The organism is Roseibium sp. FZY0029, from assembly GCF_036350355.1.
Classification (GTDB): Bacteria; Pseudomonadota; Alphaproteobacteria; order Rhizobiales; family Stappiaceae; genus Roseibium.
Genome location: NZ_JAZDVZ010000005.1, coordinates 535,780 through 593,450, shown reverse-complemented (window position 1 = coordinate 593,450; position 57,671 = coordinate 535,780). Strand labels below are relative to the sequence as shown.

Annotated in this window: 50 protein-coding genes, 2 tRNA genes and 1 riboswitch (2 of these 53 only partly in view); of the genes, 30 read left to right on the top strand and 22 right to left on the bottom strand. The window is 57.1% G+C overall.

The window, feature by feature from the left end; genetic code table 11:
* The 6 genes from V1T76_RS17460 to V1T76_RS17435 form a co-directional block, all read right to left on the bottom strand.
* On the bottom strand, positions 1-366 hold the beginning of the coding sequence (locus tag V1T76_RS17460) for a carbohydrate ABC transporter permease (RefSeq protein ID WP_330561918.1). It extends 477 nt beyond the left edge of the window; only the first 366 of its 843 coding nucleotides appear in the window; the start codon lies at positions 364-366; its stop codon lies beyond the left edge, outside the window.
* Positions 356-1,252 (bottom strand): carbohydrate ABC transporter permease, encoded by an 897-nt coding sequence (locus V1T76_RS17455; protein ID WP_330561917.1) that lies wholly within the window; start codon positions 1,250-1,252, stop codon positions 356-358. The genes V1T76_RS17460 and V1T76_RS17455 overlap by 11 nt, the downstream gene beginning before the upstream one ends.
* Before the next feature lie 8 nt (positions 1,253-1,260).
* Complete coding sequence (locus V1T76_RS17450; RefSeq protein WP_330561916.1) at positions 1,261-2,430, bottom strand: Gfo/Idh/MocA family protein; 1,170 nt, start codon at positions 2,428-2,430, stop codon at positions 1,261-1,263.
* Positions 2,427-3,173: a copper homeostasis protein CutC gene (locus V1T76_RS17445; protein ID WP_330561915.1), complete on the bottom strand. Its 747-nt coding sequence runs from the start codon at positions 3,171-3,173 to the stop codon at positions 2,427-2,429. The genes V1T76_RS17450 and V1T76_RS17445 overlap by 4 nt, the downstream gene beginning before the upstream one ends.
* Positions 3,170-4,081, bottom strand: a complete 912-nt coding sequence (locus V1T76_RS17440) for an ROK family protein (protein ID WP_330561914.1) — start codon at positions 4,079-4,081, stop codon at positions 3,170-3,172. Before V1T76_RS17440 ends, V1T76_RS17445 begins: the two co-directional genes overlap by 4 nt.
* A gap of 243 nt (positions 4,082-4,324) precedes the next feature.
* Positions 4,325-5,206, bottom strand: coding sequence for an N-acetylmuramic acid 6-phosphate etherase (locus tag V1T76_RS17435; RefSeq protein WP_330561913.1), 882 nt, complete (start codon positions 5,204-5,206; stop codon positions 4,325-4,327).
* Between the two features lie 204 nt (positions 5,207-5,410).
* On the opposite strand from V1T76_RS17435, the gene V1T76_RS17430 reads away from it, so the two are divergent.
* The 3 genes from V1T76_RS17430 to nagA are packed head-to-tail and all read left to right on the top strand — an operon-like array spanning position 5,411 to position 8,369.
* Entirely contained in the window at positions 5,411-6,172 is a 762-nt protein-coding gene (locus V1T76_RS17430) for a GntR family transcriptional regulator (RefSeq protein WP_330561912.1), read from the top strand.
* Between the two features lie 5 nt (positions 6,173-6,177).
* Entirely contained in the window at positions 6,178-7,218 is a 1,041-nt protein-coding gene (locus V1T76_RS17425; RefSeq protein WP_330561911.1) for an SIS domain-containing protein, read from the top strand.
* Complete coding sequence (nagA, locus tag V1T76_RS17420) at positions 7,215-8,369, top strand: N-acetylglucosamine-6-phosphate deacetylase (protein ID WP_330561910.1); 1,155 nt, start codon at positions 7,215-7,217, stop codon at positions 8,367-8,369. Before V1T76_RS17425 ends, nagA begins: the two co-directional genes overlap by 4 nt.
* Before the next feature lie 76 nt (positions 8,370-8,445).
* Here nagA and V1T76_RS17415 read toward each other — a convergent pair whose 3' ends face one another.
* The gene (locus V1T76_RS17415; protein WP_330561909.1) at positions 8,446-9,354 is read right to left on the bottom strand and encodes a cupin-like domain-containing protein; all 909 of its coding nucleotides are present in this window, start codon (positions 9,352-9,354) and stop codon (positions 8,446-8,448) included.
* Between the two features lie 681 nt (positions 9,355-10,035).
* Between V1T76_RS17415 and hsdR the strand changes: the two genes are divergently transcribed.
* From hsdR to V1T76_RS17385, 6 genes are all read left to right on the top strand, one after another.
* Positions 10,036-13,443 carry a type I restriction-modification system endonuclease gene (hsdR, locus tag V1T76_RS17410; protein WP_330561908.1) on the top strand — a complete coding sequence of 1,136 codons (3,408 nt, stop codon included), beginning with the start codon at positions 10,036-10,038 and terminating at the stop codon, positions 13,441-13,443.
* A 67-nt stretch (positions 13,444-13,510) separates the two neighbouring features.
* The gene (locus V1T76_RS17405) at positions 13,511-15,058 is read left to right on the top strand and encodes a class I SAM-dependent DNA methyltransferase (RefSeq protein WP_330561907.1); all 1,548 of its coding nucleotides are present in this window, start codon (positions 13,511-13,513) and stop codon (positions 15,056-15,058) included.
* Between the two features lie 53 nt (positions 15,059-15,111).
* The gene (locus tag V1T76_RS17400) at positions 15,112-16,641 is read left to right on the top strand and encodes a restriction endonuclease subunit S (protein ID WP_330561906.1); all 1,530 of its coding nucleotides are present in this window, start codon (positions 15,112-15,114) and stop codon (positions 16,639-16,641) included.
* Positions 16,638-17,072: a hypothetical protein gene (locus V1T76_RS17395; protein WP_330561905.1), complete on the top strand. Its 435-nt coding sequence runs from the start codon at positions 16,638-16,640 to the stop codon at positions 17,070-17,072. Before V1T76_RS17400 ends, V1T76_RS17395 begins: the two co-directional genes overlap by 4 nt.
* 130 nt (positions 17,073-17,202) lie before the next feature.
* The gene (locus V1T76_RS17390; protein ID WP_330561904.1) at positions 17,203-18,093 is read left to right on the top strand and encodes a hypothetical protein; all 891 of its coding nucleotides are present in this window, start codon (positions 17,203-17,205) and stop codon (positions 18,091-18,093) included.
* Between the two features lie 7 nt (positions 18,094-18,100).
* Positions 18,101-19,033 carry a restriction endonuclease gene (locus tag V1T76_RS17385; RefSeq protein ID WP_330561903.1) on the top strand — a complete coding sequence of 311 codons (933 nt, stop codon included), beginning with the start codon at positions 18,101-18,103 and terminating at the stop codon, positions 19,031-19,033.
* Between the two features lie 546 nt (positions 19,034-19,579).
* Here V1T76_RS17385 and V1T76_RS17380 read toward each other — a convergent pair.
* The gene (locus V1T76_RS17380) at positions 19,580-20,167 is read right to left on the bottom strand and encodes a hypothetical protein (RefSeq protein ID WP_330561902.1); all 588 of its coding nucleotides are present in this window, start codon (positions 20,165-20,167) and stop codon (positions 19,580-19,582) included.
* Between the two features lie 467 nt (positions 20,168-20,634).
* Between V1T76_RS17380 and V1T76_RS17375 the strand changes: the two genes are divergently transcribed.
* Positions 20,635-21,192, top strand: a complete 558-nt coding sequence (locus V1T76_RS17375; RefSeq protein WP_330561901.1) for a recombinase family protein — start codon at positions 20,635-20,637, stop codon at positions 21,190-21,192.
* Positions 21,193-21,740: 548 nt separating this feature from the next.
* On the opposite strand, the gene V1T76_RS17370 is transcribed toward V1T76_RS17375, so the two are convergent.
* From V1T76_RS17370 to V1T76_RS17360, 3 genes are all read right to left on the bottom strand, one after another.
* Positions 21,741-22,241 carry a hypothetical protein gene (locus V1T76_RS17370; protein ID WP_330561900.1) on the bottom strand — a complete coding sequence of 167 codons (501 nt, stop codon included), beginning with the start codon at positions 22,239-22,241 and terminating at the stop codon, positions 21,741-21,743.
* A 183-nt stretch (positions 22,242-22,424) separates the two neighbouring features.
* A complete protein-coding gene (locus V1T76_RS17365) occupies positions 22,425-23,819 on the bottom strand; it encodes a tyrosine-type recombinase/integrase (RefSeq protein WP_330561899.1) in 1,395 nt (464 codons plus the stop codon).
* A 92-nt stretch (positions 23,820-23,911) separates the two neighbouring features.
* Positions 23,912-23,987 (bottom strand) — tRNA-Asn (locus tag V1T76_RS17360).
* Positions 23,988-24,321: 334 nt separating this feature from the next.
* Positions 24,322-24,538: riboswitch (cobalamin riboswitch) on the top strand.
* A 33-nt stretch (positions 24,539-24,571) separates the two neighbouring features.
* Between V1T76_RS17360 and cobU the strand changes: the two genes are divergently transcribed.
* From cobU to V1T76_RS17330, 6 genes are read left to right on the top strand one after another with little or no spacing between them, the layout of a single operon-like run.
* Positions 24,572-25,123 carry a bifunctional adenosylcobinamide kinase/adenosylcobinamide-phosphate guanylyltransferase gene (gene cobU, locus V1T76_RS17355; RefSeq protein ID WP_330561898.1) on the top strand — a complete coding sequence of 184 codons (552 nt, stop codon included), beginning with the start codon at positions 24,572-24,574 and terminating at the stop codon, positions 25,121-25,123.
* Positions 25,120-26,247, top strand: a complete 1,128-nt coding sequence (gene cobW, locus V1T76_RS17350; RefSeq protein WP_330561897.1) for a cobalamin biosynthesis protein CobW — start codon at positions 25,120-25,122, stop codon at positions 26,245-26,247. Before cobU ends, cobW begins: the two co-directional genes overlap by 4 nt.
* Before the next feature lie 36 nt (positions 26,248-26,283).
* Positions 26,284-30,042 (top strand): cobaltochelatase subunit CobN, encoded by a 3,759-nt coding sequence (gene cobN / locus V1T76_RS17345; RefSeq protein ID WP_330561896.1) that lies wholly within the window; start codon positions 26,284-26,286, stop codon positions 30,040-30,042.
* Positions 30,039-30,677 carry a cob(I)yrinic acid a,c-diamide adenosyltransferase gene (gene cobO, locus V1T76_RS17340; RefSeq protein ID WP_330561895.1) on the top strand — a complete coding sequence of 213 codons (639 nt, stop codon included), beginning with the start codon at positions 30,039-30,041 and terminating at the stop codon, positions 30,675-30,677. The genes cobN and cobO overlap by 4 nt, the downstream gene beginning before the upstream one ends.
* Before the next feature lie 49 nt (positions 30,678-30,726).
* On the top strand, positions 30,727-31,026 hold the full coding sequence (locus V1T76_RS17335; protein WP_330561894.1) for a YrhK family protein: 300 nt from the start codon (positions 30,727-30,729) through the stop codon (positions 31,024-31,026).
* A 6-nt stretch (positions 31,027-31,032) separates the two neighbouring features.
* Positions 31,033-32,523, top strand: coding sequence for a cobyric acid synthase (locus tag V1T76_RS17330; RefSeq protein WP_330561893.1), 1,491 nt, complete (start codon positions 31,033-31,035; stop codon positions 32,521-32,523).
* A gap of 1 nt (position 32,524) precedes the next feature.
* On the opposite strand, the gene cbiB is transcribed toward V1T76_RS17330, so the two are convergent.
* On the bottom strand, positions 32,525-33,502 hold the full coding sequence (gene cbiB, locus V1T76_RS17325) for an adenosylcobinamide-phosphate synthase CbiB (protein WP_330561892.1): 978 nt from the start codon (positions 33,500-33,502) through the stop codon (positions 32,525-32,527).
* A 9-nt stretch (positions 33,503-33,511) separates the two neighbouring features.
* Positions 33,512-34,513 (bottom strand): threonine-phosphate decarboxylase CobD, encoded by a 1,002-nt coding sequence (gene cobD / locus V1T76_RS17320; protein WP_330561891.1) that lies wholly within the window; start codon positions 34,511-34,513, stop codon positions 33,512-33,514.
* A 324-nt stretch (positions 34,514-34,837) separates the two neighbouring features.
* Between cobD and V1T76_RS17315 the strand changes: the two genes are divergently transcribed.
* Entirely contained in the window at positions 34,838-35,071 is a 234-nt protein-coding gene (locus V1T76_RS17315) for a hypothetical protein (RefSeq protein WP_330561890.1), read from the top strand.
* A gap of 44 nt (positions 35,072-35,115) precedes the next feature.
* On the opposite strand, the gene V1T76_RS17310 is transcribed toward V1T76_RS17315, so the two are convergent.
* On the bottom strand, positions 35,116-36,246 hold the full coding sequence (locus V1T76_RS17310; RefSeq protein ID WP_330561889.1) for a carboxylate-amine ligase: 1,131 nt from the start codon (positions 36,244-36,246) through the stop codon (positions 35,116-35,118).
* A 212-nt stretch (positions 36,247-36,458) separates the two neighbouring features.
* Positions 36,459-36,532, bottom strand: a tRNA-Cys gene (locus tag V1T76_RS17305).
* Between the two features lie 250 nt (positions 36,533-36,782).
* Here V1T76_RS17305 and V1T76_RS17300 point away from each other — a divergent pair.
* From V1T76_RS17300 to V1T76_RS17290, 3 genes are all read left to right on the top strand, one after another.
* Positions 36,783-37,445 carry a protein-L-isoaspartate O-methyltransferase family protein gene (locus tag V1T76_RS17300; protein WP_330561888.1) on the top strand — a complete coding sequence of 221 codons (663 nt, stop codon included), beginning with the start codon at positions 36,783-36,785 and terminating at the stop codon, positions 37,443-37,445.
* A gap of 296 nt (positions 37,446-37,741) precedes the next feature.
* Positions 37,742-39,046 (top strand): TolC family outer membrane protein, encoded by a 1,305-nt coding sequence (locus V1T76_RS17295; RefSeq protein WP_330561887.1) that lies wholly within the window; start codon positions 37,742-37,744, stop codon positions 39,044-39,046.
* Positions 39,047-39,330: 284 nt separating this feature from the next.
* On the top strand, positions 39,331-40,065 hold the full coding sequence (locus V1T76_RS17290; protein WP_330561886.1) for a PopZ family protein: 735 nt from the start codon (positions 39,331-39,333) through the stop codon (positions 40,063-40,065).
* A 20-nt stretch (positions 40,066-40,085) separates the two neighbouring features.
* Here V1T76_RS17290 and V1T76_RS17285 read toward each other — a convergent pair whose 3' ends face one another.
* Positions 40,086-40,514, bottom strand: coding sequence for a DUF1284 domain-containing protein (locus V1T76_RS17285; RefSeq protein ID WP_330561885.1), 429 nt, complete (start codon positions 40,512-40,514; stop codon positions 40,086-40,088).
* Positions 40,515-40,697: 183 nt separating this feature from the next.
* On the opposite strand from V1T76_RS17285, the gene V1T76_RS17280 reads away from it, so the two are divergent.
* Both V1T76_RS17280 and V1T76_RS17275 read left to right on the top strand, forming a co-directional pair.
* A complete protein-coding gene (locus tag V1T76_RS17280) occupies positions 40,698-43,628 on the top strand; it encodes a valine--tRNA ligase (protein ID WP_330561884.1) in 2,931 nt (976 codons plus the stop codon).
* A gap of 111 nt (positions 43,629-43,739) precedes the next feature.
* Complete coding sequence (locus tag V1T76_RS17275; protein WP_442970138.1) at positions 43,740-44,288, top strand: DUF2155 domain-containing protein; 549 nt, start codon at positions 43,740-43,742, stop codon at positions 44,286-44,288.
* Between the two features lie 27 nt (positions 44,289-44,315).
* Here the strand turns inward: V1T76_RS17275 and V1T76_RS17270 are convergent, their stop codons facing one another.
* The 3 genes from V1T76_RS17270 to V1T76_RS17260 form a co-directional block, all read right to left on the bottom strand.
* Positions 44,316-45,035, bottom strand: a complete 720-nt coding sequence (locus V1T76_RS17270; protein ID WP_330561883.1) for a GNAT family N-acetyltransferase — start codon at positions 45,033-45,035, stop codon at positions 44,316-44,318.
* Between the two features lie 169 nt (positions 45,036-45,204).
* Positions 45,205-45,681, bottom strand: a complete 477-nt coding sequence (locus tag V1T76_RS17265; RefSeq protein WP_330561882.1) for a GNAT family N-acetyltransferase — start codon at positions 45,679-45,681, stop codon at positions 45,205-45,207.
* Positions 45,682-45,741: 60 nt separating this feature from the next.
* Entirely contained in the window at positions 45,742-46,410 is a 669-nt protein-coding gene (locus tag V1T76_RS17260; RefSeq protein ID WP_006933226.1) for an alpha/beta hydrolase, read from the bottom strand.
* 300 nt (positions 46,411-46,710) lie between these two features.
* Here V1T76_RS17260 and V1T76_RS17255 point away from each other — a divergent pair, with 300 nt between their 5' ends.
* The 8 genes from V1T76_RS17255 (at position 46,711) to tenA (ending at position 54,460) form a co-directional block, all read left to right on the top strand.
* The gene (locus tag V1T76_RS17255) at positions 46,711-47,880 is read left to right on the top strand and encodes a cysteine desulfurase family protein (protein WP_330561881.1); all 1,170 of its coding nucleotides are present in this window, start codon (positions 46,711-46,713) and stop codon (positions 47,878-47,880) included.
* A 104-nt stretch (positions 47,881-47,984) separates the two neighbouring features.
* Positions 47,985-49,457, top strand: a complete 1,473-nt coding sequence (gene sufB / locus V1T76_RS17250) for a Fe-S cluster assembly protein SufB (protein WP_330561880.1) — start codon at positions 47,985-47,987, stop codon at positions 49,455-49,457.
* A 66-nt stretch (positions 49,458-49,523) separates the two neighbouring features.
* Positions 49,524-50,279 (top strand): Fe-S cluster assembly ATPase SufC, encoded by a 756-nt coding sequence (sufC, locus tag V1T76_RS17245; RefSeq protein ID WP_330561879.1) that lies wholly within the window; start codon positions 49,524-49,526, stop codon positions 50,277-50,279.
* A gap of 14 nt (positions 50,280-50,293) precedes the next feature.
* Positions 50,294-51,613, top strand: coding sequence for a Fe-S cluster assembly protein SufD (sufD, locus tag V1T76_RS17240; protein WP_330561878.1), 1,320 nt, complete (start codon positions 50,294-50,296; stop codon positions 51,611-51,613).
* 35 nt (positions 51,614-51,648) lie between these two features.
* Entirely contained in the window at positions 51,649-52,905 is a 1,257-nt protein-coding gene (locus V1T76_RS17235; protein ID WP_330561877.1) for a cysteine desulfurase, read from the top strand.
* Between the two features lie 11 nt (positions 52,906-52,916).
* Positions 52,917-53,312, top strand: a complete 396-nt coding sequence (locus V1T76_RS17230; protein WP_330561876.1) for an SUF system Fe-S cluster assembly protein — start codon at positions 52,917-52,919, stop codon at positions 53,310-53,312.
* Between the two features lie 73 nt (positions 53,313-53,385).
* Positions 53,386-53,763 (top strand): Fe-S cluster assembly scaffold SufA, encoded by a 378-nt coding sequence (sufA, locus tag V1T76_RS17225; protein ID WP_330561875.1) that lies wholly within the window; start codon positions 53,386-53,388, stop codon positions 53,761-53,763.
* Positions 53,764-53,797: 34 nt separating this feature from the next.
* The gene (gene tenA, locus V1T76_RS17220) at positions 53,798-54,460 is read left to right on the top strand and encodes a thiaminase II (protein ID WP_330561874.1); all 663 of its coding nucleotides are present in this window, start codon (positions 53,798-53,800) and stop codon (positions 54,458-54,460) included.
* Positions 54,461-54,534: 74 nt separating this feature from the next.
* Here tenA and V1T76_RS17215 read toward each other — a convergent pair whose 3' ends face one another.
* The 3 genes from V1T76_RS17215 to V1T76_RS17205 all read right to left on the bottom strand — a co-directional run.
* Positions 54,535-55,596 carry a GGDEF domain-containing protein gene (locus V1T76_RS17215; RefSeq protein ID WP_330561873.1) on the bottom strand — a complete coding sequence of 354 codons (1,062 nt, stop codon included), beginning with the start codon at positions 55,594-55,596 and terminating at the stop codon, positions 54,535-54,537.
* Between the two features lie 123 nt (positions 55,597-55,719).
* Positions 55,720-57,168 (bottom strand): DEAD/DEAH box helicase, encoded by a 1,449-nt coding sequence (locus V1T76_RS17210; RefSeq protein WP_330561872.1) that lies wholly within the window; start codon positions 57,166-57,168, stop codon positions 55,720-55,722.
* A 299-nt stretch (positions 57,169-57,467) separates the two neighbouring features.
* Positions 57,468-57,671, bottom strand: the final stretch of a protein-coding gene (locus V1T76_RS17205) for a sulfotransferase family 2 domain-containing protein (protein ID WP_330561986.1). 513 nt of this gene lie beyond the right edge of the window; only the last 204 of its 717 coding nucleotides appear in the window; the start codon falls outside the window, past its right edge; its stop codon occupies positions 57,468-57,470.

Here is a 57,671-nt window from a genome sequence, read left to right as displayed (position 1 = left end):
CGCTCCGGAAAACATGTTCACTGCAATGAAAATGCCGAGCAGCGAGTTTCGAGCCGGAAACTCGAAGCGGGCAAAGGCATAGGCCGCCGGAATGATGCAGAACAGGCCCAGGACTGTCACCACCGTTGCGATGAAGAACGAGTTGAGCATGTAGAGCCACAGCAGCGGCACGTTCTGCCACATGGTGAAGTAGGCTTCGAAGCTCATTTCGTCGGTGATGAACCTGTAGGGGATCGAAAACAGGCTGCTCAAGGGTCTCATCGACACCACGAAGGCTTCCACGAAGGGGGCCAGAACAAACGTCAGGAACACCGCGAGACCGAAATAGATCAGCACATATTCGTACCAGCGATACTTATGCAGCATTGTTCGGGCTCCTCTTGGCGAGCCGCGCAAGCAGCATGAAATAGACCAGCATGAAAGAGCCGAGGAACAGCACAATCATGACGGTTCTGGCAGCGCCTTCGCCATATTTGAAACGGCTGATCGCGGTCTTGTAGGTGTCGATGATCATCGTTGTTGTCGCGCCGCGCGGACCGCCTTCGGTCAGGATCCAGATGATGTCGAAAGAATTGAAAGTGGAGATCGCCGACAGAAGCGCCATGGTTGCGATTGACGGTACAATCAGCGGCAGTGTGATGCGGCGGAACCTGTAAAGTCTCGACGCACCGTCCACCCAGGCTGCCTCGTAGAGATCCTTTGCAATGGACTGCATGGCGGCCAGCAGATAAAGGGTCACCATCGGCACGCCGATCCAGACGTCCGTGACGATGGTCGACATGAAGGCGGAGTTCTTGTAGGCGAGGAACTCGAACGGCCCGCTCAGGATCCCGAGCCTTTGCGCCATGCCGGAGATCATTCCGAACTGCCCGTTGTACATCCATCCCCAGATGAAGACGCCAATGGCAATCGGGATCACCCATGGGGGCATGACCAGCACACGGAAGAGAGCTCGACCTGGAACCATGGCATTGAGAAGCACCGCTCCCAAGGTTCCGATCAGCATCTTCAGCGCAACAGACAGGGACATCCAGTAGAAGGTGCGCGCAATCACTTCGGGAAAGCGGCGCGACATGAGTTTCTCGTAGTTTTCGAGCCCTACGTATTCGTAGTTCGGGCTCATGCTCGTGTTGGTGAAGGACAGCCGGAACGTTTCGAACAACGGATAGGCGACGATGGCCAACATGACGAGCGAGGCCGGCACCAACAGAAGAAACGGGAAGTAGTCGGTCTTTCTCGATGATTGCGCCATGGGGTCTCCTATGCCACGCCGTAGCTGTCGAACTGCTGCCAGGTGTCAGTGAGGTCGATGACGCTCCGTGTGCGGCGCGCTTCATCCAGTTTGATTGCCGTCAGACCGGCTTCCAGCGCATCTAGAACGCCAACGGGTAGATTGCCGCCATTCTTGAAATAATGATGGAGGTCTCGCGCCATGGCTTCGTCAGCGCCGTAATGGCCATGCCGGCTGGCATCGACGACTTTGGGTTTGTCGATCAGACAGGCGGACGTCAGAGCGTCATGAACCCGGTAGTAGTTGCGGATGAAGTCACCTTCGGCCATGCCCTTCGTGCCCATGACCGCAAACCGGCGGAATTCGTCCGGCACATACATGTTGGTGTGAAAGCAAAGGTTTGCGCCGTCCTGATACTCGATCAGTGCCGTCTGATAATCGATGATGTCTCCATCGCTGTCGAAGTCGGCATTGCCACCGCCCCAGCGCGGGGTGAAGGGGTCGACCCTGCCTTCGATTTTCGGCGTCGGGAAAGTATGGTCCTGATCCGGCCGGTTTTCCGGAACGAAGCTTTTGCGGCCGCCGAAACTCGACACGAAACGCGGACGGCAGCCGGTGACGCCCTGGTAAAGGTCGAGGTCGTGACAGCATTTTTCCAGCATGAAACCGCCGGAGTTTCTGTCATATCGGCGCCAGTCACGCATGAAGAACGAGCCATGATAGGGCCCGATATGCTCGGATGCCTCAATGGAGACTACCTTGCCGATCTGGCCGGATTTCAGGCTTTTTTGAAGCTCGGTGTAGAGCGGCGAATAGCGCAGCACCAACCCGACAAGGACACGTTTCGATCCCCCATGCTTCTTCATCAGGGACAGAAGTTCGAATGTTTCTTCCTCGCTGACGACAATCGGCTTCTCGCAAAAGATGTAACGGACATCCGTCTCCAGGGCCGTTCGCAGATGATCCAGGTGCATGAAATTGGGTGAGCCGATCATCAGAAGATCGAGCTTTTCCTTCCGGATCATCCTGGCAAGATCGGTGTAGGCGGTCAGGCTATGGCCGCATCTCGCCTCGACATGCTTGAGGCCGGCCGGTGTCGGGTCGACATAGGCGCAAGGATCCAGATCTCCCGAAACCTCCTGCAGGCAGTTGCTGACGTTGGCAATTCTCGCTCCCAATCCGACATAGCCGGTCTTCATACTGCGGTCTCCGTAAACTGATCGATGGCATTGCGAAGGGCCTGAACGGCGCTTCCATCGGTATTCCTGATGCCTGCCTCGGCGACGAAACCGAGGCGCGTTTCCAAGCTCTGCGGCTCTTGCGAACGCTTCACCGAAGAGCAGGACGCATGAAGCTCCCTCACTCCGGAGTGTTTGAGGATGCGGTTGGCGTTTGCGGCGGTGATGCCTGATCCAGCCATGATTGAAATTCGGCCGTCTGTGAGCCTGACTGCCTGCTCAAGCAACTGCAGCCCGCCTTCCGCGCTTGGGGCCTGACCAGACGTCAGCACCCGCTCAAACCCGAGTTCGATCGCCTCTTCAATGGCTCTTGGATAATCCTGGACGGTGTCTATGGCGCGATGCAGGGTTGCCGGCAGTCTGATGCTCTTCAGCGCCAAGGTCAGGAAGTCGCGATCGAGATGATGCTGGTTGTCGACTGCCCCGATAACGATACCCGCCAGGCCGGCGTGTTCGGCCGCTTCCATGTCGCGCAGCATCACGGCCTTTTCCAGATCCGAATACAGAAAGTCTCCGGACCTTGGACGTATCATCGCGTAAACCGGAACGGGGAGCCTGGCGGCTGCCACCATGAAACCGTGGGATGGTGTCAGCCCGCCTTCGGAAAGGGCTGCACAAAGTTCAATGCGGTCGGCTCCGTTTTCGGCTGCCGTCCAGGCGCCTTCGAGGGTGTCTGCACAAACCTCGAGGGGAACCCTGGTCACCTCGCGGCCTCCTTGAACAGTGACCGCGCAACGATACCAGCCCCGTGCAGGCCGCCATTAGCGGAATACGCCCCTTTGATGACGAGAGGCTCGCCATATTCGGCAAGCACGATGTCCCGTGTTTTCCTGTCGATGACGTCCAGCAGGACAAGGTCGTTGGAAAGGCCTCCGCTTACCGGAATGACATCCGGCCCAAGCGTGTTGACAAAGGCGGAGAGCGCACGAGAGAGCAGTGTGGTGAAGGCATCCAGCGTTTGGGTGGCGGCTTCCTCGCCTGCATGCCAGGCAGCGGTAATATCCTTGCTCGGCTGGTCCAGACCATGCAAAGACCGATGGATCTTCTCCATACCGCGTGCCGAACAAATAGCGTCGATGCATCCGGTCTGGCCGCAGCCGCACGCATAATGCTCAATGCCCCTCAACTGGCCACCTGCGGTCGGGTCCATGATGGGGCCGTGTCCCCATTCGCCGGCAATGCCGCCATAGCCGGTGACAAGAGAGCCGTTGACGACAAGACCGCCACCAACCCCGGATCCCAGAATAATGCCGAAAACGACGTGTTTGCCTCGGCCTGTACCATCGACAGCCTCTGCAAGTGCAAAGGCATTGGCATCATTTGTTATGGCAACAGGGCGGTTGAGGGCAGTCTCCAGATCCGATTGAACTCGCCGCTTGTGAAGGCAGGGAATATTGGCCACATCCGCGATGCCGCTGCGTGCATCAAAAGCGCCAGCCAGTGAGATCGATATGGGGGAGCCATCAGGTCCGGAGCAGGCTGCGATGGCATCGACAAAGGCCTGCCAGTCATTGCCTGGCGTCGCAACTCGGCCTTTTTCCGCAACAGTTCCATCTACTTGGAGCTCTCCATGTCGAATGAAGGAACCTCCAATATCAAAACAGGTGATCATCGCCTGCTATAACGCCTCTGGATTTTAGTTGTTAACGACCAGTTATAATACCAATATGCAACCAATGATATGGCTAGTAAACCGAAAAAAGAAATTGGCATCATTTTTTTAACGAATTGGACCTGAAAGCCTTGTCAATTTGAACGGGATTTGGGGGGGGCAAGACGTGGCGCGCCGGGGTGGCGCGCCCCCGACTTTCAAACGCGCGATCTTGAAAGAGTCGCGGCTTGAAAAAGATCGGTGTTAAAGGAAGGGACGCAGGTTTCCGTCGTGTTCGGCGAGAGATTTTTCGGCACCTTCCAGGTCGAGACCTTCCCGAATCATCAGCACGGCAATCTTGACGCGCCCCCCGGCCTGTTGAAGCTTTTCAGCGGCGGCTTCAGCTGTGCAGCCTGTCAGATCCTGAAGAATGCGATAGGCTCGCTGGCGCAGTTTCTCATTGTCAGCCACAAGGTTGACCATGTGGCCCCGAACCGCGTGCCCCAATCGCAACGCCACCAGTGTCGAGATCATATTAAGCGCTGCTTTCTGGGCACTTGCGGCGCCAAGACGCGTAGATCCGGCGATGATTTCCGGGGGGGTTTTCAGGAAGATCGGGAAATCTGCCTGATGGAGGAGAGGGGTGTCGGCATTATTTGCTAGCGCCACCGTTCGCGTGCCGGCCACCTTCGCGCCTCTGAGTGCTCCGAGCGTATAAGGTGTTGATCCACTTGCGGAAACGGCAATGAGAATGTCGCCTTGCCCCAGGTCCGAATTCTGGAAGTCCGCAAATCCCGCTTCTTCGTCGTCTTCATAGGTACCGGCAAGGTGCAGCAGGTTTGCGGCACCGCCCGCATAGAGCATCCGCATGCGTTCTACGGGAAAGCCGAAGGTGCCGGGCAGTTCGAGGCAATCTGCCAGCGCCGTCAGTCCGGCACTGCCCGCGCCAGCGTAACCGATCTTTCCACCTGACACAGTCACACGCTGCAGTGCTTCGGCTGCCTTTGCTATCTGTGGAATGGCTGCTTCCGTGGCTTTCAACGCATCTTTCTGGCGTTGCAGCAGCAGGGACAGAACGTCTTCATCAGACCTTTTGGACAGGCCAATGGAGAGCGGGTCACGGTCTTCGGTCGTCGGCAAATTCATGGGTCAGGAACTCGGAGAAACGCCAAGTTTCATGTCGCGGATTAAAGACTCTCAGGGCAACTCCGCATCTGGGCGGCCTCTGTTGGGTGCTCCGGTTGCGGTGACGCAGGTTCGCAAATTGTTTTAACACTTGATTTTCGGTTTCGATAGAGTTTAAATTGGTATCTGAAAGGTATTATTTTCTTCTCCAAGGCGCCCCTTTTCATGACGGACTTCATTTCCATGCTGGAAAATGGTGACTGGCTGGCGAACTCCAGCGGTCCCAGATATTTGCAGTTGCGGCGGCGCATTCAGCAGGCAATTGACGACGGTGTGCTGAGAGAGAATGAACCGTTACCGTCAGAGCGTGAGATCGCGTCGATCACAGACCTTTCCCGGGTAACGGTGCGCAAGGCGGTTGCCGGTCTTGTCGAGGATCAGGTCGTTGTCCAGAAGCGTGGCAGCGGATCTTTCGTGGCGCCCAAGGTGCATAAGGTCGAACAACGTCTTTCCAGCTTGACATCCTTCTCCGAAGATATGGCTCGCCGGGGGCTTTCCGCCAGCAGCGAGTGGCTGCGTCGAGGACTGTTTCCGGCTTCGCCAGAGGAAATGTTCACACTCGGTCTCACATCTGGCCAGCGTGTTGCCCGTGTCGACCGGCTTCGCAAGGCTGACGGTACCGCTATGGCAATTGAGCGCGCCTCCCTGTCCGAGAACGTTCTGCCCCACCCGGAGCGCGTCACGACTTCACTCTATGCTGTCCTGAGGGCCGCCGGTTTGCAGCCGGTGCGCGCCATACAGCGTATTTCCGCGCGAAACCTTGAGCCCGTTGATGCTGACATACTCGGTGTGCCGGCAGGCTCTGCCGGGTTGAAAATAGAACGTGTGTCCTATCTCGGATCCGGAAACGTCGTCGAATTTACCCGTTCCGTTTACCGCGGCGATGCCTATGACTTCATCGCCGAACTTCAGATTTCGGAAGACTGACCCAAATGAGTGAAGCAAGTACCCTGGCCACGCCGACGCATATGCGCCGGGAAATCGAAGAGATTCCGGACGCTGCGCGCCGCTTGCTGGCGGTTGGACATCCGCTCATCCGCGAGATCGCAAAAAAAGCAGGCGCGCCGGTGTTTCTGGCAAGTGTCGCCCGTGGTTCCTCGGACCATGCTGCGACGTTCCTGAAGTATGCATCGGAAATTTACCTCGGACTTGCAATGGCCTCTCTCGGGCCGTCCGTTTCTTCTGTTTATGGCGGCAAGGTGAAGCTCGGCCAAGCACTGGTGATTGCGATTTCCCAGTCGGGTGCGAGCCCGGACAGTCTCTCTGTTGTGGAAAGCGCTACCAAACAGGGCGCCTTCACGGTTGGCTTCACCAACACATCGGACAGCGAGCTTGCAAGGCTATCGAGCGCTGCCATTGATATTTGCGCGGGGCCTGAGCGTAGCGTTGCCGCGACCAAGACATTCGTCAATTCCGTATTGGCAGGTCTTCTGCTGATTGCGGAGATCGGCGGTGACAAGGAATTGCTCGACGCGTTGGCCGACATGCCGCAGCATTTCGAGAAGGCGATCGACATGGATTGGCGCGCCCTTGCGCAGCCGATCGAGCAGCGCGGATCGCTCTATGTCATCGGTCGTGGACCGGGCTTGGCGATAGCCAATGAAGCCGCCCTGAAGTTCAAGGAAACTTGCCAGATTCATGCAGAGGCCTATTCGTCGGCCGAGGTGATGCACGGTCCAGTGTCGATCGTTGAAAACGGATACCCGATCCTGGCCCTTGGTGTACGCGATGCTGCTGAAGAGGGACTGGCCGAAGCTGCGGATCGCATGGTGGATCAGGGCGGCAGCGTCTTTGCGACAACAGACAAGGTTCGTCGGGCGGAAAGGCTCGCCTTTCAGGCGACCGGACATCCTTTGACGGACGCTTTGGTTCAGATTGTCTCCTTTTATGCCTTTATCGAGTGGTTTGCTCGGCACCGTGGGTTCAATCCGGACGTACCGAAGCACTTGAAGAAAGTCACCCAGACCGTATGACCTCCACAACCGCCTATCTCTGCAGCCGGGTTTTCGATGGTGAGAAAATCCATGCGAATGCAGCCCTGCTTGTCGAGGAGGGCAAGGTGGCTGGCCTGTGTCCGGTTGACCAGGTGCAAGCTGGCACGGAAACACAGGACCTCGGTGATGGTCTCCTGACGCCGGGGTTGATCGATCTTCAGGTCAATGGCGGCGGTGGCTTGATGCTGGGGGATGTGAAGACGGTCGATGACTTCGAACGTATCTGCGCCGCCCATGTAAAGCTCGGCACGACAGCCTTGACGCCGACCTTGATCACGGACACGCCTGAGACAACACGAAAAGTCATTGATCTTGCAATTGCGGCATGGGCGAGGGGCGTGAAAGGTTTTCATGGATTGCATCTGGAAGGCCCGCATCTGTTTGCGGGGCGCAAGGGCGCACATGACCCGCAGCTGATCCGGCCTCTGGCCCGGGAAGACATGTCGCTCTACCTGCGCGCAGCGCGGGAACTGCCGAGCCTTATCATGACCGTTGCGCCGGAAACGGTGCCGCCAGACCAGATACGGGAGTTGGCAGACGCCGGCGTTCACGTCAGTCTTGGCCATTCCGGTGCGACCTACCGGCAATGCAGGGCTGCGGCCGAAGCGGGCGCTTCGTTGGTTACCCATCTCTTCAACGCCATGAGCCCGTTGCAACACCGCGAACCCGGCCTTGTCGGCGCCGCGCTTGATCTGGGTGCGCTCAACGTCGGCATCATTGCGGACGGCGTCCACGTCAATCCGGTCGCGATGCGCATCGCGCTGAAGTCCAAGACTGGCCCAGGCAGGATCTTTATCGTCACCGACGCCATGTCACAGACCGGTACCGATGTGACGTCCTTCCTCTTGGGCGGGCGAGAAATCTTTCGCCGCAACGGTACACTGACCCTCGAAGACGGCACACTTGCGGGTGCCGACATCGATCTTCCGGCGTCTTTGAAATTTCTGACAGAAACACTCCAGCTACCGCTCGAAACGGCGCTGGCGATGGCCACAAGCGATCCCGCCGACGTGCTTGGTCGCCCGCTCGGGCGTTTCGAAGAAGGCTTCCCGGCGGACTTTGTGCAGTTCAGCAACGGCTTTGGTGTTGAGGGTGTCTGGATTGCGGGTCTTCAACAGGCAAGAGCATAACCAGTCAAGAGTGCTGATGAAAACCAGTTCGAACCGAGGTCGCGGGCGGTGGTGGAGAGGCTTTCTGGCTCGACACTTATGTCTTGTCGACCTTTTTCAACGTTGATCGAACGTTTCGAAGCGTCAGCAACGTGTTCGGTATTTGCAGCAGCTCCTTGAAAAAGCGGCTGACCAGTGCTCCTCGGTTTGGCTGATAGGGCGACGAAACGAACGATTTCAGACCCCATCCAATGCCACCGACGTTGGGGAGGGCGCGAATAGCGGTCTCGTAAAAGCGCCGAACCAGCGCTGAATTATTGGTCTTGAAGAAATGCAGCAGCCCGCATCGCTCCATGTCACGCCTGAACTCCTTCGTGATGACCGAGGTTTCACGTTTCGTGAATGTCCAGTTGATGTTGATGTTCTCGTCTTCCTTGGCAACCACCCGGTGGAACCACAGAGGCGGAAGGTAAAGCAGGTCGCCTTCCTCCAGATCGAATTTATAAAAACGTTTGTTCTTCAGAAGTTTCTCTTCGTCTTTCAGGAGAGAAAAATTGGTGAAAGGATAGCAGGGCAACGGTGTTTCGGGTGAAACGAGTACCCATTCCTTTCGTCCCTTCACCTGAACGGTGATGACGTTTTCGGCATTGGTATCGTAGTGAAATTCCGTGCGATTGTTCCTGCTGTTCACCCAGAACCGCCAGGCAACGGAGTCTTTCATGATCCGGTCTGAAGAGAGCACCTCCCTTAAGAAATCCGGCATCTCGATGTCCTGTTCAAGAACTGGCGATCGGCTGACGAAAAATACGCCTCTGTCGCGCACGCTCGCTAGAGTATGGAGTTCAGCCCGTAACCGTTTGGAAACCCATTTTCCTCTCGCCGGCCAGCTCTTTGCCAGTCCCTTGATGAGCAAAGGCTGTTCCTTGTCACAGTAGCGTGCGAGAAACTCGGCATATTCGGGAGCTTCCGTGACAGTGGGAATGGATTGGTCTGCATCGCCGATCATAAAAAGTATCCGGCTTGAAAGAGTTGCAGGTGGGATTGTTGGTGGTCAACGCCCGGAAATGAGGAGCTATTACGTAACGTCATATCACGATACGTCCAGTGCTTATTTTAATCAAGAGAAGGGCCTATTCGACACAACCCTGTCGTTCTCAAGGAATGAGGGGTGAGATGAGCGGAAGAATGTCGCGGCAACGAGAGAGGAAGATGTTCTGACCCGGAGCGGTGTTTCTTTTCGGGGCAAACGCGATGTTCACTATCAATTGCAAGACGCAACAATTCTGTGCCGATGCCAAACAGCAAGCGGACACCTATTGAGCTGACTATTTTTAGGAGGAGGATTTTCAGATTACAAAGAAGAGGTGGTGATGGCTCCCCAGGCCGGGCCTAGGTGGTAAGTCGAACTGAGCCGCGTTGCCTCGAAATATTCCGTGAAATCAATTGCTTGAAGTGGATCTCTTCCGATGTCTCTCGGTGGCCGGTGTACCTCTGTGTGTGTCCATGGTGTACCTCATTCTTGAGCACATTCGCGTGCCCCGTGCAAGGGCCCTCATGGCTTGCGGGCTGAATGTTGCGCAGGCTGGTACAAGCACACCATCCTGATATCGCCAGTTGAAACAAAGGTTGTTGACTCCGGAGGGTGTTCTCAGAAATTGTAAGGCCTTGATCAGCCTTGGTTTCTTTGATGTCCTCAACGAACTTTGACCATCTTCAGCCTCTCAGCCCCGAGCTTCATCGGCTTGGTGTTCTGGCTGAGCGGTTCTTTGCGGAGGATGCCAACACTTCGCTCATCAAGAGCAGGCAGTTCGCAGAGTACATGGTCAAGGAAGTGGCGGCTCTAAGCGGTCACTACGATCCCACGTCGAAGGATGGCACCAACGAGATCCTGAGGCGCCTTGCAGCCAGCCAGGTGATCCCCAGGGAGGTCGCTGACGTCTTTCACGCGGTGCGTAGGAAGGGCAATGAAGCGGTCCACGAGATCGGGGGCAGTGCGGGAGAGGCCCTCGCGGCGCTGAAGTTCTGCCGCTCACTCGGCGTCTGGTATCGCCGGACCTACGGCAAGGACCCAGCCTTCAAGGCCGGACCTTTCGTACCTCCACGCAGCCCGAAGGACATTGAAGCCGAAGCGTCCGCTGAACTTGAAGCCCTGAGGCAGAAGGTCCTGGAGGCTGAAGCCAAGGCGGCTGCAGCGCAGGCCTCCGCCGAAGAGCTAAAGAAAGCCCGTGAGGCAGCTGAGGAGCTTGCCCGTCAGGCGACGGAAGAGAGCACGATTTGGGAGAAATCCGCCCTCCAGTTGGAAGAGAATACGGTTGCTCTCAAGGAACAACTTGCAGCCATGCAGAAGCAGGCTGAGGAAGCTCCTGAACAAGACAAGGTCCTCTTGCAGAAGCTGGCCTTCGAAGCTGCTGGCAAGCTCGATTTGGATGAAAAGGACACTCGTCGCCTCATCGATGTGCAGCTCGCCGATATGGGCTGGGAAGCGGATACCGCCACTCTGCGTCACTCCAAGGGCATCAGACCGGAAGCAGGCAGAAACCTTGCCATAGCGGAATGGCCGACCGAGACAGGACCTGTCGACTATGCGCTCTTCGTGGGGCTCACCTGTGTCGCTGTCGTTGAAGCGAAGCGGGAGTCTGTCGACGTCCCGGGTGTACTTACACAGACCGAACGCTACGCCAAAGGCATCTTGCTCGAACCTGAGAACCTCGTAGAAGGCGGGCCTTGGAAGCATGGGCTAACTGATGCGTTCAGGGTGCCGTTCATATTCGCGACCAACGGGCGTCCGTTCATTCGCCAATTCAAGGTAAAGTCCGGGATCTGGTATCTGGATACCCGGCGGCCCAGCAATCAGCCACATCCCCTTCGTCAATGGTTCTCACCCAAGGACCTTATCGACAAGCTGGAGACGGATGTCGATGCAGCGGCTCAGGGGCTGGCAGAAGAAAAGCTCGGCAAAGGAAGGCTCAGACCCTATCAGGAAGACGCCATCGAGGCCGTAGAGAAGGCCATTGAGGACGGTGCCAGAGACGCCCTGGTGTCCATGGCGACAGGAACGGGCAAGACGCGAACAGCCATTGCGCTGATGTATCGTCTTCTCAAGCACAAGAGGTTCCGGCGCATTCTGTTCCTCGTCGATAGGAAGGCACTCGGCAGGCAGACAACAGACGCCCTGGAGACCACCGAACTCGACGGTATGTTGAACTTTGCGCAGATCTACAAGGTAGCCGGGCTCGACAAGAAGGTACCGGAAAAGGACGATCAGGTGCAGGTAGCGACCGTTCAGTCTCTCATCGCCCGCATCCTGAATGAGCCTGACGTTGCCCAGCGCCCTACACCGGGAACCTTTGACTGCATCATAGTGGATGAAGCCCACAGAGGCTACACGCTTGATGCAGAGCTTCGCGAGAGTGACCTGGGCTTTCGGAACCTTGAGGAGTACCAGTCCGCCTATCGGCAAGTGCTCGACTATTTCGATGCGGTGAAGGTAGCCCTAACGGCAACGCCAGCGCTGCACACGCGGGAAATCTTCGGGCATCCGGTGTTTCACTATGGGTATCGGCAGGCTGTCGTAGAAGGCTATCTGAACGATCACCTGCCACCGAGACGGATCACGACGGCCCTGGCTGAAGCAGGCATCCACTACAGTGGCGGTGATGAGGTCGAGATCATTGACCGCAAGACTGGTGTCGTCGATCTCTTCGAGCTGCCTGACGATGTCGAACTGGACTACGACCTCGCCACCTTCAACAAGCGGGTCTATTCGGAAGCTTTCAACGAGACTGTCTGCCGAGCGATCGCGTCAGAGGTGCCTCCGGACAAGCCAGGTAAAACCTTGCTCTTTGCCGCTAGGGACAGCCATGCGGATGATGTTGTCCGGCTGCTGGTGGAAGTCCTTCAGGACGAATACGGCCAGGATGCCGTACCCTATGGCATGGTCCAGAAGATCACCGGGTCGGTCGACAAGTACCAGGACCTGATCCTGAAGTTCAAGAATGACAGCTACCCGAAGTACGTGGTGACGGTCGACCTCTTGACCACCGGTGTCGATATTACTTCGATCTGCAATCTGGTCTTCATGCGCAGGGTGAGGAGCCGCATCCTCTATGATCAAATGATTGGGCGGGCGACACGCCTTTGCCCCGAAATCGGCAAAGAGCATTTCCGGATCTTCGATGCCGTCGACCTTTACGCTGAACTTCAGGACATGTCCGACATGCGCCCCGTGGTGGTGAAACCTGATGTCTCCCTTGGTCAACTGGTGGCTGACCTCAGCAATGCGACGGACGACGAAGACAAGGACTGGGTTGCCGGTCAGGTGATCGTGCGTATGCGTTCTCTTCTCGGTCGTTTGGATGAAGAGACCCGTGAAAGCTTCGAGCACCATACCGGTCAGTCTCCCGAGCTAGCAATTCAGACACTCGCAACGAAGACAGGCGCTGAGCTTCAGGAGTGGCTCAAGGAACACCCGAAGGCTGTCGAATTGATGCAACGCCGTCCCGTGGGTGGTGGTGGCGACGGTATCGTCATCTCGCACCATGAGGATGAGCTGCTTCGGATCGAGGAGATCTTTGGCGAGGGTACCAAGCCTGAGGATTATATCGAGGGTTTTGAGCGCTATGTCCGCGAGAACATGAACAAGGTGCCGGCTCTGATTGCGGTCACGCAACGGCCCCGGGACCTGACCCGGAAAGAACTCTCTGAGCTGGCAGCGGCTCTGGACGAAGAGAACTACTCGGAGTCGATGCTCAGGGCAGCCTATGGCAGGGCAAGGAACGCCGACATCGCAGCGCATATCATCGGCTTCGTCAGGCAGGCCGCTCTTGGGGACCCTTTGGTGCCCTATGAGAAACGGGTGGAAGATGCCATCGCGAAGATCGAAGGCTCTCGGGACTGGACACGCAAGCAAAAGGACTGGCTGCGCCGGATCGGCCGGGCACTGAAGGACAAGCCGGTGGCAGACCCGACGTTGCTCGATCAAGGCTCCTTTGCAGACAAGGGAGGCTTTGAGCGCATCTCCGAGGAGTTTGATGGGACCTTGCCGGAAGTACTTCAGGAGTTCAACGAAGCCATCTGGGGGCCGTCTGCCGCGTGACCTGTTCAAACTCACTGCACCAAGCTATGGCTCCATTCATCGACATTTCTGACCAGACAGGCTTTTCATGAACGCCAACACCATCGTCAACAAGCTCTGGCGTCTTTGCGCGGTTCTCCGCAAGGATGGGATCACCTATCAGCAGTATGTGACCGAGCTGACCTATCTGCTGTTCATGAAGATGATGGCCGAGCGGAACCGCGAAACTGGAAGCATCCCCGCAGGCTACAGGTGGCAGGACCTTGTGAATGCAAACGGTGTTGCAAAGCTGGAGCTTTACCGGTCGGCTCTGGTCATCTTTGGCACCTCTTCCACGAGGCTGGGAGAGGGCGACAAGTTGCTTACCCCTCCTGGCGAAAAAGCCTCGAAGGAGGAGAAACAGATATATGCTGATGCTCGTCCCTTGCCGGACATGGTTTTCTCGATCTTCGACAATGCCTCGACCTTCATTCGCGAACCGCAGAACCTGACGACACTGGTCACCGCCATTGACGAGCTTCACTGGTTCTCCGAAGAGCGGGACCAGTTCGGTGATCTCTACGAGGGTCTCCTTCAGAAGAATGCCGAAGAGACCAAACGTGGGGCCGGGCAGTATTTCACGCCGCGTGTGCTGATCGATGTTCTGGTGAAGTTAATGAAGCCAATCCCAGGCGATGTGATCCAGGACCCGGCAGCAGGAACAGGTGGCTTTCTGATAGCGGCCGACAAGGCAATGCGCAGGGCGACGGACGACTACTTCACGCTCGGGGAGAAGGAACAGGCCTTCCAGAAGCATCAGGCGTTCCACGGCATGGAGAACGTGCCGGGTACCTTGAGGTTGCTTCTGATGAACCTCTACCTGCACGATCTCGACAGTGACCATGTGCACTTGGGCGATACCCTGTCGGACAAGGGCAAGACCCTTGGAAAGGCAGACCTGATCCTGACCAATCCTCCCTTCGGTCCGGCTGGCGGGGCTCCGACACGGGACGACCTGACGGTGACGGCCTCGGTCTCCTCTTATCAGCTTCCCTTCGTGGAACACTGCATCCGTTCCCTGAAGCCGGGCGGCCGGGCAGCCATCGTCGTGCCGGACAATGTCCTGTTCGAGGACGGGCGCGGCAGACAGCTTCGCCAGATGCTGATGAACTGGTGCGACCTTCATACCATCCTGCGGCTGCCCACCGGCATCTTCTATGCGCAGGGTGTGAAGACCAACGTGATCTTCCTGACACGGGGCAAAACCGAAAAGGGCAACACGGACGAGGTCTGGGTCTATGACCTTCGTGCCCAGATGCCCAAATTCGGCAAGACCAACCAGCTGACTGAAGACCACTTCAGAGACTTCGAGACGGCCTTCGGAACGGATGCCTATGGTAAGGAGCGGGGGGAGGATCAGGGAGAGGAAGGCCGCTGGCGTTGCTTCACCCGCGAGGAGATCGAAGCCCGGGGAGACAATCTGGACATCTCCTGGCTGCGTGAGGCCGAGGAGGAGGCTGAAGCGGGGCTGAGCGAGCCGGAAGACATCGCCGCAGCCATTTTGGGGCACCTTCAGGCTGCGATTAGCGAGATCGAGACGCTGAGTGCGGAGCTGGAAGAGACGGCGCCTACAGAGGCTCCGGCGGCGGCTGAATGAGCTACTTCGACTTTCAGCGCTGGTTTGAGTTTTGTTGAATAGGCACGGCTAGTATGGCGGCAAGAGTAGCAGAAATCCTGATACCTGGGCGGGCAGGTTTGTCCGTGAATAGTCCTGCGACTGATGCTCCTTCCCAGTGGGAATGGGTCGCAATGAATACCGTCGCCACCCAAGAGACAGGCCACACACCAAGTCGCTCGCATCCAGAATGGTGGGGAGGCCATGTGCCTTGGATCAGCATCAGAGATGCAAGAATCAATCACGGAAAGATAATCTACGAGACGATTGAAAGGACAAACGAATTAGGCCTTGAGAACTCATCCGCTCGCTTGCTCCCAAAAGGAACCGTCTGTCTGTCAAGGACTGCCTCAGTCGGCTACGTGACAGTTATGGGCAAGCCCATGGCTACCAGCCAGGACTTCGTTACTTGGACTTGTTCAGAAGCTCTCTTGCCTTGGTTTCTCGTGTATGCGCTCCTTGCGGAAGGAGACGGCATCCGAAAGTTCGGAAAGGGCACGACCCATACAACCATCTATCTTCCAGAGATACGGGCACTACACATCTGCTTGCCACCAGTGCCTGAGCAGAAACGCATTGTCGCCAAACTGGACGCCTTGAGCGCCAGATCCGCCCGCGCCCGCAAGGACCTCGCCCGCATCGACACCCTCGTCACCCGCTACAAGCAGGCGGTGCTTAGGTCTGCATACCAAGGAAAACTGACTGCCAACTGGCGCGACAAGGTCGGAACACATGAAGATGCCGCTGCTTTGGTTGATAGAACGCCGGAGCCTAAGCAGCCTAGAGGTGGTCGGGTTGCCACTGATTCAATCGTTCAGGGCAAAGCTGCATTGGCTGTAAATAAGCCGAATGTGTCCCCACCAGTGGGATGGGCTTGGGTGCCACTGAACCGTGTTGCGCGGCAGGAAACAGGCCACACGCCAAGCCGATCGCATCCTGAGTGGTGGGGCGGCGATATTCCATGGATCGGCATCAAAGATGCAGGGTTACATCACGGCAAGACGATCAACGATACGCTGCAAAAGACAAATGAAGATGGTCTGGCCAACTCATCGGCTCGGTTGCTTCCTGCGGGCACAGTATGCCTGTCTCGAACCGCTTCTGTAGGCTACGTGACACTCATGGGAAGACCGATGGCAACAAGTCAGGACTTCGTCACGTGGACCTGCACTGAAGCTCTCGTTCCTAAGTTTCTCATGTATGCTTTGATGGCCGAAGGAGATGACATTCGGGTCTTTGGCAAGGGTACAACACACACCACAATCTATTTCCCCGAGGTCCGTGCCTTTCATCTCTGTCTTGCTCCATTGGAAGAACAAAAAGAAATCGTTCGCCGCATCGAGAGTGCCTTCCAGAAGATTGACCGACTGGCCGCCGAAGCCAAGCGGGCTCTGGAGCTTACGGACAAGCTGGACGAGGCCATCCTCGCCAAGGCCTTCCGGGGAGAGCTTGTGCCGCAGGACCCCAACGACGAACCCGCCAGCGTCCTTCTGGAGCGCATCAAGGCGGAGCGGGTAGCTGCACCGAAGGCGAAACGGGGGCGTGGAGCCCGGGCGCCTGCATGACACCCGACCGCTATCTGCTAGCTCAAATGACTCGTGGCATCGCCGACAAGGTGGTGAGGAAGGCAATTCATCGGCTACGTCAACTCGATCCTGGTGCGGGCATTCTCAATAGTAATCTGACACTGAACTTCTGGGATGTGGTCTGTGTGGATATTGCATTCGATGAAACCGGCTGGTTTCCATTCTACGATTGCACGGTGCAGCAGGTCCTTGCTGAGCTTGTAGATGATCTTGAGGACTACGAACGGCTCATGCTTTGGCAGGAGACAGATGAGGGGATCGACTGGATGATCTCAAATCAGAACGTCCATGCGTTTCCAATCATGGAGTACGACGAGATCGCCCGGATGTTGAAGAATGAGCACTTGTACAAGGAAGCTAGGGACAATCCAAGCAAGCGGGCAGAAAAACATTACTTTCAATCCCTATGATGCTGGATTTGATTGAGTAGAGATGATCATAGGTATTTGAGTCTTTGATATGACTAGGGTCTTCATTGCCAATTTTGGACGAAGTAATTGGGCGTGGCCCGACTGTTTGAAGCGGTCCACTGTTGCCACGATGTTCGACGCCGAGGCGTTTGATTATTGGAAGGCCGGTGACAAGGAAGGCTTCATTTGTTCCAGGATGAAAGGCAAGACAGCTGCTGGGCTGACGCCTACACGATCCGTAGCTTCCCGATGGTACAATCTGATGTCTGCCATCAACGACACCCGCGATGACATATGGATTCACCGAGAGAAAGACCAACTCTGGTGGACCAGGTCCAATAGCGATGATGCGGTTTTCGAGAGAATGACCGAACCTCTGGAAGACAAGAGGGAGATCGTCATATGCCACAAGCCTTGCGGGCCTTGGCGCAACGCCTCGCGGAACGGCAATCCGCTGCCCTGGAACAGCCTGCACCCAAGAGCCAAGGAATTTCTATTCACCGAAGGGACGCTGCAGACACTCCGAGAAGACAACGCGGCCTATGCACTGGCGCTGATTGAAGGGGAGGCACTGGACAGCTGGCACAGTCGGACAGATTGGAAGGCGAAGGCTGACAAGAGCGGAAAATCGGCTGGGAGGGTGTTCAATCCTAGGCAACTTGCAGTCGCTCGGATGGCGATGACAGCTCGGGGAACGGTGGATGCGGCGAACGGACAAGTCGTTGAACGGCGAGTGAAGAACAAGGAGCTTCTGATCCCGTTGCCGCAGCTTGAGGTCTATATCGACAGGCTGATCGATGAACAAGGCGGCTTCTGTGCTCTCACCGGCATCCCGCTTCAGTTTGATCGCACCGCCGAAGATAATCAGCTCCTTTGTTCGCTGGACCGAATTGACAGCAGCAAGCACTACGAGTTCGGCAACCTTCAGGTGGTATGTCGTTTCGTGAATTTCTGGAAAAGCGATATGCCGAACGCGGAGTTCAAACGTTTGATGGATCTCGTTCAGAACACGGAGATCTGAGGCGCGGATGGCCATTCCTGATTACCAATCCCTGATGCTTCCCGTGCTCCGCAACGCTGCCGAGCGCGAGCAACGTGTTCCTGATCTCGCTGACAGGATCGCCAATGATCTTGGGCTGTCGGAGGAAGAGCGGGAGGAGCTGCTCCCCAGCGGCCGTCAGCGGGTGTTGCACAACAGGGTCCACTGGGCGAAGTTCTACATGAGCAAGGCCGGTCTGATCGACAGCCCCGCCCGTGGCCGCTTCATTGCCTCCGAGGCTGGCAGGCGGTTTCTCGCGAGCAACCCGGAACGTCTCGACACCCATACACTGATGCAGATCCCCGAGTTTGTCGAATTCTATGAGAGCAGCAAGTCGGGAAGCAGTGGTGCTAGTCAGGACGCTATGGACCAAGGAGAAGCGGAGGGTAGTTCCGCCACACCGGAAGAGCAGATCGAGCAGGCGTACCGATCGCTCAATGCGGCCCTCAGGGCAGACCTTCTGGACCGCATCCGGGAGAACTCACCAGTCTTCTTCGAAAAGCTGATCGTCGACCTTCTGGTCGCCATGGGCTACGGCGGCTCTCACAAGAACGCGGCCGAACAGCTCGGACGGTCAGGCGATGGCGGTGTCGACGGTGTCATCAACGAGGACCGGCTGGGGCTCGACAGGATCTATGTCCAGGCGAAGCGGTACGCCGAGGGGAACTCCATCGGTCGCCCAGAGGTGCAGGGTTTCGTGGGCTCTCTGGTGGGGCTGGGAGCGACCAAGGGCGTCTTCGTGACCACCTCGGGCTTCTCAAGAGGAGCCGTTGAGTATGCGCACAATCTGCCCCAGAGAGTCATCCTGATCGACGGCAACAGGCTCGCCGACCTGATGATCGAACACGGCGTCGGCACCCGCTCACAGCAGATCGTCCGGATCCAGCGGCTGGACGAGGACTTCTTCACCGAGGACGGGTAGGGGGCCGGAATGTTTGGTGCAAATTTCTGAGCGAGCAATCAAACTAGAAGCTCAGGCAAGGTTCCCCCGGCGGGGCCCTACCAAGCCTTCTAAACCTATTTTTGTTTGAACGTTCACTTAACCACCAACGAAAAGCACGTCTCGATGTCGGCAAGCATCTGCTCACATTCATGAGCTCCTGCAGGATAGAAATTTGCTTGGTGCATTATCTTGTTTCTATAAGATCTAATACCGCTGTGGAATCGAGCTTTAGCTTGACGATTGAGGTGGGATCGGTGGTTTGCTGGAAGCTGATTGAGTTGACGAAGAAGCGTACCTAAGGAGTGTCCTGGCGGAACTCCGTTTGCTCTGAGAACTTCTTTGATAGCGCTCTCGAGTGCTCTAAGTGAGTGCATACTCTGGAGTAAATGGCGTCTTCTTCGAGGCTCAACTCTACCAACTCGACCTAACTCAATAAGCTCCGTGTCGATATTATTTGATACCTGTGCAGAGCTTGCAGAAAACGCTCCCAAAACAAGTGCTCTCATCGTTTCGTGACGCTTGCGTCTACTCATAGTTTTCGTCTCCATAACCAGAAAATCTGAGGCTAAGGCGACGTCTTTTCTGCAAGTGCTTAATAATCGAGGCCTCATTCTGTTCAAACTCGCTGCTCAATATCGCCCAACCAGCAAATGCTGCTGCTCTGCCCAACTTGTCAGGGTCGCTAAAGAAGGGGTTGAGGTCGGCTAGCGCGAACTCATATGGCTCACTTGGTTTATAGTACGGTATGCTTTGATCAAGGGTGAAGTCCTCATTTGTATTACTTGTTATAATCTTATTTATAGAACTGATTTCTAGGTATTTTTTGTCGAAATAGTACCTGCGAACACCTTTGTGGTTACGAGTGTCTATAATTTTTACTGTTTTCCTATTTCGTTGGCGGATGCGTGCCTCTTTTTCTACGTAGAACGATTTGCCTCTAGAGTGCTCTAAAGCTTTAGCTGTTAAAAAAATGTCGCTGAATCTTCGGCGGACTATCATTTCAATTTCGGAGGGGATCGGTAATTGCTCACCAAAATAATTATGGTCTTGAGAAATTTTCAGGGTGTCCTGCAAGGAGCGCCAGTCGAGCTGCGTTGCGAAATGATTTCCCAATGCTTCGCCAGTCGTATCTCGCAGTTCCCTATCATAAAGAAGTACGTGTCGGGTGTGCTTGGGGAGGGCTAATCGACTTAAGATGAAACGAGCTCTCAGATGGGCTGACGAACGCTGCTCTCGGTTTGTAGGAAGGTAGAACGCTGTTGATACACCTTCCCCTCCCACAAGGAGGTCTGGAGCTCGTAAGAGTAGGGGGTGGTCCAGAGAATGCACAGCTAAGAAAGTAGAGGGAAGGTCCCTCTTGAGCTGCCGCCAAATCTGCGTCCTACGTTGTACAACGTTACTCAATTTCTCACTCACGACGAAACGATTCTAATAATTACACCACTCCAATAACTAGAATTTTTATTGAGCTCAACTGAGGGAGGGAGGTCTCAAATTCTATAGGTTCTGAGTCAGGCTCTTGACGTGTCTCTTTTCATGTCTCATAAGTGTATTCTCGTTTTATCTAAGGAGTTTTGAGAATGGCTTTGGTAGGGTATGCCCGTGTGTCCACCCTTGGACAGTCCTTGGACGTACAGAAGGAGAAGCTTGAAGCAGCCGGTGTCGATAAGCTCTTCGAAGAGAAGAAGTCCGGTGTTGATGCCAACCGTCCAGCGCTGAAGCAATGCCTTGAGTACCTGCGTGAAGGGGACACTATGGTGATCTCCCGGATCGACCGTCTGGCCCGCAGCGCAGAGGATCTCCTCAGGGTCGTCCGTGAGCTTGAGGACAAAGGGGTGACCCTTAGGGTCCTCGATCAGTCCATCGACACACGGGACGCTGCAGGGAAGGCCTTTCTGGGTATGCTGGCCGTGTTCGCCGAGTTCGAGACCAACATCCGCAAGGAACGTCAGATGGACGGCATCGCCAAGGCGAAGGCCAAGGGCACCAAGTTCGGTCGCAAGCCTGCACTCACCCCTGACGTGATCGCCTCCATCAGGACGATGCGTGAGGAGGAGGACTTCACCGTGCCCCAGATCATGTCCAAGACGGGTTTGTCGAAGGCGACGGTCTACAGGGCACTCGCCACCCAGGAATGACTCTCAGGAGTCCTGAGGAGTCCACTGAGAGACGTTTGAGGGGTGGCAAGCAAGAAACCACCAGAAAGAGCCCAGAAGGCCCTCAGTGAGTCTGCTATTGGCTTCTCTCGATGGAGCTGTTCCAGCTGAGGCCCTCCCGCCAGGAAATCCAAGGAAACCCTGAGGTCACCCAATTAGTTGCGCAACAGACAACATAGACGTTGTTGGGGGCACTGCGGTGGCTGGACTGAAGATCAGACACTCCCTCCTTATCCTGATTTCATGGGGGGTAAGGGGGGCAACTACAGTGGCTCCCTGAAGGTATATCCCCTAAGGGGAACCCATAGGGTCCACTATGGTGGCACCTTAGGTGTACCTGATGAACCCTTCCGGTGGTTCTAAGGGGATCCATAGCCTTCCTATGGTGACACCAATGGGGAATGGTTCCTCCTGGTGGAGGAGGACCATCATCTGAAGGAGCACCTGCAAAGGGCATCCAAAGCGGACCTGATGTGTCTCTGAAGGTGCCACCGAGGGAAAAGGGGACACCTGCTCCCAAGCAGTCCCCTTCAACCATGGGGGCACCTCAGGTGGACCGAAGGCCTTTGTCGATCAGCCGAAGGTGGGCTTGAGGGGCAACGACAGGCCGCTTCGGACATGACCTGATTGGAACCTGAGAGATCCTTCTGGGTCATCCTGCTGTTCACCCCCTGCAACCTGTGGGCTACCTCGGTGATCCTTCGATTGTGAAAGACCGCCAGCTCTCCGACCCTCGCTGCCGGGAGGCGCTGCTGGACCTGCTGCTGGGCGATTTGGGTCTGCTCATATTGGGTGGCCCATGCGTGGGCTGCGGCTGCCGGATCGGAGAAGTCGGGTAAGGCCGTTACCGACAGCTGAGTCTCCAGCTCCTGCCATCGGGAGATGATCTTGTGGCGCAGCGGAATGGAGTACCCGGAGACCAGCGTCAAGGTGAGATCCTTGGGGAGCAGGTACTCGGTGTACCGCTTGCCGGTGCCTGCCGTGTAGCAGGATCCAAATTTGGTTTCTGACTCTCCGAGGTCATCGAACATCCGTCGTATGTCCCGGCAGACATGGGCGTAAACCATCTCCCAGGTCTGTACATCCTCTCCGCGATCTCCCTGCTGGACTTCACAGGTTCGGGCGGGACCTCGTCGGTGACGAAGATCAATCGTTCTGTTGCAAAAACGCAACACTTGAGAGCATCTATCTGTTCCGATGTCGGGCTTGCGTTCTCAGTCAGGTTGGTCGAGGGCGGACGGTCTCAACTTATCTGCTTCTTTGTAGGCGGCAAGGAGAGCTCGTCTCGCGGCGACAAGGCGGGTGGGTTCGTCGTCATACACCTCCTCGCTGCCGCCACCCTGAGTATGTCCCAGCAAGATACGGCGCTCGTCTCTCGGTACACCAGCTCGAAGGGTCAGTGTCTTGATGCGGTGTCGTAGCGAGTGCGTGGTCACCTTCCTGTCCTCTATGCAAGCTCTCACATGCTTTCCCAGAGCCGCAGAAGCTGAATCGCCGCCACCTTCACGCCCGTATGCCGGAAACACCATTTCCCCGTTGCTGAGTGATAGCGCTTCCCTGGCTGCCTCGATGGCGTCACCAAGCAATGGTACCAAGCGGTGAGAAGCCTCGGTCTTGATTCTCCGGTTCTCATGCCACTCAACGCGGATATGCGGTATCGGGCCATCTAGCGCGATGTCACTGCGACGAAGGCCAGTTATCTCGCTGATGCGACATCCCGTTGCTTCGAGCAGGCGCCAGATCAGCTTTAGGTCATCTCTCGCCATGCTGAGGACGCGAGTCCGCACCGCTTCCAATTGAGTTTCGGAAAAGGGTTTCCGCTTGTTGAGCTTGAGGTCTGGTTTGTCAGCCTTCTCGACAGATAGGCGCATGAAGGGATTCTTGGCCGGAACGATCTCAAACTCAGTGTTCGCGTGGTTGATCATCGCTCGGACAACGTTCAGATATCTCTGGACGGAGGCAGCTGATCTACCATCGAGCATGTGATCTCTGACTTCACGAGCTTGCTGACGGGTGATGTCTGTTAGTGGGGTCAAGGCGGGCAGGACCTCGGTCATCAATTTGAAGACCCTCTCCAGCTGTACGATCCGCTTCCTGTTCTCGCCAACGATGTCCTTCAGGTACTGTTTGCGAGCGTCTTCAAGGGTCGGCTTGGGTGGTTTTGCTTTTGCGCCGCCAGCGAGTATCCGCAAGAGTTCAGTGTCATCCGGAGAGACGTCGACGGGATAGCCCTCGTCATCTGTCCGATATCGCCTTTCGATGGTTTCGATCATCGCCTCGCGAGCGAGACCTTCTGGATCATATTCAGTGTCCCATGCGGTGGTTTTGGGATCAAAGCCCCACTCCGTGACCGTGGTCTGAGCTTCCTGATAACGTTCCAAGGGTGAGGATGGGCTTGTTCTCTGAAGCCCTCTTTCTGCGGTCAGGATGTCGAGTTCCACCTTTGCATGGACCCTCGGGTAGGCTCGTATGGCTTCAGCTTCGCTGCTTCCAAGGGGAACAACGAACTCGGTTTTCTGGAGTGTGTCTCGGAGATGCTTTGCCACTTTGCGGCGATATCGCCAAGCGGACTTGCCACGCTTCTGGAGATATTTCACGTCAATCAACATGCCGTTGTACCTCTGGGTGTACCGCACGGTGTACCTCTGAGGAAACGGAAGCCCTTGAAAGCTAATGATTTTCGGAAGTTAGGAGGTGGTGATGGCTCCCCAGGCCGGACTCGAACCAGCGACCCAGCGATTAACAGTCGCTTGCTCTACCAACTGAGCTACTGGGGATCACCACGCTCGGGGCCAGCGCGTTGCCGCCCCGTCGATGGAGATGCGTATATCAAAGGCTTGATCCGTTTGCCAAGCCCCCGAAGCCGTTTTTTTCATCGTGCCGTCATTTTTTTCAGCTCCGTGTGGAAAACTCAATATATTTCAGATCGCTAGACCGACTGTCGCACTTGGAATACCCTACGTTCCGTACTGTCTGACAACTCTCTTGCAGTGCGATTGAGCGGTGTCATTTCCGGACTTTGGTTCAAGACGGCGTTTGTGTGGGCAGATATGCCAGATCATCACGGCAAGTGACCGAGTCCTTCTGCTGCTTGTGTCGGCTTCAAGATCCGTTTAGGAAGAAACTGACGGTTCCGGAAAAGGCCTTGCCCGATCCGGATGAAACGGGAATCCGGTGAGGGCTTTTCAAGTCCGGGTCCGGAGCTGCCCCCGCAACTGTGAGCGGTGAGTGGCTGTACGAAAACCACTGGCGTCCTGAAGAGGCCGGGAAGGGGTACAGTCCGCGCTGAGCCGCAAGCCAGGAGACCGGCCGTCGCAATGGCAACCCTTTAGCGCTGTCGGGCGGACGGCTGGGAGAAGGAATGACGCATTCAACTGGCGAGAGGACAATTCTGGTCCTCGGCGGTGCCCGCTCCGGCAAAAGCCGGTTTGCGGAAAAACTCGTCGATGAAACTGGTCTGCAGAAAATCTATGTTGCTACTGGCGCTGCTCACGACGATGAAATGGCCAGCCGGATTGCAGCTCACAAAGATCAGCGCGGCCCGTATTGGCACACCGTGGAAGAGCAGCTTGATCTGGCCTCCGTGCTTGAAAACGAATGCAGGCAAGACCGGGTGGTCCTTGTTGACTGCCTGACCTTGTGGCTGTCCAACCTCCTGTTTGCAGACAAGGACATCCCTGTGGAAACGGCGCGGCTTTGCTCGGTCCTGAAGGATCTGCAAGGACCGTGCGTTTTCGTTTCCAACGAAGTCGGGATGGGGATCGTGCCGGAGAACCGACTTTCAAGGTCGTTCCGCGATGCGCAGGGGCGGTTGAACCAGGATATGGCGCAAGAGTGCCACCAGGTCGTTTTCGTCGCTGCGGGCCTTCCGATGCTTTTGAAACCCACTTCACAACCGGATATCAAACTATGACAACTTCTTCCTTGCAGCCTGGCGCGAAAATTCCGGCAACGATTGTCACCGGGTTTCTGGGCGCAGGCAAAACCACGTTGATCCGCAACTTGCTGACCAACGCCAATGGCAAACGGATTGCGTTGATCGTCAACGAATTTGGAGACATGGGGTTCGACGGGTCACTGGTCAACGGATGCGCGGACCCCGATTGCGCCGCAGAAGAAGTCGTCGAACTGACCAATGGCTGTATTTGCTGCACCGTTGCAGATGACTTCCTCCCGACCATGGAAATGCTGCTCGCGCGGGACAATCCGCCTGAGCATATTGTCATCGAAACGTCCGGTCTTGCGCTGCCGCAGCCTCTCGTGCGGGCGTTCTCCTGGCCGAGCGTGAAGCCCAAGGTGACGGTTGATGGCGTGGTGACAGTGTTGGACGCTGCCGCGCTTGCTGAAGGCCGGATCGCGCTTGATGAAGAGGCTCTCGCCGCGCAGCGTGCTGCTGACGAAGCTCTTGATCATGACAGCCCGGTTGAGGAGCTCTTCCACGACCAACTGCGTTGCGCTGATCTTGTTGTACTCAACAAGGCCGATCTGGTCTCGGAGGACGCCTTGAAGCAGGTGCAGGCAAAGATCGCCGCCGATGTCCGGCCGGCGGTCCACGTGGTGACATCCGAAAAAGGCACGCTGCCTATTGAAGTTCTGCTGGGCAGAGGGTCTGCCGCAGAGGATGACATGGCTGACCGTCACGAACATCATCACCACCATGATGACCATCACGACCACGATCACGATCACGATCACGATCACGATGATGATCATCATCATGACGACCATCATCACGATCATCACCACCATGACGATTTTGAAAGCCACGTTTTGACAGTCTCGTCCTTCGGCAGCTTGAAGGAGGCAGAGGCAAAGGTTCTGGAGGCCATGGCGCAAAAAGGCGTCTTGCGCATCAAGGGCGCCGTGAAGATCGAAGGCAAGGCAGCGCCCGCAATGGTGCAGGCGGTTGGCCCACGCGTCGAAACCTGGTTTGCAGCCGGAACCGAAAGCAACGGAAGGCTTGTCGTAATCGGTCTGAAGGGACTGGATCTGGCTGCGGTCCGTGGTCTGTTGGGCGAATTGACGGCTGCTGCCTGACACACGCTGGATAGAAGCCGGAAATAAAGACCAAGCATGCACATTCTTGCCAGCCAGACACGCCGGATCGATGACGGTGGAGACGCGGTCGATCTCGGCCAGTCTCCGGCGGACATTCTGTTTCTGTCCGCTGCCGACACCGAACTGGGCAGCTTTGCCGCAGCGCAAGGCCGACTTGGCGCGGACCGTGCAGAGCTTCGGCTTGCCAACCTGATGGCGCTGTCGCATCCCTATTCAGTCGATCTTTATGCCGAACAGACCGTGCGTGGGTCCCGGCTGATCGTCCTGCGAATTCTGGGCGGCGTCGAATACTGGCGTTACGGCCTGGAGAGGTTCGAAGAGGAAGTCCGTGCCAACGGCATCGATCTGATTGTCGTTCCGGGCGACGACAAGTGGGACGAAGATCTCACGTCTCGCTCCACCAGATCTTCGTTAGAGGTGCACCGGTTCTGGCGTTACTGTGTGGAAGGCGGAGCGGAAAATTACGCCAACGCACTGAGATATGCAGCACACCTGATCGGTAAGGGAGATGAGCCCGCGCATCCGGTGCCTCTGCCCCGTGCAGGGATTTATCTTGCCGGGAAGGCCTCTCCCGACCTTGCAGATCTGAAGGCTCGCTGGCGAGACCCCTTGAGACCAGTCGGCGCGATCACCTTTTATCGTGCGCTGGTTCAAGGTGCGCAGACTGCTCCTCTGGATGCACTGATCGATGCGCTCGACAAGGCCGGTGTGAATGCGCTGCCGGTCTTTGTGTCCAGCCTGAAGGAAACCGAGTCTGTCGCCATCCTGGAAAGTCTGTTCGATGCGGCACCGCCTGATGTCGTGCTGAACGGCACGGCCTTTGCCGTTTCCAAAGCGGGTGCGGCCCATCAGCCGACACCGCTGGACCGACCGGGCAAACCTGTGCTGCAGGTCGTCTTCTCGTCGTCTTCCAAAGAAGGCTGGGAAGAAAGCGATCAGGGGCTGTCGATTCGAGACCTGGCCATGCATGTCGTGTTGCCGGAGATCGATGGCCGGATCTTGACGCGGGCGGTTTCGTTCAAGGAAGAAGGTATCTTCGACGAGGCTACGCAATCTACGCCGGTCGCCTTCGTGCCTGTGCCTGACCGGATCAGGTTTACGGCGGAGCTTGCGGCTGCCTGGGCGAAACTTGGACGGAAGCCCGCAGCAACCAAGAAATCCGCGCTTATTCTTGCAAATTATCCGAACCGGGACGGGCGTCTTGCCAATGGCGTCGGGCTTGATACACCAGCGTCTTGCGTTCACCTTCTGAAGGCAATGGCTGGAGCCGGCTACGACACTGGCAGCGTTCCGCAAACCTCCGCCGACCTGATGGATATTCTGACGTCCGGCGTAACCAATGCGTTGGAAAGCCGGTCTGGCAAGTCTGGCTATCAGTCGCTGTCACTTGAAGACTATGAGGCTTCGTTCAACAGATTGCCTGACGCCGTGCGGACGGCCGTAGCTGAGCGCTGGGGCGCACCATCGGACGACCCTCACATAACGGACGGCCATTTCCGGTTGGCGCTGCACCGGTTCGGCAATCAGGTGGTCGGCATTCAGCCGGCCCGTGGCTACAACATTGATCCGAAGGAAACCTATCACGATCCGGCGCTGGTCCCGCCGCACCACTATTTCGCCTTTTACATCTGGCTGCGGAAGCATTTCACCGTCGATGCCGTCATTCACCTCGGAAAGCACGGTAATCTGGAATGGCTGCCCGGCAAGGCGCTGGCACTGGCTGAAAACTGTTTCCCGGAAGCGGTTCTGGGCCCGGTTCCAAACATCTATCCATTCATCGTCAATGACCCGGGCGAGGGCGCGCAAGCCAAACGGCGCACGTCGGCTGTCATCGTTGATCACCTCACACCACCTTTGGCGCGGGCGGAGAGCCATGGCGTCGCCGAAGAACTGGAAACTCTGCTGGATGAATATTATCTGGCAAGCGGCGTCGATCCGCGCCGCCTGAAGGCTTTGACGCGAGATATCCTGGACGCTGCTGCACGGCACGGTTTGGACAAGGATATCGGCATCACCGACGCTATGGACGAGGAAACTCGCCTGGCGCGTCTGGACGCTCATTTGTGCGACTTGAAGGAACTGCAGATCCGGGACGGGCTACATATTCTGGGTGAAAGTCCCTCGGGCGATCTTCTGACTGATCTGCTCGTTGCTCTGGCAAGGGTGCCACGCGGCACCAAGCCGGGCGAGCAGAGCCTTCAACGGGCCATCGCAGCGGATCTCGGTTTTGAAGGGTTCGATCCTCTGGACTGCGATTTCGCCGCACCCTGGAACCACGGTCAGCCGGACGTCCTGGCAAATGTCCTGGAGACACCCTGGCGGTCACAGGGTGACACAGTCGAGCGTATCGAGGTGTTTGCCCGGGAGATCGTTGCAGGGAACCGTGAGGTGCCTGAGAGTTGGCACTCAACGCTTGCTGTTCTGGACGATCTCAACGCGGTCCTGCGTCCGGCTGTAACCGGCTCCGGCGATGCCGAAACGGCTGCAGTGCTGACGTCCCTCGCCGGCGGCTTCGTAGCTCCTGGACCGTCGGGTGCCCCCTCTCGGGGGCGTCCGGATGTGCTACCCACAGGCCGGAATTTCTATTCCGTTGATGTGCGCGCTGTTCCGACCGAAACCGCGTGGCGGCTCGGCTGGCAATCCGCGTCACTCGTTGCCGAACGGTATTTCCAGGAAGAGGGCGAATGGCCGAAATCGCTGGTCCTGACATGCTGGGGCACAGCCAACATGCGGACCGGCGGCGATGACATCGCCCAGGCATTGGCTCTGATCGGCGCGCGGCCGGTGTGGGAGCAGGGCTCGGGCCGGGTCACCGGGTTCGAAATCCTGAAGCTTTCGGAACTCGGACGTCCGCGTGTTGATGTTACCTTGCGCGTTTCCGGGTTTTTCCGCGATGCCTTTCCCCACCAGATGGATCTTTTTGACAGTGCCGCCCGTGCGGTCGGCGCGCTGGAGGAACCGGACGAAGCCAACCCCATTGCAACCCGGATGCGATCGGAAAGTGCCAGGCTTCAGGCAGAGGGGCTGGACAAGGCAGAAGCCGAACGCCGTGCCGGGTTCCGCGTCTTTGGTTCAAAACCGGGTGCCTATGGTGCAGGCCTTCAGGCATTGATCGACGAGAAGCTCTGGGAAGAACGCGCGGATTTTGCCGATGCCTTCCTGACCTGGGGTGGATACGCCTATGGTGGCGGCGCCGACGGCACGGTCGCGAGGCATGATCTCGAAACCAGGCTGAAAACCATCGACGCCGTTCTGCACAATCAGGACAACCGTGAACACGATCTCCTCGACAGCGACGACTATTATCAGTTCGAGGGTGGATTGGCGGCTACGGTCGAGGCGCTGAAAGGCAACGCGCCCACGGTCTACCACAACGACCATTCGCGCCCCGAGCGTCCGGTCGTGCGCACATTGTCGGAGGAAATCGGCCGCGTCGTGCGCGGGCGAGCGGCAAATCCGAAGTGGATCGCGGGCGTCATGCGTCATGGCTACAAGGGCGCTTTCGAGATGGTCGCGACGCTGGACTATCTGTTTGCCTTTGCCGCAACGACCCGGGCTGTCGGCGATCACCATTTTGACCAGCTTTATGATGCCTATCTGGACAACGACACTGTCCTGGACTTCCTCAAGGACGCCAATCCGGCTGGGCTAAATGAAATGCTGGACCGGTTTCTGGAAGCAATCGAACGCGGCCTCTGGACGCCGCGGCGCAATTCGACCCATGCTGCACTCAATGATTTGAAAACAAGACTGGAAGGGACGGACGCATCGTGACCGCCGACAAGGACAAGCCGGAACTGACCGAAGAAGAACTCAATGCCCGCCACGCCGAGAAGATGCGCAAGAAAAAGGCCGCGCGTGACAAGATCATGGCGACCAAGACAATCGAGAAGGGCTTGCTGATCGTCCACACCGGCAAGGGCAAGGGCAAGTCGACAGCCGGTTTCGGCATGGTATTCCGCTCGCTGGGTCACGGTCACAAGGTGGGTGTGGTTCAATTCGTCAAGGGACGCATCGAGACCGGCGAGCGCATGGCTCTGGAGCGCTTCTCCGACCTCGTCACGATCAAGCGGATGGGAGAGGGGTTTACCTGGGAAACCCAGGATCGGCAGCGGGATATTGATGCGGCGAACGAAGCCTGGCAAGCCGCCAAGGAGATGATCACGTCCGGTGAATATCGTCTCATCCTTTGCGACGAGCTCAACATCGTCCTGCGTTACGACTATCTGGACATTGCCGAAGTGGTTGACTTCCTGAAGAACGAAAAACCTGAGGACGTTCACGTCGTCATCACCGGGCGCAACGCCAAGGACGAACTGATCGATATCGCCGATCTCGTGACTGACATGACCCAGATAAAGCATCCGTTCCGGTCTGGTGTGAAGCCGCAGGAAGGCATCGAGTTTTGAACCGGGTCTTCGGAGCGCGAAACCCAGAGGCAATCAAAGGGGATCGAGGATGAGCAAGCTATTCGATCATAGTCTTCGCACGGCCTCGCAGGCGCATGTGGAAGTGGTTCGGAAATACGAACTTTATCGAACCGTTGTCGAATTCCTGGCTGCCATTACGTTTCTTGTCGGTAGCATCTTCTTTTTCTACGACAGCCTGATGTATGCTGGCACCTGGTTGTTCGTTATAGGATCTGTCCTCTTCGCCGTGCGTCCGACGGTTCGCCTTATGCTTGAACTGCGGCTTGCCAACCTTCCGATACCCTCCGAGTTCCGGCCCTACGGCGCGCCTCCTTTCGGCAAAGACTGACATTGCATGGTTGAACAGACGTCTGCCGGAAAGGTCCCGGCGATCATGATCCAGGGTACGGGTTCGAACGTCGGCAAAAGTCTGATCGTTGCCGGTCTGTGCCGCCTGTTCGCCAACCGTGGACTCGCCGTTCGACCCTTCAAGCCGCAGAACATGTCGAACAACGCTGCCGTGACAGCCGACGGCGGTGAAATCGGCAGGGCTCAGGCGTTGCAAGCCATGGGCTGCCGGGTTCCCTTGAGCGTCCACATGAACCCGGTTTTGTTGAAGCCCGAAACTGATACAGGTGCCCAGGTAATCGTTCAGGGCAAGCGCCGTGGCACGATGCGGGCACGGGAGTATGGAAAGCAGAAAGTCGTATTATTACCGAAGGTTCTGGAGAGTTTTTCGATAAACGCATCAGGTTCTGATCTGGTTATCGTCGAAGGGGCCGGCAGTCCTGCGGAAATCAATCTCCGATCAGGTGATATCGCCAACATGGGGTTTGCCGAAGCGGCGGATCTGCCGGTGATCCTGTGTGCGGACATCGATCGCGGCGGGGTTATCGCCTCGGTCGTGGGAACTTGCGCAGTTCTAGAAGAGGACGAACGTCAGCGTATCAAGGGCTTTTTTATCAACCGGTTTCGGGGTGACCCAAGTCTCTTCGATGAGGGCTTGCGGGAAATCGAAAGGCGCACCGGATGGCACGGGCTTGGCGTTGTGCCGTGGTTTGCCGATGCGGCGAAACTGCCGGCGGAAGATGCGCTTGGTCTGGCGGACGGATTTGGCGAAGGCGGTCTGAAGATCGTCGTGCCTGTGATCTCCCGGATCGCCAACTTCGATGACCTGGATCCGCTCCGGCTTGAACCGGGCGTAACACTTGAGCTTGTTCAGCCCGGCACTCCCTTGCCGGGGGATGCCGACGTCGTGCTTCTGCCCGGGTCGAAGTCAACGGTCGGCGATCTTGCCTTCTTCCGCAAGCAGGGATGGGACATAGATCTCAAGGCGCACCACCGGCGTGGCGGGCATATTCTGGGCATTTGTGGCGGCTACCAGATGCTGGGCAAGACCATTTCCGATCCGGAGGGTATCGAGGGATCTCCCGGGACGGCGGAAGGTCTCGGCTATCTCGATGTCGAGACCATCCTGACGGCAGAAAAATCGACCGTTGCCGCCCGCGGGACCCATATTCCCAGCGGAGCCCCTGTCACCGGATACGAAATTCATGTCGGCCGTACGTCCGGGCCAGACTGCGCCAATCCCATGATGCGTCTCGATGATGGTCGGTCCGACGGTGCGGTCTCTGCGGATGGCCGTGTATCCGGAACCTATATTCACGGCCTGTTCACCGACGATGCCTTCCGGGCCGCTTACCTGAATGCCTTCGGTGCCGGGTCCGACCTCAGCTACGATCAGGACATCGACCGGATTCTGGACGATCTTGCACATCATCTGGACCACGTCATCGATGTCGAGGCCATCCTGAGGATTGCACGCCGGGCAGATGAAAAAGCGTGATCTAGAAGGCCAGCAATAGCGCCAGAAACGCGATCAGCAATGCCTCGAGCGCGAAGCAGCCGATCAGGATCCTCAAGGCACGCGTGATATCTTCTGCCTTTGCATCCTTGCGGCCGTTTGCATTCAGATACCGGTCATTGACCGTGTACCCCGGATAGACCCGCGGTCCTGCTAGGGCCAAGTTCAAAGCGCCGGCCATGGCGGCTTCCGGCCAGCCGGCGTTTGGCGAGCGGTGCTTGCGGGCATCATCCAGAATGCAGGCAATACTCTTGCGCACCGAACCTCGGGACAAGGGAGCGCACAGGGCGATAAACAGCCCCGCCAGACGGGACGCTGGCAGGTTGACGAGATCGTCGAACCGGGCAGCCGCCCAGCCGAAGTCGACGTAGACCTCGTTCTTGTGGCCGATCATGCTGTCGGCGGTGTTCACCGCCTTGTAGGCGATCAATCCGGGAAGGCCGAGCACCGCGAACCAGAAGACGGGTGCCACGATGCCGTCAGAATAGTTCTCGGCGCAGGATTCTATGGCAGCCCGTGAAACGCCGGCCTCGTCCAGCCGGTTGGGGTCGCGGCCAACGATCATGGAAACCGCTTTCCGGCCACCCTCCAAACCGTCCTTCAACAATCCATCCCTGACAGCGGCGACATGACGGTAAAGACTGTTCTGCGCGATGAAAACCGCAGCCACGACGGCCTCCAGAACTCTGCCGTAAGGCAGCCACTTGGCAACCGCCTCGATAACAACGCCGGCAAGTCCGGCGCCTGCCAGCAGAACCAACAGTGTCAGCACACCGCCCAGTTTGCGCGTTCCGGGCGCGTATTCCGTCTTGTTGAAATGACGGTCGAACAGGCCGATCAGTTTGCCGATCCACACGACCGGATGCGGCAGACGTTGCCACATCCAGTCAGGATCGCCGATCAATGCGTCCAGCAACAGCGCGGCGAGAAGAAGCCAGAGAGCGTGGTCGTAGAGAATCATTCCAGTCCGTCAGACCTCTTGTAGCGCTTCGGCAAGAGCGTCAGTCAGACGTTTCATGTTTTCCTGGCCGCCGGGAAGACCAAAGCGGATCCAGGTTGGGGCGTAGTCGAATATCCGTGTCCAGATCTGCCTGCGGGCGAGGGCTTCATGCAGGGCTTTCGGATTGCGCAGACCTGCAAGCGCGTAAAGAGGTGTGCCGCCGAATACGCTGAGACCTGCCTCTGAAAGCGCGACCGTGAGGTCCGCCATGTCCTCGATCAACCGCCGGGTGATCCGCTCCTGCCAGGCACTGTCTCGCAATGCTCTGGCACCGATTTCCAGAGCCGGCCCACTGAGGCACCAGCTGTTCAGCAGACCGGACATGGTGGAGATGGCGGTTTTTTCGCCGGCGAGAAAGCCGATACGCAAACCGGCAAGACCGAAGAATTTGCCGAATGACCGCAACACCACGACGTTTTCCGCACCGATGTGTGGCAGCAGGCTGGCTCCCGGAACGACATCGGCAAAGGCTTCGTCCACCACCAGATAACCACCGCGGGCACTGAGTGTCTGCGCGATCTCGATCAGGCTTTTGACATCTATCAGGCGTCCATCCGGATTGTTCGGGTTGACGAGAACAACGATCTTCGCATCGGCCGGCAGGGAGTAGACGCTGGACACTTCAATTGGTGCGCGGCCTTCGCGCGTCCATGCATCTTTGTGGCTGGTGTAGGTTGGAGTGGCCAAGACCACCGGGCCGTCCGGAAGGATCGTCGGCAGCAGTGACAAGAGGATCTGCGTCCCTGGTGCGGCGATGACGCCAAGATGGTCCGGAATACGGTAGGCATGCCGGGCTGCTGCAATCAGATGTTCCTCTGCGCCACGCGCAGGGAGGGCTGTCCAGGCAGAAGACGGCAGGTCATCCGGCAGGGGGTAGCTGTAGGGATTGATCCCTGTCGACAAATCCAGCCAGTCGTCACGCGTTCCGCCAAAACGCTCAATCGCAAGGGTCAAATCCCCGCCGTGTTCCATCGAATGTGCCTCTTGCAGTTGGCAGGTTGGCCGTTCAGCTCTTTGTTCAGTCATCTAGCCGGTTGAAAGATCAAAAGTACAGACGGTTCCCGACATGTGCTGCCGCAGGAACGTCCTCGAAGTCGGTTCGGAAAGGGCGTGTCGTTGTTAAGCGTAAGGTGCTCGCTCTTTCAAGCATTTATAGGAAAGCCAGTCAGGTCGATAACCAATTGAGTGCAAGGGAGGCGGGTACAGCGCAGGACAAAGCAACCTTGGGCGGATTGACAGGTTCGTAGATTAGTAGAAAAAAGAACAAAAGAAGAACATTGCGCACAAGGACACCCCATGCCGAAAAGCGACCGTCATTCACCCCTACTGGACGCCGAACGCGAGGCTCTGCTGGTTCAGCTTGCGCTTGCCCGGCAAGCGCTGATCAAGGCACAGCGGGGCATGCGCCCCCGATCTGGCCTGTCGCGCTCTGCCGCCGCGGTGATAGAGGAAATTGACGAATTCGCCTTTGTGCTGACCGGATCATCAGATTTTTTTCACACAGGCGCCCATGGCACACCGCCACGATAATCCGGCTACCACCGCTTTATGACCAGCCGACGGGTTTTCACCCGTCAAAGTCCTTGTTGGGTTTCCAAAATCAGTTGATCGACAACCCGTTCGAGGGTTTCCTGAGGGATCTGCCCGTCTTCGGGAATGTCTCCGGCCAGGTTGAGTTGGCGTTCGGCGGATGTTCCGCTGGTGACGATTTCCCGCAGATGCGCAACATCGGCTTCGCAGCCGAAATGAACGGCGTCGGGTTGGATAAGTTCGATCAGTTCCTCGATCATGTCAGCGAAAGCCGCCGTTTCGTTCAGACCGAAATCGATCAACCTGGCAGTGCTCCCGTGCCTCTGTGCTTGCCAACGGTTTTCCGCGAGCAGAAACCGCGAATATTGCCGCCACCCCTGATTGACGCGGCGCAGCCTGTAAAGCATGCGGCATAGGCACCTGAAGGTTGCTGCAATTGCCAGCGCGTCATCCAGCCGCGGGCAGACATCGGTGATGCGCATTTCCAGCGTTGGAAACCGGTCGGAAGGGCGCAGGTCCCACCAGATCTTTGTGGCGTCCTCAATGGCACCGGCCCGAACGAGAATATCAACCGTGTGCAGGTAATCGAAATAGCTGTTGAAACGCGGAGGCAGACCGGTTCGCGGCATCTCGTTGAAAACAGACAATCGATAGGACTTCAGGCCGGTGTTCCGGCCGCGCCAGAAGGGCGACGATGTACTGAGCGCGAGCAGGTGCGGCAGGAAGTAGGCAAGCTGGTTGAACAGCTCGATACGCAATTCCTCATCTTCGATGCCGATATGCACGTGCATGCCGCAGATCACCATGCGTTTGACCACAACTTGCATGGACTTGGCGATTTCGTTGTACCGTTCCTTGTCTGTGTGCGGCTGATCCGTCCATTCCGCAAACGGGTGGGTTGAGGAAGCGATTGGAGCCAGGTTGAACGCCGCTGCCTCGCGCGCAATCGTCTTGCGGAGTAACCCGAGTTCCGATCGGACCTCCTGGAGACTGGAGCAGACCGGGGTACCGACCTCTATCTGGCATTTCAGAAATTCAGGACTGACGCGTCCTTCAAGGGCGCTTTCGCACGCCTTGAAAAGCTCGGGCGGCGGCGAACTCGCCAGCTTGCGGGTCGATTTGTCGACGAGAAGGTATTCTTCCTCGACCCCGATGGTGAAACTCGGTTCCTTCATGAAATGAGCTTCCGGGAAACTACAGCGTCGGGTCAAGCCCGAAAGAAGGTGAAGAGGATACTATGGAATGGCCAGCCGCTGCGGTTTTCGGGCTGAGATACCTGAATACGGAGCTCTTGGAATAAGAAGCCGTTTTGCGGCGAGGCAGCAAAAAACCACGGTATCGCCCAGAAGAGGGATACACATAAAAGGATCTGAGCTAGAAAGGTAAGTGGAGGCCCCGACCGGAATCGAACCGGTGTACACGGATTTGCAATCCGCTGCGTCACCACTCCGCCACAGGGCCCCTAGGTGGTGTGCCGCGCCTTATCAAACAGTTGCGCGATTTGGTCAAGCCCTGAATTCAACGCCGGAAAGATTTCCACCGTTGCCGGAGACCGATTTGAAGAACGCCCTTTGTCGCAGTCTATTTTCCGCAGAAACCTTGTGCGATCACGGTATCTGCTCGCGCGCATACTTGTCAGGCAGGCTTTGCATCGCTAATGAACGTTTCTCAAGAGGCGCCGGTAATCCGGCATGTCAAAGTGAGGGCCGATATGACGGACTTTAATCAGTCCCGCCGCAAGATGGTGGATAACCAGCTGCGCACCAACGATGTGACCGATCACCGGATCCTGGACGCAATGGAACTGGTGCCGCGTGAGCGCTTCGTACCGGCATCCAAACGTGCCGTCGCCTATATCGATGAGGATCTTCCGGTTGGCGCGTCTGACACGGGCCGCATGCTGATGAAGCCGCATATTTTTGGAAAGCTGGTGCAGCTGGCCGACATCCGCGAAGGTGATGTCGTTCTGGTGGTTGGCGCTGGAACCGGCTACAGCGCAGCGGTGGTCTCCAAGCTTGCGGCTTCTGTTGTCGCTCTTGAAGAAAATCCTGATCTGGCCAAGACCGCGACCGAGGTTCTTGTGGATCTCGGCATCGAAAATGCGGTGGTCGTGGAGGGGGCACTGGCAGCGGGCTATTCGTCCGAAGGCCCGTACGATGTCATCCTCGTTGATGGCGCTGTCGAAGTGCTGCCGCAGGCCCTGACAGATCAGTTGAAACCAACCGGACGTCTGGCTGTAATCGAAGGGCGCGGTGGTGCTGGCGTTGCCAAGCTTTACCAGAAATCTGGCACGGCAGTCAGCAGCCGATTCGGCTTCAATGCCTCCGTAAGCGTTCTGCCGGGCTTCGCAAAAGCGGATGAGTTCGTTTTCTAAAGGGGCTAGGTCGCCTTGGATACTTGGAAACCCGCTGGGGGCGGCGGGTTTTGATTTAGAAGTCCGATTTGGACTTCATGCAGCGAAAACTTGTTGCCATTAAGCCGCACTCGCGGAAATTCGCAATTATCGGCTCTCAAACGGTTGAAGAATAACACCCGTCAGTTTACTCAACAGGATCAAGACGGTTGACCCGGAAGGAGTGTGGGGTGTCTGGTCGTACAACTCTAAAAGTTTTGACCATTGCTGTAGGACTGTTGGGTGGCGTTTCCGCGGCCTCTTTAGCCGGTGCCTCCTTGTCTCCCGCGCGTGCGGAAACGATCAGAGAAGCGCTGGCTCTTGCCTATTCCAATAACCCCACCTTGAATGCGGCGCGTGCGCAGCTTCGTGGTGTGGATGAAAACGTGCCACAGGCGTTGTCCGGCTGGCGGCCGACCGTAACGGCATCCGCAGCGGCCGGACGTCTCGCAACAGGGGCCGACTCGGCGATCGACTACCGCAACAATGCGTCGATCTCCCTGACCATCAGTCAGACCCTGTTCCGTGGCTTCCGGACGATCAACTCGACCCGTCAGGCCGAAGCTGTCGTGCGTGCTCAGCGCGAAAGCCTCATGTCGACGGAACAGGACACGCTGCTCGATGCCGCCACATCCTATGTGGATGTGATCAGGGACACCGCTCTGGTGTCTTTGCAGCGCAGCGACCTTGCCTTCCTTCAGGAACAGGTCAGAGCAGCACGTGACAGGTTCGATGTAGGCGAGGGCACGCGGACGGATGTGAGCCAGGCGGAAGCCCGTGCTTCCGAAGCGCGCGCCAGCCTCAACACGGCGATGGCCAATCTGAACACCAGCCGTGCCATCTACCGTCAGGTGATTGGTGTTGAAGCGCGCAGTCTTTCAGCCGACACGTCGATCAGCCGTTTTGTTCCGAAATCCATCGAAGATGCGATGCAACTGAGCGAAACGCACCAGCCGCTGATCCGTCAGGCTCAGCATCTGGTCGATGCGGCAATCTTCAACATCAAGACGATTGAAGGTGAGCTTCTGCCGACTGTGACACTGGACGGCAGTGTCTCCAGATCGTGGAACCCGTCCGGTTTGACCGACTACAGCGACAACGCGCAGATCTTCGGCAACGTCAGCATCCCGCTTTATCAGGGTGGTGGCGTGTCATCCCGCGTACGTCAGGCCAAGGAAGAACTGGGCCAGACCCGGTTGCAGCTGGATGTGGCGCGCGATCAGATTCGCGCCAATGTCATTTCCGCCTGGGGCAACTATCAGGCCGCGGAAGCCTCCATTGTCGCGGCGCAGGCTGCCGTTCAGGCACAGCAGCTTGCCCTTGAGGGTGTCATTGAAGAACAGCGCGTCGGTCAGCGTACGACACTCGACGTTCTTGATGCTCAGCGCGAACTGGTCATTCAGCAGTCAAATCTGGTGACCGCACAACGCAACAGGATCGTCAGCGGGTATCAGCTGGTCGCATCTGTTGGCCGGCTGGATGCGGAATCGCTTGGCCTCACCGTGGCCCGCTACAATCCCAAGCAGCACTATCAGGCAGTGCGTGACCAGTGGTTCGGTCTGCGTACACCGGATGGCCGGTAAGAAACTTGAAACTTATCTTCGTCACGATGGCGGCTGATGGTCGAAAGATCTTCAGCCGCTTTTGTTATTCGGCGTAACATCCTGATAAATTTACGAAGGATGACGTGAAACGCGTTGCCGAATTCCACCCTTGATCGGTAAACACCGACTAAAAAGGGGATAAGGCGATGCTTCTGGGTGCGCTCACTTTGCGCGTTTCTTATGGACCCGCATAATTTCGGTTAACGAATCATTTTGATGGAACCGACAGTTCCTGAGCGTAGCCGGTAAGTACGGGGGAAGTCATGGCGCAGGCGAAGAAGGCTGATGAGCCGTCGATGGAGGAAATCCTCGCATCGATCCGCCGAATCATATCCGATGAGGACTCCCAGGGAGCCGATGACGGCGAAACCGGCAGCAGCGAACCCGTAGAGACACCAGTAGAAGAAGAGGCGACGGACGATATGGGCGATGCCTCCGAAATGTCCCAGGACGATCTCGACAAACTGTTCGACATGAGCAGCGACGACGAGGATGACCTTCCCGCGGAAGACGAAGACGCGGACGACATGGCTGCCGCAATGGCAGCAGACGCCGAGGAAGACGAAGGCGACGACGTTCTGGAGCTGACTGAAGAACTGGCGATTCCCGAAGACGATGCAATGGACATTGTCGAGGGGATGGCTGAAGATTTGGACGGTGACGAAGGCGACATCTCTTTCGCGTCTCCGCCAATGCCTGACACGGTTTCCGAGCCGGATTTTGACCCCGCGCCGCTGATGGCCACCAGCCCTGTGCCGGACGATCTGCCGAATGTCCCCGACGATGCCCCCCTGACGTCGCAGAACACGGGTGAAGCCGTTCACGCTGCTTTCGACAATCTGTCGAACATGTTTGTTGGATCTCAGGCACAGACCGTCGAAGAGCTGGTCAAGGAAATGCTGCGGCCGATGCTGAAGGCCTGGCTGGACCAGAATCTGCCTGGCATGGTGGAGCAGATGGTCCAAAAGGAAATCCAGCGCGTGACACGCCGGCGTTAAGCAGCGTTTGTTGAATGAATTCAGTCAGGGGGTGCCAGATGGCATCCCCTGAATTCGTTTCGGGCAATCTTGGAACACAGGGTCTGCCACTCACATCCTTCGCAAGCCTTGCGAATAGAGCCTCTCGCAAAGGCTTCACGCAGCAATGACAGTAGCTGCCGGTCCAGGACGAATAAATTGCCGCTTTCAACTTTGCACCCAAGCACTTGCGCGATTTCGGCGGCCGCCGACCGGTCTCTATCGCGAACGCTTTCATTCCGGCAATGGCAGCCAGGTTCGTTCAGCATGGGCTGGCACAACGCGTCGGGCCCTTCCACCAGCTCGATAGGCTCACCATCGTTCAGGCGCTGAACGATAGTACTGTAGTTGTCGACAAAGGCGGGCGTATAGCCCTTGCCAAGGTAGGTCACCATGCAAAGCAGGTGGTGCGGACGGATTGAAACACTCATGATCTGCTTATTGCAGCAAACGCCGTCAGACCCAAGTTCGGATCGGCGGATAGACGCTTCTCGCTCCAAAAGCGCCAATTGGCTGCGGGATTGGCCTGCATAGGCGGTTGACTTGCGGCAGCGCATCCGATTTACACGGTGCTTCACGAAAATCGAAATTCATTCTCCCATTGAGTGACCCTGATGCTGGATAAGACCTACGATGCGGCCAGCGTTGAGCCGCGGATTTACGAAACCTGGGAAAAGGCGGAGGCCTTCAAGGCCGGAGCTGGCGCCAAAGAGGGTGCAGCCTCCTTTTCCATCGTAATTCCGCCGCCGAACGTGAACGGTTCGCTGCATATGGGCCATGCTCTCAACAATACCCTGCAGGACATCCTGATCCGCTGGAAACGCATGCAGGGCTTCGACACACTGTGGCAGCCGGGCACGGACCACGCTGGGATTGCGCTTCAGATCGCCGTCGAAAGACAGATGGCCGAGCGCAATGAGCCCAGCCGCACCGAAATTGGCCGCAAGGCTTTTGTCGAGCGGGCATGGCGCTACAAGGGAGAAGTCGGCAGTGCGATTATCGCTCAGTTGAAGCGTCTCGGGGCGTCGTGCGACTGGTCGCGCGAACGCTTCACAATGGACGAAGGCCTGTCCGAGGCTGTTCGCAAGGTTTTTGTCGACCTCTACAACGAGGGCCTGATCTACAAGTCCAAGCGGTTGGTCAATTGGGATCCGAAAATGGAGACCGCCATTTCGGATCTCGAGGTCGAAAACGTCGAAACCGATGGTCACATGTGGCACTTCCGCTATCCGCTGGCCGGTGGTGCGACCTATGAGTACGTCGAAAAAGACGAAGACGGGAACGTCACCCTTCGCGAAATCCGCGACTATATTTCGATTGCCACGACGCGTCCGGAAACCATGTTGGGCGATGGCGCCGTTGCCGTTCATCCGGATGACGAACGTTACAAGCCAATCGTCGGAAAACTTTGCGAGATTCCGGTTGGACCGAAGGAACATCGTCGCCTGATCCCGATCATCACCGACGAATATCCGGATCCGGATTTCGGCTCCGGTGCGGTCAAGATTACCGGTGCGCACGACTTCAACGACTATGGCGTCGCGCAGCGCAACAAGATCCCGATGTACCGCCTGATGGACACCAAGGGTGCAATGCGCGCCGACGGTGCGCCATATGTCGAAGAGGCTGCCAAGGCGCAGGCGATCATCGACGGCGCCGAGATGACCATTCAAGAGGTCGATCTGATCAACATCGTTCCGGACGACTTGCGCGGTCTTGACCGGTTCGAAGCGCGCAAGCGTGTCATTGAGCAGATCACGGCGGAAGGTCTGGCCGTCACGGTTCCGGCCGACCATCCGGACGTAGCATGGATGAAGGGACAGGCGCCGGAGTGGACTGAGCTCGGTCGCGCCGTCGTTCGTCCGCTGGAGGAAGGCGCGGAAGCTCCGGAACGCTTGCCGCTGGTGGAATCCAAGAAAATCATGCAGCCGTTCGGAGACCGATCCAAGGTCGTCATTGAACCCATGCTGACCGACCAGTGGTTTGTCGATGCAAAGACACTGGCTGCTCCCGCCCTGAAGGCCGTTCAGGACGGTACGACCAAACTTATTCCCGGCAACGCCGACAAGGTCTACTTCAACTGGCTCAACGACATTCAGCCCTGGTGCATTTCACGCCAGCTCTGGTGGGGCCACCAGATCCCGGTCTGGTATGACGAGGATGGCAAGGAATACTGCGCGCATTCCGAGGAAGAAGCCGTTGCAATGGCTGGCGGCAAGGCACTGACGCGGGATGAAGACGTTCTGGACACATGGTTCTCTTCCGCGCTCTGGCCTTTCTCGACGTTGGGTTGGCCGAACAAGACGCCGGAACTGGAACGCTACTACAAGACGGATGTGCTCATCACGGGGCTCGACATCATTTTCTTCTGGGTTGCCCGGATGATGATGCAGGGCCTCCACTTCATGAAAGAAGTGCCTTTCCATACGGTTTACTTCAACTCGATCGTTGTCGACGGCAAGGGCAAGAAGATGTCCAAGTCGACCGGCAACGTGATTGACCCGCTCGATCTGATCGGACGCTTTGGTGCCGATGCGACCCGCTTTGCACTTGCCAGCCAGGAAGTTCAGGCCCGCAGAATGCTACGGATGTCGGACCAGGCTGCCGAAGGCGGGCAGCGGTTCGCGACCAAACTTTGGAACGCCGCCCGCTTTGCGGAAATGAACGGCTGCGCTCGCGCAGACGGCTTCGATCCTGCCAAAACCAGCCACACGCTCAACCGTTGGATCGCGACCGAAACTGGCCGCTGTATCACCGAGGTAACGGCGGCACTGGAAGACTTCCGGTTTAACGATGCGTGCGGGGCGGTCTACCGCTTCACCTGGAACACCTTCTGCGACTGGTATCTCGAACTCGCCAAACCGATCTTCAACGGCGATGACGAGGCCGCCAAGGCCGAAACGCGCGCGACCGCTGCCTGGGCTCTGGATGAGATCCTGAAGGTTCTGCATCCGATCATGCCGTTCCTGACCGAAGAGCTTTGGGAACGTCTTGGCGATGAAGGCAGCGCACAGGACGGCTTGCTCATGTTGGCGGCCTGGCCGGAAGCGAAAGTTTCCGACGAGGATGCAGCGGGCGAAATCAACTGGCTTGTCGATCTGATCTCCGAGATCCGGTCGGTACGCGCGGAAATGAACATCCCGGCGGGTGCGAAGGTGTCCGTGATCGTCACGGGCGCCAGCGAGCAGACCAAGGCCCGGCTGAAGACCCACGAGTCTGCCATTCTTCGTCTGGCGCGGGCAGAAACCGTTTCTCTGGCCGATGCGGCTCCTGCCGGCGCAGCACAGATCATTGTCGGTGAAGCCACCGTTTGCTTGCCGCTCGCCGGCGTGATCGATCTTGCAGCTGAAAAGGCCCGTCTGCAGAAGGAAGCCGGCAAGCTGGAAGGTGAAATCTCAAAGATCGAGAAGAAGCTTTCCAACCCTGCGTTCGTTGCAAAGGCCCCGGATGATGTCGTAGACGGCGAGCGCGAAAAAGTTGCCGAATCCAAGGAAAAGCTGGAGAAGGTTCAAACGGCACTCAGCCGCTTGGCGGAAATCGGCTAGATCATTTCTCGGCCCGGAAGGAGCTTTGTCTTTTCCGGGCCGCAATTCGGTGCTAGCGCCGCATAAAAGAACATACGTATACTTGGCATCCGAGGAATCGAATTGAAGCTGATGGCGGACCAGTTTGACACGATGAAAGCGGTTAGGCGCTTGAGCGCTGGCCTTGGAATTGCGGCGATGGCGGCGGTCACGCCCCTGGTTTCGGCGCACGCGGAAAAGATCGAGAATCCGGTTGCTGTCTTCTCGGGCCTCGACAAGATCACCGGACGCATCATCTCCTTCGATGTGTACATCGGCGAGACTGTTCAGTTCGGTGCGCTGCAGGTCACACCAAGGGTCTGTTACACGCGTCCTCAGACAGAGTCTCCTCTGACGACTGGCTTTGTTCAGGTCGATGAAATCACGCTCAATAACGAAGTTCGGCGGATTTACTCCGGCTGGATGTTTGCGGCCAGTCCCGGTCTTCATGCTGTCGAGCATCCTGTCTACGACATCTGGCTGACCGATTGTAAACTTGCTTCCACAGTTCCGCCGCCCGAGGATTACGCCGGACCGCCGATCAAAGGCACCGTTGCCGAAGGCGAAGACCCTCTGGCAGGTCCAGACGATGGTCAGGACCATGGCCCGGGTGTGCCGCGCCCGAAACCTTTCCAGGGATAAGGCGCTGGCAAATAGGGGTTCGGTGCTCTAACGCGTGAACCTGTCCGCTCCTTTCGTCGCGAGCCCCGAAAAAAGCGTCTGGGACAGGGACAGCCCACACCCTTCCACCATCCGGCGTGACGTCGTATTCGTTGCCGACACCAGTTCATAGAGATGGGTCGCTGCCAGGTGGTTCAGACATGCGTCCGCCATCAGTGCATTGACATAGGTGCCGAGACCCTTGCCGCGATGGGCGGGGGCTACGGCCACAAGCCCGCCCCAGGCGTAGCGGCAGTACGGGCTGTGCTCATTGTGCGGCAGGTAACCGTGCGCGCAGGCTGCAAAGTTTTCTGCTTTATCCATCAGACCGACGGTAACAACGGAGCCGTGATCGCCATTCAGAAAGGAACCGGAGAAGGGTGCGATGCCTGCTGCGGCAATGAATTCCTGGAACGATCGCGTCAATGGCCTCTCCGCGCCATCCAGTCCGGAAAATGCATGAAGTCCGTCGGGGAGGGTCTTTGAAAGAATTGCCCGAGTCGCAGCTCTGATCGTGTCGGCGTCACCGACAAAGACGTGCCATGTGTCCAGCCGATAGCCTTTTTCGTCCAGTGCGTTTTCCAGATCAGATTTTTTGTTTGTCTCAAGCAGGCGAAATCCGAAGACGCCGTCTTCCTCGAGTGATTTGAAGATCGTGTCAAAACCCAGAGCATCAGGATTGTCGGTGCCGAGCGTGCGGGCGTTACAGCAGGCTCCAGGTGTTTCCATGGTCCAGCCTTAAAGTTCTTCGGCGCGCTGCTGAAGCTGAGTCTGCTGCTGTGTTCCGAAATATCCGGCCATGGTGGTTCAAGCCTCCCGGTTTCCGCTTCCGAAATCAAGGCAGGCAAAAAACAGTCTGTCCAGTTCGCTACACGGGAATGACGCAAAGCGCTCGCGCTTAGGTGCGTGTAGGGTATCCAGGTGAACGCATTTCAAACCCCGTTTTTGAGGTGACAAAGCCAAGGTTTTTGTAAAATCGATGCGCATTCTTGTTGGCAGACCCTGACAAGAGCATCACCTTGAAACAACCAGCCTCAAAGGCAGCGTCAGTGGCGCGTTGCATCAGTGCCTTTCCGATTCCCTTGCCGCGCCAGTCAGCGTGCGTGACGACATTTTCGATGAGAGCAAAGGGCGCACAGCCGCGCGTGAGGTTTGGCACCTTGACCAGCATGCAGGTTGCAACCAATGGGCCGGCCATGTCTGCGACAAGCACATCGACGCCCGGCTGCGCCAGGATCTGGTTAAAGGTTTCACGGCGCAAATCGTCTGATGCTGGAATGTCGTTCGTGATCAGCTGCACATAAAGCGCGCACAGGCCTTCAAAATCTTCCGTGGTAGCAGACCGGATAACAAGACTGTCTGGCGAAATGGGCATGAGAACCGCGAATGGTCGGACAAGTAAAAAGCCCGCCGGGCGGCGGGCTTTGAAGTCGTGTCAGTCGATGTCCACGTAGTCGGATGGCGAAAGCCCCAGTCGGCCATCGACATAGGTGCCGCAGCGCTGCATCAGCTCGTCCATGTCATTCTCGAAGAAATGGTTGGCGCCTGGAATGGTTTCGTGATCGATCACGATGCCTTTCTGGGTTTTCAGCTTGTCGACCAGCGTCTGAACATCCTTCTGCGGAACAACCTTGTCGTTGTCGCCATGAATAATCAGGCCGGAGGATGGGCAGGGGGCAAGGAAGGAGAAGTCATGAAGGTTTGCTGGTGGGGCGACAGAAATGAATCCCTCCACTTCCGGACGGCGCATCAGAAGCTGCATGCCGATCCAGGCACCGAATGAGAAACCGGCGATCCAGCAGGCGCGAGCGTCCGTATGAACGGTCTGAACCCAGTCGAGCGCGGCTGCTGCATCGGAAAGCTCTCCCTGGCCATGGTCGAAGGAACCCTGGGATCGGCCGACGCCGCGGAAGTTGAAACGCAGCACCGCAAATCCGCGCCGGGCGAACATGTAGTACATCTGGTAGACGATCTGGTTGTTCATCGTGCCGCCGAATTGCGGATGCAGATGCAGAACCAGGGCGATGGGCGCGTTGCGTTTTCTGGCGGGATGGAACCGGCCCTCAAGCCGGCCGGCGGGACCGTTGAAGATCACCTCTGGCATGAAACGCTATGTCCTTGTCATTTTGTCGCGCGGAAGAAGATCGCGCGGTATTCTGGGCTCACAATACGTGGTTTCCCGTAAGTCTAAACTTGACTCTTTGTCTCCGAGTTTCTAGAACCCTGTTTAGAATTATTCGAAAGTTCGCACCATACCTCAACAGGCAGACGATGCTCGGTTCGACCGGTTGGGGGCAGTTATCGTCATGATGGCGGAGAAATTCAAGGTTTTTCGCACATCTATCTGACAACAAAGCGAATTTTCGATTCTTTGCAAGGCTCGAATTCAATTGTAAGAGGCGCTATGCAGCATCAGTCTGCTCCGATCTATCTGGACCACAACGCGGGCGCGCCCCTGCGCGAAACCGTTCGTCAGGTCATGATCGAAGCGCTGAATGATGCCGGCAACGCGTCCTCCGTCCACGCACATGGCCGAAAGGCGCGGGGACGCATCGAGACAGCACGCGAGCAGGTTGCGCGGCTCTGCGGCGCCAGAACCAGAGCGGTGACATTTGTCTCCGGTGGAACGGAAGCCAACATGACGGCCCTTTCGCCGGCATGGCAGGACCAGGGCGCACCGGTTTATCTCGACAAACTCTTCAGAAGTGCCATTGAGCATCCTTCGGTAATGACCGGTGGACGGTTTGCCGTCTCCGATCAGGTGGTCCTGCCTGTCGACGATGACGGTCGTGTTGAGCTCGACGCACTGGAGCAGGCGGTCAAAGGTTCCGACCCAAGCCTCATTTCCGTAATGGCGGCCAATAATGAAACCGGCGTCATTCAGCCTTTGGCTGAAATCGGAGCCATTGCCGCAAGATACGGGCACTTTTTCCACGTGGACGCGGTTCAGGCTGCCGGCCGGATGCCGATCGATCCAGAAAGCTGGCAGGCAGACGTCCTGACGCTGTCTGCTCACAAGTTCGGTGGCCCGCAAGGCATCGGTGCAGTCGTGGTGCGTTCAACGGCCCGTGTACCTGCGCCACTGATGGTTGGCGGTGGTCAGGAAAACTGGCGCCGTGGCGGAACGGAAAACGTTTCGGCAATCGCCGGCTTCGGCGCTGCCAGCATGGCTGCCCTTGAAGAAGCCGCCGATACGCGCCATCTGAGTGATATGAAGGCGAAGCTCGAGACCGGGCTGTGCGCGATTTGCCCTTCGACAGTCATATTCGGCAACAAGTCGGAAAGACTGTCCAACACCTGTTGTTTTGCCGTTCCGGGCATTCCGGCAGAAACCGCGCTGATCGCTTTTGATCTCGACCATATCTCGGTTTCCTCTGGTTCTGCCTGTTCCTCCGGCAAGGTGTCCGTGTCCCATGTGCTGACCGCCATGGGCGTTTCGGAAGATCTTGCACGCTGCGCCTTGCGCGTCAGCATGGGGTGGAATACCAGCGGTTCCGACATCGACAGGTTTCTTGAGCTGTGGCCGAAAATCGTCGGCAGGCTCAACCCGCAGGCTCGTCATCAGGCGGCTTGAGGACAGGAATTCGGCAGATTCGCTGCCAGACATGGCGCAGGTGACAGGGTCGCTTGCAGGAAATAACCGAAGCAGGCACGGGGCCTGTTGAATGGAGGCAAGATATGCCAGCTGTACAGGAAACCATCGATAAGGTTAAAGCCATCGATGTCGACCAGTATAAATACGGCTTCGTGACCGATATCGAGTCGGATAGAGGCGCCAAAGGCCTGTCCGAAGAAACCGTCCGCTTTCTGTCGGCAAAGAAGAACGAGCCGGAATGGATGATGGAATGGCGCCTTGATGCACTGCGCCGCTTCCGGCAGATGGAAGAACCGACCTGGGCACGCGTTTCCTACCCGAAAATCGATCTCGATGACCTCTACTATTGGGCCTCTCCGAAATCCGTCGAAGGCCCGAAAAGCCTGGACGAAGTCGATCCGGAGCTGTTGGCGACTTACGAGAAGCTCGGCATTCCGCTGCGCGAACAGGAAATCCTGGCCGGTGTCGAGCCGAAGAACCGGGTTGCGGTTGATGCTGTGTTCGATTCCGTTTCCGTCGTGACCACGTTCAAGGAAGAGCTGAAGAAAGCGGGCGTCATCTTCTGCTCCATTTCCGAAGCGCTGCGCGAATATCCGGATCTGGTGAAGAAGTATCTCGGCTCCGTCGTTCCGGTGACCGACAACTACTACGCGACGCTGAACTCGGCTGTCTTTTCGGATGGATCCTTTGTCTATGTGCCTGAAGGCGTTCGCTGCCCAATGGAACTGTCGACCTATTTCCGTATCAACGAACAGAACACCGGTCAGTTCGAACGTACGCTGATCATTGCGGAGAAGGGCGCCTACGTCTCCTATCTGGAGGGTTGTACGGCACCTCAGCGTGACGAGAACCAGCTTCACGCGGCTGTTGTTGAACTGGTGGCCCTGGATGATGCGGAGATCAAATATTCCACCGTTCAGAACTGGTTCCCCGGCGACAAGGACGGCAAGGGCGGCATCTACAACTTCGTCACCAAGCGTGGCGACTGCCGCGGCAAGAATTCCAAGATCTCCTGGACGCAGGTCGAGACCGGTTCGGCGATTACCTGGAAATACCCGTCCTGCATCCTGCGCGGCGAGAACTCTCGTGGTGAGTTCTATTCGATCGCGGTTTCCAACGGCTACCAGCAGGTCGACAGCGGCACCAAGATGATCCATCTGGGCAAGAACTCGTCCAGCCGGATCATTTCCAAGGGCATTTCCGCCGGAAAGTCGCAGAACACGTATCGTGGACTGGTTTCCGCTCACCGGAAAGCCTCGAATGCTCGCAACTTTACCCAGTGTGACTCGCTTCTGATCGGTCAGGACTGCGGTGCGCACACGGTGCCCTACATCGAGAGCAAGAACGCCTCGGCCCAGTTCGAACACGAGGCGACCACCTCGAAGATTTCGGACGACCAGATGTTCTATTGCCTACAGCGCGGCCTTTCTGAAGAAGAAGCCGTGGCGCTGATCGTCAACGGTTTCGTCAAGGACGTCATCCAGCAGCTGCCGATGGAATTCGCCGTCGAGGCACAGAAGCTGATTTCGATCAGCCTGGAAGGATCCGTGGGTTAACGAGCCTGCGAACAAACGAACAGATTTGGGCTCGAAACGCCCGTTGATTTACGAGGAACTGTCTCAATGCTTGAGATCAAAAACCTGCACGCCCGCATCGCGGAAGACGAAACCGAGATCCTGCGTGGCATCGATCTGACCATCAATGCGGGCGAAGTACACGCCATCATGGGTCCGAACGGCTCCGGCAAGTCGACACTGTCCTACATCCTGGCCGGAAAGGACGACTACGAGGTCACCGAAGGTGAGATTCTGTTCAACGGGGAGAACCTCTTGGAAATGGAGCCGGACGAGCGCGCTGCCGCTGGCCTGTTCCTGGCATTCCAGTACCCGATCGAGATCCCGGGTGTTGCCACCATGGAATTTTTGAAGACGGCGATGAACGCACAGCGCAAGGCGCGCGGTGAGGACACGCTGTCGATCCCGGACTTCATGAAGCGCGTCAAGGAGGCTGCCGGCCACCTGAACGTCTCCATGGACATGCTGAAGCGCCCGCTCAATGTCGGCTTCTCGGGTGGCGAGAAGAAGCGTGCGGAAATTCTGCAGATGTCCTTGCTTGAGCCGAAGCTCTGCGTTCTCGACGAGACGGATTCGGGCCTCGACATCGACGCACTCAGGATCGTTTCTGAAGGCGTGAACAAGCTGCGCGGTCCGGATCGTGCCATGGTGGTGATCACCCACTATCAGCGTCTGCTTGACTACATCGTTCCGGATGTCGTCCACGTTCTGTCCAAGGGCCGCATCGTCAAGACCGGCGACAAGGACCTGGCGCTGGAGCTGGAAAAGAACGGTTACGCCGACTACATCGACACGGCCGCCTGAGGGAGCAAAGCGATATGAACGCCAGCGCACCCATCAAACACACCCAGGCGGAAAGCGACCTGCTGGAGCGTTTCGACAACGCGAAAGACAGTTTGGCTGGCTCGGTTGCCGTCAAGGCTCTGCGCGAAGCGGCGCTCGGCCAGATTCGGGACCGTGGCCTGCCACATCGCCGGGTAGAGGAATACAAGTATTCCGACCTGCGAGCCTACATGAAGTCAGCAGCCCCGCTCGCAGGATCGGCTGATGAAGCTGCGGCCAGAAGCCTGATTGAGACACAGGACGGTTTCGGAGATCTCGACCGCTACCGTATCGTTGTCGCCAACGGTTCCTATCTTGCGGCGCTTTCCGACGTTGAAGCCCTCGCCAGTGAAGGCGTAACGCTGACAAGCGTTGCCGAAGCCCTTGACGGCGAAACCGGCACCCAGTTGGTTGCTTCGCCGAAGACGGGACCGTCTGACGGTGTGATTGCCTTGAACACCGCGTTCCTCCAGGGGGGCGTCGTCATTACGGTGAAGAGCGGTGTGGAAGTGTCCAAGCCGGTCGAACTTGTTCAGGTGGCGACAGCCAAAGGTGCTCAGTCAGTCCGCAACCGTGTGGAACTTGGCGAAGGTGCGAAGCTGCGTCTTCTGGAAACCTTTGTCGGAAATACCGGTGAGGGGGAGCTGAACACGGTGTTCGATTACGAACTCGCCGACAAGTCAGCGCTTGCGGCCACGCGTCTGATTGTCAGCAAGACCGATGCAGCGCAGCTGTTTACCACAATTGCAACGATTGGCGCCGAGGCGGAGTTGAAGTCGCTTGGCTTCATCGCTGGACCGCAGTTCACTCGCAACCAGCAATTCATCAACTTTACCGGTGAAAACTCCGAAGCAAAGATCTACGGCGTGACCATGGCTGGCGGCAAGTCGCTTGCCGACCAGACACTGATCGTCGATCATGCGGTGCCACACTGTAACAGCCGTGAATTCTTCAAGACCGTTCTCGACGGTCAGGCGAAGGGTGTTTACCAGGGCCGGATCAACGTTGCCCAACACGCCCAGAAAACCGATGGCGAGATGATGACCCAGGCTCTGCTCCTCTCCGAGGACGCGGAAATGGCCAACAAGCCGGAACTTGAGATTTTCGCGGACGACGTATTGTGCGCCCACGGTGCGACCAGCGGACAGATCGACGAGGATCTGCTTTTCTATCTGCGCGCCCGCGGCATTCCGGAAGACGAGGCGAAGACCCTTCTGGTTCTCGCTTTCCTTTCCGAAGCGATTGAGGAATACGGCGAAGACGATGTGACGGAAGGCCTGGAAGCACGCGTGCGTGACTGGCTTGCCGACCACTGACATCTGAAGCGAACGGGAATAAGGAGCAGCGCCGCATGACGGTTGCGACCGCAGAAGAAACAGTCGGCAGCGCCGGCTACGACGTCGAAGCGATCCGCCGGGATTTTCCGATCCTATCGCGGGAGGTTTACGGCAAGCCGCTGGTCTATCTGGATAACGGTGCCTCCGCCCAGAAACCCCGGCAGGTGATCGATGCGGTGACCAAGGCCTATTCCGAGGAATACGCCAATGTGCATCGTGGCCTGCATTTCCTGTCCAATACCGCAACCGACAACTACGAAGCTGCGCGCGAAAAAGTGCGCCGTTTCCTGAACGCCCAGTCGGTCGATGAAGTGGTTTTCACCAAGTCCACCACCGAGGCAATCAATCTGGTGTCCTATGGCCTTGGCGGAGATTATTTCGCCGATGGCGGCGAGATCGTTCTGTCGATCATGGAACACCACTCCAACATCGTGCCCTGGCATTTCCATCGGGAGCGTCACGGTGCGAAGTTGAAATGGGTTTATGTGCGCGAAGATGGCTCGTTTGATCTGGATGCTTTCTCAGACAGCCTGACCGACAAGACAAGGTTGGTTGCGATCACGCACATGTCGAATGTTCTCGGCACGGTCGTTCCCGTCAAAGAAGTTTGCCGGATCGCGCATGAGCGCGGCATTCCTGTGCTCGTGGACGGCAGCCAGGCAGCGGTGCATCTTCCAGTCGACGTTCAGGATATCGATTGCGACTATTACGTCTTCACCGGTCACAAGGTTTATGGGCCGTCGGGCATTGGTGTCCTGTGGGGCAAGCCTGAGAGGCTTAAAGCCTTGCGTCCGTTCAATGGCGGCGGAGAGATGATCCTCGACGTGACCGAGGACATTGTCACCTATAACGAGCCGCCACACCGGTTCGAGGCCGGCACGCCCCCGATCGTCCAGGCAATCGGCCTCGGTGCTGCACTCGACTATATGGATGCGCTTGGGCGGGAGAACATTGCCCGCCATGAGGCGGATCTGAAGGACTATGCCCACCAAAAGCTGCGCGAGATCAACTCGCTGCGAATCTTCGGGGATGCACCGGACAAGGGCGCAATCGTCTCATTTGAACTGCAAGGCGCTCACGCACATGACGTTGCAACGATCATCGATCGGGCAGGGGTCGCGGTCCGGGCAGGGACCCATTGCGCACAGCCGCTCTTGGCAAAATACGGTGTGACTTCTACATGTCGGGCTAGTTTCGGGCTGTACAACACGCGCGCCGAAGTCGACGCACTGTATGAAGCCCTGTTGAAGGCTCAGAGCTTTTTCGGGTAAGGACGGACCCCATGGAAAACGCTACTACAATTGATACCGGCGCGGATGGCGAAGAGCTGCAGACGGAAGTCTCGGCAAAAAGCGCGATTCCGGCAAATGAACTCGATCAGCTCACCTCAGACATCATCGGTGCTCTGAAAACGGTGTATGATCCGGAAATTCCCTGTGATATCTACGAACTTGGCCTGATCTACAAGGTCGATATCGAGGATGACAGGTCAATCAACATCGATATGACGCTGACAGCCCCTGGTTGCCCTGTGGCAGGCGAAATGCCTGGCTGGGTGGAAAATGCTGTTTCTGCCGTCGCCGGCGTCGGACCGGTGAATGTCGATATGGTCTTCGATCCGCCCTGGACACCTGACCGGATGTCGGACGAAGCCAAGGTTGCGCTCAACTGGTATTGAGCTCCAAACCTTTAATCGGATAAGCTGACACCCCATATCAGGTTTAGCAATCGCTTCACTGAACGAGGATCATATGGCTTCCGCCGCTAAATTCCAGGTGATGACCCTGACCGACGCCGCCGCCGAGCGTGTAAAGGAACTTGTCGAGAACTCGGACAAGAACGCCATCGGCTTGCGTGTCGGTATCAAGAAGGGCGGCTGCGCCGGCATGGAATACACCATGGAAATGGTGGACGCGGCGAAGCCCGGTGATGACACGGTTGAAGACAAGGGTGCCAAACTCTTCGTAGATCCGTCGGCTGTACTGTTTCTGCTCGGCACGGAAATGGATTTTGAAGTCACCAAGTTCCGGTCCGGTTTCATCTTCAAGAATCCCAATGAAGTGTCTGCCTGCGGTTGCGGCGAATCCGTTTCCCTACAGGCTGCTGACCTGAACGCCCTGGCGCGCTGAGCCGCGCGTTACTGATCTTTCCGATGAGTGTTTCATGAGCCTTTTCGAGCGTCTGAAAACCGACGCCGGCCCTCAATGGGCCGACTACACCCGTCACGCCTTTGTTCAGCAGCTTGGTGCAGGAACACTGCCGCAGTCCTGTTTCAAACATTACCTGGTTCAGGACTATCTGTTTCTCATCCAGTTTGCCCGCGCCTACGCGCTGGGTGTCTACAAGAGCCCGTCGGTTGCTGACATGCGTCAGTCCTTGGAGGGGGTGAAGGCCATTCTGGATGATGAACTCGACCTCCATGTCGAAATGTGCCGTGGCTGGGGAATGGACAGGGAAATGATCGAAACGTCTCCCGAAGACACCCCCACAATGGCCTATACGCGCTTTGTGCTGGATGCCGGCATGGCAGGCGATCTCCTGGACCTTCAGGCAGCGCTAGCGCCCTGTGTGGTCGGCTATGCAGAGATCGGCGCCAGACTCACTGCGGAAGGCTGTGACTTTGACAGCAATCCCTATACCCGCTGGATACGCGAGTACGCCAGCGAAGGCTATCAGGAGCTCGCCAACGGCTTTGTCACCTGGCTGGATGGGACGGCAAACCAGGTGTTGACGGACCATCGTTATCCACGTGTCCTGTCGATTTTTGAAAAAGCCTGCCGCCTTGAAAGCGATTTCTGGCAGATGGGCCTGAACGCAAAAGCCTGAGACAGATATCTGCTCAGGCTTGGCTCCTAATTCCAAATTTTCGGAAAACCAGCGCCTGAAGACGCGTCCTTGCTTCAGGCAACGTCTTCCTGTGCTCGCGTGCCTTCAAGTTCCCTCTCTGTTTTCACTACATTCCGGCCTGCGTTCTTCGCAAGGTAAAGGGCCTCATCCGCCCGCGAGACGATGGAATGAGCCGTATCCATGCCTTCAAAAGTCGCGATGCCGACCGAAATGGTCACCCGGCCCAGGTTCTCGCCTGTCGAACGCTTGACCAGTTCCTTGGACATGACCGCGTTACGGATGTTTTCCCCAATGACGGCAGCGTCATCCAGTTCGGCATGCGGCAGAATGATAGCGAACTCTTCGCCGCCATAACGGCAGGCAATGTCCTGCGCCTTGATATTTTGCTTGACCGCTAGCGCGACGAGCCTGAGAACCTGATCGCCTGTCTGGTGGCCGTAGGTGTCGTTGAACTTCTTGAAGTGGTCGATATCGGTCATCAGCAGAGAGAAACCGCGTCCGCTTTCCTTGGAGTGATCGATGACCCGTTCAATCGAATTCTCGAAGTGTTTGCGATTGTTGAGTGTGGTCAGTTCATCCGTCAGGGATTCATAGCGGATCGCTTCCAGAGAGGACTGCAGGTTCTCGATGTGCTTCTTTGACTCCAGGAGCTGGCTCTCCAGCTTCCGATTGGAAGCAACCGCGTTCTGGGTCGATTTGACCAGATGCGTGACATAGATCTGCAGTTTCTCGGGATCGGAAACTGATTTGATCTTTTCACCGGCCTGCTCAAGCGCGGTGCCATAGTCGGACGTGGCATCTGCGCTAAGCTTCAGCGTGTCTACCAGTTCTTCGACTTCTCTGGAGACCTTGGACCCAACTTCATCCAGACGATCCCCAAGCCGCGTTGGTGACAGGAAACGACCGTACAGCGTCAGCATTTCGTCGGTGCTGATCCTGCCGTTGGATTTGATGGATTCATTGACGGCCCGGTTCAGGCCCTGATTGTAACCAGCCGCATACGTGTACCAAAGTTCGTAAGAACGAGGGTAGGCTGGCAGTACATTTTTCTTGATGTAACTGATTGCGGACTCTCCATATTGGATAGTCCGCTTGTGGTCGTCTTCATCCGCCATCAAGTTTCTCTCACCCATGCCTTGCGAATCCGCCCCACACGGACACAAGAACTAGGTTTTAAACTCCGATGGAAGGTTTAAGGAGCCGTTAAGCTTAAAGCAAAACCTGGACAGATTTTGCAGTTACGACGCCTTTTTAGGCCGCGGCTCGCGCAGAAGAAAAGCAGGAATATGGACGCCAGCTCCGAAGGCCGGTTCCAGCTTGTCATTCCTGGACCGTTTACCGGACTGCCTCTGCGGAAGATTCGAGACTGGAGTCGGGTTCAGCATTTCCGGGAGTTCCTCAACTTGCTCTTCCACGACTTCGCGTGGTTTGCTCTGTGACCGGCGACGGTTGTTGGACGGCTTTGTCTCGGTGGCTTCGTTGTCGTTGCTCGAACGCGCGTTGCGGGAAGGCTTGCCAGCCTTGCGACGAGCCTTGCGCTCTTGAGCCGCAGCTTCGAAATCGATCGCGTCTCCCAACCAGTCGATATTTTTCTTGATCAACGCCTGAATGGCATCAAGATATTTCTGGTCTTCTCCGGTAACCAGAGTAAAGGCAGTGCCCTTGCGCCCGGCGCGACCGGTGCGGCCGATACGATGCACATAGTCTTCGGCGTTACTCGGGACGTCGAAATTGAAGACGTGGCTTACTTCAGGAATGTCAAGGCCACGGGCCGCGACATCGCTTGCCACCAGCAACTTGATCGTTCCCTTCCGGAAATTGTCCAGCATCATCATGCGTGTACGCTGGTCCATGTCTCCATGGAGGGCTCCAACGTTATACTCATGACGTTCCAGTGACCGGTAAACGGTCGTCACGTCCCGCTTGCGGTTGCAGAATACGATGGCATTCTGAAGATCTTCAGCGCCTTCAAGCAGTTCTCGCAGCGAAGCACGCTTTTCGTAATCCTTGGACTCGGTAGCCTTCAGAAACTGCGCGACGTTTTCTGCCGTCGATGAGGTCGGCGCGACTTCGATGCGGGCCGGGTTCTGAAGGAATGTTTCCGTCAGGCGTTGGATTTCCGGAGGCATCGTTGCCGAGAAGAACAGGGTCTGGCGGGTGAACGGGATCAGTTTGCAGATCCGTTCGATATCCGGAATGAACCCCATGTCGAGCATCCGGTCGGCTTCATCGATGACGAGGATTTCGACACCTTGAAGCAGAAGCTTGCCGCGTTCGAAATGGTCGAGCAGACGGCCTGGTGTAGCGATCAGCACATCGGTGCCCCGGTCCAGTTTCTTGTCCTGTTCGGAAAAGGAAACGCCACCGATCAACAAAGCAATGTTGAGCTTGTGATTGGTGCCGTATCTGGAGAAGTTCTCTTCTACCTGCGCTGCGAGTTCGCGCGTCGGTTCGAGAATAAGCGTACGCGGCATGCGTGCCCTGGCGCGGCCCTTTTCGAGCAGCGTCAACATGGGCAGTGTGAAACTCGCGGTCTTGCCGGTTCCGGTCTGGGCGATGCCAAGAATGTCGCGGCGCTCAAGCACCTGCGGAATGGCTCCCGACTGGATTGCCGTGGGTTCTTTATAACCCGCTGCTTCAACTGCAGCGAGGACCTTCTCGCTAAGACCGAGAGTATTAAATGCCATGGAGCGTTTTGCCCGAATGTTGTGATTGTTAATCGGCGGCGCCGTGGGAACCGCCGGTGCCAATGTGCGCACACCCTACATTCATGCGCTCAGGTGTCAATGCACTTGAGAGGTAAAATTTCAAGAAAATAGAGTAATTCCGGGTACGATTTGCCATCTCAGTTAATAGTGCAACCAAGTTGGATCATGAAATCGGCTGCAACATCAGTATGCGTTGCCCAAAAAGATGGCGTGACCAAAGGTGTCTGTTTCCGAAAAGTTCGCGTTAACCGGTATTCGATACGTAAAATTGCGCAGCGTCAGGCAGAAAGAGCCGCCGGTTTGTAGAACAGGTCGTAATCCGTCTTGTAGCGGCGCCGGAGCTGCTGAACCAGCCGGTCTTCGGTGAACGACAGCAGCGTTTCCCGCGAAACGAAATTACCCACGTGATACGAGACCCGGTCTTTTGAACGAAGTCTGAGAGAACTCTCGGAGAGAAACTTTGCGAAGGACCGATCGAAATC

Bases quoted from the DNA above. Each gene is read 5' to 3' on its own strand.
- cobW (WP_330561897.1), top strand. From the start codon at position 25,120: ATGACAACTTCTTCCTTGCAGCCTGGCGCGAAAATTCCGGCAACGATT.
- V1T76_RS17285 (WP_330561885.1), bottom strand. From the start codon at position 40,514: ATGAGTGTTTCAATCCGTCCGCACCACCTGCTTTGCATGGTGACCTAC.
- V1T76_RS17375 (WP_330561901.1), top strand. From the start codon at position 20,635: ATGGCTTTGGTAGGGTATGCCCGTGTGTCCACCCTTGGACAGTCCTTG.
- V1T76_RS17455 (WP_330561917.1), bottom strand. From the start codon at position 1,252: ATGGCGCAATCATCGAGAAAGACCGACTACTTCCCGTTTCTTCTGTTG.
- nagA (WP_330561910.1), top strand. From the start codon at position 7,215: ATGACCTCCACAACCGCCTATCTCTGCAGCCGGGTTTTCGATGGTGAG.
- V1T76_RS17260 (WP_006933226.1), bottom strand. From the start codon at position 46,410: ATGCCAGAGGTGATCTTCAACGGTCCCGCCGGCCGGCTTGAGGGCCGG.
- V1T76_RS17280 (WP_330561884.1), top strand. From the start codon at position 40,698: ATGCTGGATAAGACCTACGATGCGGCCAGCGTTGAGCCGCGGATTTAC.
- V1T76_RS17400 (WP_330561906.1), top strand. From the start codon at position 15,112: ATGGCGGCAAGAGTAGCAGAAATCCTGATACCTGGGCGGGCAGGTTTG.
- V1T76_RS17215 (WP_330561873.1), bottom strand. From the start codon at position 55,596: ATGGCGGATGAAGACGACCACAAGCGGACTATCCAATATGGAGAGTCC.
- V1T76_RS17430 (WP_330561912.1), top strand. From the start codon at position 5,411: ATGACGGACTTCATTTCCATGCTGGAAAATGGTGACTGGCTGGCGAAC.
- sufB (WP_330561880.1), top strand. From the start codon at position 47,985: ATGCCAGCTGTACAGGAAACCATCGATAAGGTTAAAGCCATCGATGTC.
- V1T76_RS17335 (WP_330561894.1), top strand. From the start codon at position 30,727: ATGAGCAAGCTATTCGATCATAGTCTTCGCACGGCCTCGCAGGCGCAT.
- cobN (WP_330561896.1), top strand. From the start codon at position 26,284: ATGCACATTCTTGCCAGCCAGACACGCCGGATCGATGACGGTGGAGAC.
- V1T76_RS17425 (WP_330561911.1), top strand. From the start codon at position 6,178: ATGAGTGAAGCAAGTACCCTGGCCACGCCGACGCATATGCGCCGGGAA.
- V1T76_RS17275 (WP_442970138.1), top strand. From the start codon at position 43,740: ATGGCGGACCAGTTTGACACGATGAAAGCGGTTAGGCGCTTGAGCGCT.
- V1T76_RS17230 (WP_330561876.1), top strand. From the start codon at position 52,917: ATGGAAAACGCTACTACAATTGATACCGGCGCGGATGGCGAAGAGCTG.
- V1T76_RS17440 (WP_330561914.1), bottom strand. From the start codon at position 4,081: ATGATCACCTGTTTTGATATTGGAGGTTCCTTCATTCGACATGGAGAG.
- V1T76_RS17265 (WP_330561882.1), bottom strand. From the start codon at position 45,681: ATGCCCATTTCGCCAGACAGTCTTGTTATCCGGTCTGCTACCACGGAA.
- V1T76_RS17370 (WP_330561900.1), bottom strand. From the start codon at position 22,241: ATGTTCGATGACCTCGGAGAGTCAGAAACCAAATTTGGATCCTGCTAC.
- V1T76_RS17310 (WP_330561889.1), bottom strand. From the start codon at position 36,246: ATGAAGGAACCGAGTTTCACCATCGGGGTCGAGGAAGAATACCTTCTC.
- cobD (WP_330561891.1), bottom strand. From the start codon at position 34,513: ATGGAACACGGCGGGGATTTGACCCTTGCGATTGAGCGTTTTGGCGGA.
- V1T76_RS17300 (WP_330561888.1), top strand. From the start codon at position 36,783: ATGACGGACTTTAATCAGTCCCGCCGCAAGATGGTGGATAACCAGCTG.
- V1T76_RS17270 (WP_330561883.1), bottom strand. From the start codon at position 45,035: ATGGAAACACCTGGAGCCTGCTGTAACGCCCGCACGCTCGGCACCGAC.
- V1T76_RS17435 (WP_330561913.1), bottom strand. From the start codon at position 5,206: ATGAATTTGCCGACGACCGAAGACCGTGACCCGCTCTCCATTGGCCTG.
- V1T76_RS17405 (WP_330561907.1), top strand. From the start codon at position 13,511: ATGAACGCCAACACCATCGTCAACAAGCTCTGGCGTCTTTGCGCGGTT.
- tenA (WP_330561874.1), top strand. From the start codon at position 53,798: ATGAGCCTTTTCGAGCGTCTGAAAACCGACGCCGGCCCTCAATGGGCC.
- cbiB (WP_330561892.1), bottom strand. From the start codon at position 33,502: ATGATTCTCTACGACCACGCTCTCTGGCTTCTTCTCGCCGCGCTGTTG.
- V1T76_RS17255 (WP_330561881.1), top strand. From the start codon at position 46,711: ATGCAGCATCAGTCTGCTCCGATCTATCTGGACCACAACGCGGGCGCG.
- V1T76_RS17450 (WP_330561916.1), bottom strand. From the start codon at position 2,430: ATGAAGACCGGCTATGTCGGATTGGGAGCGAGAATTGCCAACGTCAGC.
- cobU (WP_330561898.1), top strand. From the start codon at position 24,572: ATGACGCATTCAACTGGCGAGAGGACAATTCTGGTCCTCGGCGGTGCC.
- V1T76_RS17315 (WP_330561890.1), top strand. From the start codon at position 34,838: ATGCCGAAAAGCGACCGTCATTCACCCCTACTGGACGCCGAACGCGAG.
- V1T76_RS17390 (WP_330561904.1), top strand. From the start codon at position 17,203: ATGTTCGACGCCGAGGCGTTTGATTATTGGAAGGCCGGTGACAAGGAA.
- sufC (WP_330561879.1), top strand. From the start codon at position 49,524: ATGCTTGAGATCAAAAACCTGCACGCCCGCATCGCGGAAGACGAAACC.
- V1T76_RS17365 (WP_330561899.1), bottom strand. From the start codon at position 23,819: ATGTTGATTGACGTGAAATATCTCCAGAAGCGTGGCAAGTCCGCTTGG.
- V1T76_RS17290 (WP_330561886.1), top strand. From the start codon at position 39,331: ATGGCGCAGGCGAAGAAGGCTGATGAGCCGTCGATGGAGGAAATCCTC.
- V1T76_RS17395 (WP_330561905.1), top strand. From the start codon at position 16,638: ATGACACCCGACCGCTATCTGCTAGCTCAAATGACTCGTGGCATCGCC.
- V1T76_RS17385 (WP_330561903.1), top strand. From the start codon at position 18,101: ATGGCCATTCCTGATTACCAATCCCTGATGCTTCCCGTGCTCCGCAAC.
- V1T76_RS17415 (WP_330561909.1), bottom strand. From the start codon at position 9,354: ATGATCGGCGATGCAGACCAATCCATTCCCACTGTCACGGAAGCTCCC.
- V1T76_RS17235 (WP_330561877.1), top strand. From the start codon at position 51,649: ATGACGGTTGCGACCGCAGAAGAAACAGTCGGCAGCGCCGGCTACGAC.
- V1T76_RS17210 (WP_330561872.1), bottom strand. From the start codon at position 57,168: ATGGCATTTAATACTCTCGGTCTTAGCGAGAAGGTCCTCGCTGCAGTT.
- hsdR (WP_330561908.1), top strand. From the start codon at position 10,036: ATGTCCTCAACGAACTTTGACCATCTTCAGCCTCTCAGCCCCGAGCTT.
- V1T76_RS17330 (WP_330561893.1), top strand. From the start codon at position 31,033: ATGGTTGAACAGACGTCTGCCGGAAAGGTCCCGGCGATCATGATCCAG.
- sufD (WP_330561878.1), top strand. From the start codon at position 50,294: ATGAACGCCAGCGCACCCATCAAACACACCCAGGCGGAAAGCGACCTG.
- sufA (WP_330561875.1), top strand. From the start codon at position 53,386: ATGGCTTCCGCCGCTAAATTCCAGGTGATGACCCTGACCGACGCCGCC.